The sequence below is a fragment of the Sphingobium sp. TB-6 genome (assembly GCF_012927365.1).
Lineage (GTDB): Bacteria > Pseudomonadota > Alphaproteobacteria > Sphingomonadales > Sphingomonadaceae > Sphingobium.
This window is the reverse complement of record NZ_JABBGL010000022.1, coordinates 1-56,409: the sequence shown is the minus strand read 5'-3', so window position 1 is coordinate 56,409 and position 56,409 is coordinate 1. Positions and strand designations below refer to the sequence as shown.

Annotated in this window: 53 protein-coding genes, 1 rRNA gene and 1 pseudogene (1 of these 55 only partly in view); 22 read left to right on the top strand and 33 right to left on the bottom strand. The window is 62.2% G+C overall.

The window, feature by feature from the left end:
- Positions 1-527 carry the final stretch of a pyrroloquinoline quinone-dependent dehydrogenase gene (locus HHL26_RS20835; protein WP_237230168.1) on the top strand. Its footprint begins 1,807 nt before the window's first position, so 527 of the gene's 2,334 nt are visible here — the last part of the coding sequence; its start codon lies off the left edge, out of view; it ends in the stop codon at positions 525-527.
- A gap of 45 nt (positions 528-572) precedes the next feature.
- On the opposite strand, the gene bktB is transcribed toward HHL26_RS20835, so the two are convergent.
- From bktB to HHL26_RS20820, 3 genes are read right to left on the bottom strand one after another with little or no spacing between them, the layout of a single operon-like run.
- Complete coding sequence (gene bktB / locus HHL26_RS20830) at positions 573-1,757, bottom strand: beta-ketothiolase BktB (protein WP_066562700.1); 1,185 nt, start codon at positions 1,755-1,757, stop codon at positions 573-575.
- Between the two features lie 11 nt (positions 1,758-1,768).
- Positions 1,769-2,548 carry an SDR family NAD(P)-dependent oxidoreductase gene (locus tag HHL26_RS20825; RefSeq protein WP_066562702.1) on the bottom strand — a complete coding sequence of 260 codons (780 nt, stop codon included), beginning with the start codon at positions 2,546-2,548 and terminating at the stop codon, positions 1,769-1,771.
- 24 nt (positions 2,549-2,572) lie between these two features.
- Positions 2,573-3,235, bottom strand: coding sequence for a TetR/AcrR family transcriptional regulator (locus HHL26_RS20820; protein WP_066563854.1), 663 nt, complete (start codon positions 3,233-3,235; stop codon positions 2,573-2,575).
- Positions 3,236-3,579: 344 nt separating this feature from the next.
- On the opposite strand from HHL26_RS20820, the gene HHL26_RS20815 reads away from it, so the two are divergent.
- Positions 3,580-4,719, top strand: a complete 1,140-nt coding sequence (locus HHL26_RS20815; RefSeq protein WP_066562704.1) for an LLM class flavin-dependent oxidoreductase — start codon at positions 3,580-3,582, stop codon at positions 4,717-4,719.
- Positions 4,720-4,818: 99 nt separating this feature from the next.
- Here HHL26_RS20815 and HHL26_RS20810 read toward each other — a convergent pair whose 3' ends face one another.
- From HHL26_RS20810 to HHL26_RS20795, 4 genes are read right to left on the bottom strand one after another with little or no spacing between them, the layout of a single operon-like run.
- Entirely contained in the window at positions 4,819-5,412 is a 594-nt protein-coding gene (locus tag HHL26_RS20810; protein WP_169576693.1) for a TetR/AcrR family transcriptional regulator, read from the bottom strand.
- Between the two features lie 54 nt (positions 5,413-5,466).
- Positions 5,467-6,402, bottom strand: a complete 936-nt coding sequence (locus HHL26_RS20805; RefSeq protein WP_169576692.1) for an SMP-30/gluconolactonase/LRE family protein — start codon at positions 6,400-6,402, stop codon at positions 5,467-5,469.
- 20 nt (positions 6,403-6,422) lie between these two features.
- Complete coding sequence (locus tag HHL26_RS20800) at positions 6,423-7,268, bottom strand: crotonase/enoyl-CoA hydratase family protein (RefSeq protein ID WP_066562713.1); 846 nt, start codon at positions 7,266-7,268, stop codon at positions 6,423-6,425.
- Positions 7,269-7,315: 47 nt separating this feature from the next.
- Complete coding sequence (locus HHL26_RS20795; RefSeq protein WP_066562715.1) at positions 7,316-8,422, bottom strand: LLM class flavin-dependent oxidoreductase; 1,107 nt, start codon at positions 8,420-8,422, stop codon at positions 7,316-7,318.
- Between the two features lie 292 nt (positions 8,423-8,714).
- On the opposite strand from HHL26_RS20795, the gene HHL26_RS20790 reads away from it, so the two are divergent.
- On the top strand, positions 8,715-10,400 hold the full coding sequence (locus HHL26_RS20790) for a class I adenylate-forming enzyme family protein (protein ID WP_346765609.1): 1,686 nt from the start codon (positions 8,715-8,717) through the stop codon (positions 10,398-10,400).
- A 27-nt stretch (positions 10,401-10,427) separates the two neighbouring features.
- A complete protein-coding gene (gene ribB, locus HHL26_RS20785) occupies positions 10,428-11,543 on the top strand; it encodes a 3,4-dihydroxy-2-butanone-4-phosphate synthase (RefSeq protein WP_066562720.1) in 1,116 nt (371 codons plus the stop codon).
- A gap of 48 nt (positions 11,544-11,591) precedes the next feature.
- On the opposite strand, the gene HHL26_RS20780 is transcribed toward ribB, so the two are convergent.
- From HHL26_RS20780 to HHL26_RS20770, 3 genes are read right to left on the bottom strand one after another with little or no spacing between them, the layout of a single operon-like run.
- The gene (locus HHL26_RS20780) at positions 11,592-12,080 is read right to left on the bottom strand and encodes a flavin reductase family protein (RefSeq protein WP_066562721.1); all 489 of its coding nucleotides are present in this window, start codon (positions 12,078-12,080) and stop codon (positions 11,592-11,594) included.
- Positions 12,081-12,087: 7 nt separating this feature from the next.
- Positions 12,088-13,344, bottom strand: coding sequence for a cytochrome P450 (locus HHL26_RS20775; RefSeq protein ID WP_066562724.1), 1,257 nt, complete (start codon positions 13,342-13,344; stop codon positions 12,088-12,090).
- Positions 13,345-13,358: 14 nt separating this feature from the next.
- The gene (locus HHL26_RS20770; protein WP_066562727.1) at positions 13,359-14,441 is read right to left on the bottom strand and encodes a zinc-binding dehydrogenase; all 1,083 of its coding nucleotides are present in this window, start codon (positions 14,439-14,441) and stop codon (positions 13,359-13,361) included.
- 333 nt (positions 14,442-14,774) lie between these two features.
- On the opposite strand from HHL26_RS20770, the gene HHL26_RS20765 reads away from it, so the two are divergent.
- The 3 genes from HHL26_RS20765 (at position 14,775) to HHL26_RS20755 (ending at position 19,186) form a co-directional block, all read left to right on the top strand.
- Positions 14,775-15,521 carry a glucose 1-dehydrogenase gene (locus HHL26_RS20765; RefSeq protein ID WP_066562729.1) on the top strand — a complete coding sequence of 249 codons (747 nt, stop codon included), beginning with the start codon at positions 14,775-14,777 and terminating at the stop codon, positions 15,519-15,521.
- A gap of 16 nt (positions 15,522-15,537) precedes the next feature.
- Positions 15,538-16,308 (top strand): enoyl-CoA hydratase-related protein, encoded by a 771-nt coding sequence (locus HHL26_RS20760; protein WP_066562731.1) that lies wholly within the window; start codon positions 15,538-15,540, stop codon positions 16,306-16,308.
- Between the two features lie 430 nt (positions 16,309-16,738).
- Positions 16,739-19,186, top strand: a complete 2,448-nt coding sequence (locus HHL26_RS20755) for a TonB-dependent receptor plug domain-containing protein (protein ID WP_240962541.1) — start codon at positions 16,739-16,741, stop codon at positions 19,184-19,186.
- 319 nt (positions 19,187-19,505) lie between these two features.
- Here the strand turns inward: HHL26_RS20755 and HHL26_RS20750 are convergent, their stop codons facing one another.
- A complete protein-coding gene (locus HHL26_RS20750) occupies positions 19,506-20,705 on the bottom strand; it encodes an IS256 family transposase (RefSeq protein WP_169576691.1) in 1,200 nt (399 codons plus the stop codon).
- A 238-nt stretch (positions 20,706-20,943) separates the two neighbouring features.
- Here HHL26_RS20750 and HHL26_RS20745 point away from each other — a divergent pair, with 238 nt between their 5' ends.
- Together HHL26_RS20745 and HHL26_RS24345 are read left to right on the top strand one after the other, a co-directional pair.
- Positions 20,944-21,975 (top strand): IS110 family transposase, encoded by a 1,032-nt coding sequence (locus HHL26_RS20745; protein WP_066563859.1) that lies wholly within the window; start codon positions 20,944-20,946, stop codon positions 21,973-21,975.
- Between the two features lie 715 nt (positions 21,976-22,690).
- A pseudogene (locus HHL26_RS24345) lies at positions 22,691-23,071 on the top strand (IS630 family transposase); the annotation flags it as partial.
- Between the two features lie 366 nt (positions 23,072-23,437).
- On the opposite strand, the gene HHL26_RS20730 reads toward HHL26_RS24345, so the two are convergent.
- From HHL26_RS20730 to HHL26_RS20705, 6 genes are all read right to left on the bottom strand, one after another.
- Positions 23,438-24,616 (bottom strand): acetyl-CoA C-acyltransferase family protein, encoded by a 1,179-nt coding sequence (locus tag HHL26_RS20730; protein ID WP_066563862.1) that lies wholly within the window; start codon positions 24,614-24,616, stop codon positions 23,438-23,440.
- 14 nt (positions 24,617-24,630) lie between these two features.
- The gene (locus tag HHL26_RS20725) at positions 24,631-26,706 is read right to left on the bottom strand and encodes a 3-hydroxyacyl-CoA dehydrogenase NAD-binding domain-containing protein (RefSeq protein ID WP_169576690.1); all 2,076 of its coding nucleotides are present in this window, start codon (positions 26,704-26,706) and stop codon (positions 24,631-24,633) included.
- A gap of 14 nt (positions 26,707-26,720) precedes the next feature.
- Positions 26,721-28,454: an acyl-CoA dehydrogenase C-terminal domain-containing protein gene (locus HHL26_RS20720; RefSeq protein ID WP_066562743.1), complete on the bottom strand. Its 1,734-nt coding sequence runs from the start codon at positions 28,452-28,454 to the stop codon at positions 26,721-26,723.
- Positions 28,455-28,560: 106 nt separating this feature from the next.
- Positions 28,561-29,631, bottom strand: coding sequence for a phosphotransferase (locus HHL26_RS20715; RefSeq protein WP_066562745.1), 1,071 nt, complete (start codon positions 29,629-29,631; stop codon positions 28,561-28,563).
- Complete coding sequence (locus HHL26_RS20710; protein ID WP_066562748.1) at positions 29,628-30,797, bottom strand: acyl-CoA dehydrogenase family protein; 1,170 nt, start codon at positions 30,795-30,797, stop codon at positions 29,628-29,630. The genes HHL26_RS20715 and HHL26_RS20710 overlap by 4 nt, the downstream gene beginning before the upstream one ends.
- Before the next feature lie 24 nt (positions 30,798-30,821).
- Entirely contained in the window at positions 30,822-31,574 is a 753-nt protein-coding gene (locus tag HHL26_RS20705; protein ID WP_066562749.1) for an SDR family NAD(P)-dependent oxidoreductase, read from the bottom strand.
- 90 nt (positions 31,575-31,664) lie between these two features.
- On the opposite strand from HHL26_RS20705, the gene HHL26_RS20700 reads away from it, so the two are divergent.
- Both HHL26_RS20700 and HHL26_RS20695 read left to right on the top strand, forming a co-directional pair.
- Positions 31,665-32,330 carry a GntR family transcriptional regulator gene (locus HHL26_RS20700; protein ID WP_066562751.1) on the top strand — a complete coding sequence of 222 codons (666 nt, stop codon included), beginning with the start codon at positions 31,665-31,667 and terminating at the stop codon, positions 32,328-32,330.
- A 113-nt stretch (positions 32,331-32,443) separates the two neighbouring features.
- Positions 32,444-33,154 (top strand): helix-turn-helix domain-containing protein, encoded by a 711-nt coding sequence (locus HHL26_RS20695; RefSeq protein ID WP_066562752.1) that lies wholly within the window; start codon positions 32,444-32,446, stop codon positions 33,152-33,154.
- 50 nt (positions 33,155-33,204) lie between these two features.
- On the opposite strand, the gene HHL26_RS20690 is transcribed toward HHL26_RS20695, so the two are convergent.
- Positions 33,205-33,786 (bottom strand): TetR/AcrR family transcriptional regulator, encoded by a 582-nt coding sequence (locus tag HHL26_RS20690; protein WP_066563871.1) that lies wholly within the window; start codon positions 33,784-33,786, stop codon positions 33,205-33,207.
- 166 nt (positions 33,787-33,952) lie between these two features.
- Between HHL26_RS20690 and HHL26_RS20685 the strand changes: the two genes are divergently transcribed.
- The 3 genes from HHL26_RS20685 (at position 33,953) to HHL26_RS20675 (ending at position 37,494) form a co-directional block, all read left to right on the top strand.
- A complete protein-coding gene (locus HHL26_RS20685) occupies positions 33,953-34,498 on the top strand; it encodes an RNA polymerase sigma factor (RefSeq protein WP_082749029.1) in 546 nt (181 codons plus the stop codon).
- Between the two features lie 189 nt (positions 34,499-34,687).
- A complete protein-coding gene (locus HHL26_RS20680; RefSeq protein WP_237230170.1) occupies positions 34,688-36,310 on the top strand; it encodes a VWA domain-containing protein in 1,623 nt (540 codons plus the stop codon).
- A gap of 137 nt (positions 36,311-36,447) precedes the next feature.
- Positions 36,448-37,494 carry a tetratricopeptide repeat protein gene (locus HHL26_RS20675; RefSeq protein ID WP_066562754.1) on the top strand — a complete coding sequence of 349 codons (1,047 nt, stop codon included), beginning with the start codon at positions 36,448-36,450 and terminating at the stop codon, positions 37,492-37,494.
- Here HHL26_RS20675 and fdhD read toward each other — a convergent pair.
- From fdhD to HHL26_RS20645, 6 genes are read right to left on the bottom strand one after another with little or no spacing between them, the layout of a single operon-like run.
- On the bottom strand, positions 37,491-38,279 hold the full coding sequence (fdhD, locus tag HHL26_RS20670) for a formate dehydrogenase accessory sulfurtransferase FdhD (RefSeq protein ID WP_066562756.1): 789 nt from the start codon (positions 38,277-38,279) through the stop codon (positions 37,491-37,493). The two genes, HHL26_RS20675 and fdhD, sit on opposite strands and share 4 nt — an antisense overlap.
- Positions 38,276-38,512 carry a formate dehydrogenase subunit delta gene (locus HHL26_RS20665; protein ID WP_066562758.1) on the bottom strand — a complete coding sequence of 79 codons (237 nt, stop codon included), beginning with the start codon at positions 38,510-38,512 and terminating at the stop codon, positions 38,276-38,278. Before HHL26_RS20665 ends, fdhD begins: the two co-directional genes overlap by 4 nt.
- Before the next feature lie 10 nt (positions 38,513-38,522).
- The gene (fdhF, locus tag HHL26_RS20660) at positions 38,523-41,369 is read right to left on the bottom strand and encodes a formate dehydrogenase subunit alpha (protein ID WP_066562760.1); all 2,847 of its coding nucleotides are present in this window, start codon (positions 41,367-41,369) and stop codon (positions 38,523-38,525) included.
- Positions 41,366-42,955: an NADH-ubiquinone oxidoreductase-F iron-sulfur binding region domain-containing protein gene (locus tag HHL26_RS20655; RefSeq protein WP_066562761.1), complete on the bottom strand. Its 1,590-nt coding sequence runs from the start codon at positions 42,953-42,955 to the stop codon at positions 41,366-41,368. The genes fdhF and HHL26_RS20655 overlap by 4 nt, the downstream gene beginning before the upstream one ends.
- Positions 42,952-43,431 (bottom strand): formate dehydrogenase subunit gamma, encoded by a 480-nt coding sequence (locus HHL26_RS20650; RefSeq protein ID WP_066562763.1) that lies wholly within the window; start codon positions 43,429-43,431, stop codon positions 42,952-42,954. Before HHL26_RS20650 ends, HHL26_RS20655 begins: the two co-directional genes overlap by 4 nt.
- Positions 43,418-43,663, bottom strand: coding sequence for a hypothetical protein (locus HHL26_RS20645; protein ID WP_066562765.1), 246 nt, complete (start codon positions 43,661-43,663; stop codon positions 43,418-43,420). The genes HHL26_RS20650 and HHL26_RS20645 overlap by 14 nt, the downstream gene beginning before the upstream one ends.
- A 301-nt stretch (positions 43,664-43,964) precedes the next feature.
- On the opposite strand from HHL26_RS20645, the gene HHL26_RS20640 reads away from it, so the two are divergent.
- Positions 43,965-44,624, top strand: coding sequence for a sigma-70 family RNA polymerase sigma factor (locus tag HHL26_RS20640; protein ID WP_066562769.1), 660 nt, complete (start codon positions 43,965-43,967; stop codon positions 44,622-44,624).
- 184 nt (positions 44,625-44,808) lie between these two features.
- Here HHL26_RS20640 and HHL26_RS20635 read toward each other — a convergent pair whose 3' ends face one another.
- Positions 44,809-45,153 (bottom strand): hypothetical protein, encoded by a 345-nt coding sequence (locus HHL26_RS20635; RefSeq protein WP_066562770.1) that lies wholly within the window; start codon positions 45,151-45,153, stop codon positions 44,809-44,811.
- Between the two features lie 30 nt (positions 45,154-45,183).
- Complete coding sequence (locus HHL26_RS20630) at positions 45,184-45,363, bottom strand: hypothetical protein (protein WP_169576683.1); 180 nt, start codon at positions 45,361-45,363, stop codon at positions 45,184-45,186.
- Positions 45,364-45,538: 175 nt separating this feature from the next.
- On the opposite strand from HHL26_RS20630, the gene HHL26_RS20625 reads away from it, so the two are divergent.
- From HHL26_RS20625 to HHL26_RS20615, 3 genes are all read left to right on the top strand, one after another.
- Complete coding sequence (locus HHL26_RS20625) at positions 45,539-45,886, top strand: glycine zipper domain-containing protein (RefSeq protein WP_066562773.1); 348 nt, start codon at positions 45,539-45,541, stop codon at positions 45,884-45,886.
- Between the two features lie 148 nt (positions 45,887-46,034).
- On the top strand, positions 46,035-46,250 hold the full coding sequence (locus HHL26_RS20620) for a hypothetical protein (RefSeq protein WP_066562775.1): 216 nt from the start codon (positions 46,035-46,037) through the stop codon (positions 46,248-46,250).
- A gap of 298 nt (positions 46,251-46,548) precedes the next feature.
- On the top strand, positions 46,549-47,448 hold the full coding sequence (locus HHL26_RS20615; protein ID WP_169576689.1) for a MucR family transcriptional regulator: 900 nt from the start codon (positions 46,549-46,551) through the stop codon (positions 47,446-47,448).
- A gap of 180 nt (positions 47,449-47,628) precedes the next feature.
- Here HHL26_RS20615 and HHL26_RS20610 read toward each other — a convergent pair whose 3' ends face one another.
- The 3 genes from HHL26_RS20610 to HHL26_RS20600 form a co-directional block, all read right to left on the bottom strand.
- The gene (locus HHL26_RS20610) at positions 47,629-48,438 is read right to left on the bottom strand and encodes an arylamine N-acetyltransferase (RefSeq protein WP_169576688.1); all 810 of its coding nucleotides are present in this window, start codon (positions 48,436-48,438) and stop codon (positions 47,629-47,631) included.
- Between the two features lie 251 nt (positions 48,439-48,689).
- The gene (locus HHL26_RS20605; protein ID WP_169576687.1) at positions 48,690-48,929 is read right to left on the bottom strand and encodes a hypothetical protein; all 240 of its coding nucleotides are present in this window, start codon (positions 48,927-48,929) and stop codon (positions 48,690-48,692) included.
- 108 nt (positions 48,930-49,037) lie between these two features.
- A complete protein-coding gene (locus HHL26_RS20600; RefSeq protein WP_169576686.1) occupies positions 49,038-49,598 on the bottom strand; it encodes a DnaJ domain-containing protein in 561 nt (186 codons plus the stop codon).
- Between the two features lie 593 nt (positions 49,599-50,191).
- On the opposite strand from HHL26_RS20600, the gene HHL26_RS20595 reads away from it, so the two are divergent.
- From HHL26_RS20595 to HHL26_RS20585, 3 genes are all read left to right on the top strand, one after another.
- A complete protein-coding gene (locus tag HHL26_RS20595; RefSeq protein ID WP_335339806.1) occupies positions 50,192-50,599 on the top strand; it encodes a glycine zipper 2TM domain-containing protein in 408 nt (135 codons plus the stop codon).
- Between the two features lie 288 nt (positions 50,600-50,887).
- Positions 50,888-51,247, top strand: a complete 360-nt coding sequence (locus HHL26_RS20590) for a hypothetical protein (protein WP_197672814.1) — start codon at positions 50,888-50,890, stop codon at positions 51,245-51,247.
- Between the two features lie 197 nt (positions 51,248-51,444).
- Positions 51,445-53,133 (top strand): bifunctional protein-serine/threonine kinase/phosphatase, encoded by a 1,689-nt coding sequence (locus HHL26_RS20585; RefSeq protein ID WP_066562792.1) that lies wholly within the window; start codon positions 51,445-51,447, stop codon positions 53,131-53,133.
- A gap of 88 nt (positions 53,134-53,221) precedes the next feature.
- Here the strand turns inward: HHL26_RS20585 and HHL26_RS20580 are convergent, their stop codons facing one another.
- The 3 genes from HHL26_RS20580 to HHL26_RS20570 all read right to left on the bottom strand — a co-directional run bounded on the left by HHL26_RS20580 (position 53,222) and on the right by HHL26_RS20570 (position 55,735).
- On the bottom strand, positions 53,222-53,716 hold the full coding sequence (locus tag HHL26_RS20580; RefSeq protein WP_082749035.1) for a cupin domain-containing protein: 495 nt from the start codon (positions 53,714-53,716) through the stop codon (positions 53,222-53,224).
- A 395-nt stretch (positions 53,717-54,111) separates the two neighbouring features.
- Positions 54,112-55,407, bottom strand: coding sequence for a DUF3422 domain-containing protein (locus tag HHL26_RS20575; protein ID WP_169576685.1), 1,296 nt, complete (start codon positions 55,405-55,407; stop codon positions 54,112-54,114).
- Positions 55,352-55,735 (bottom strand): hypothetical protein, encoded by a 384-nt coding sequence (locus tag HHL26_RS20570; RefSeq protein WP_145907651.1) that lies wholly within the window; start codon positions 55,733-55,735, stop codon positions 55,352-55,354. Before HHL26_RS20570 ends, HHL26_RS20575 begins: the two co-directional genes overlap by 56 nt.
- Before the next feature lie 120 nt (positions 55,736-55,855).
- On the opposite strand from HHL26_RS20570, the gene HHL26_RS20565 reads away from it, so the two are divergent.
- Positions 55,856-56,134 (top strand): hypothetical protein, encoded by a 279-nt coding sequence (locus HHL26_RS20565; RefSeq protein ID WP_169576684.1) that lies wholly within the window; start codon positions 55,856-55,858, stop codon positions 56,132-56,134.
- Between the two features lie 152 nt (positions 56,135-56,286).
- Here HHL26_RS20565 and rrf read toward each other — a convergent pair.
- A 5S ribosomal RNA gene (rrf, locus tag HHL26_RS20560) occupies positions 56,287-56,401 on the bottom strand.
- Positions 56,402-56,409: the final 8 nt, after the last annotated feature.

Genomic DNA, 56,409 nt, shown 5'->3' with positions numbered 1-56,409 from the left:
AGGCTGACGCGATGGGCGTGGAACCGGTCCACCCCGGCGGCAAGGGGAATTTCGCCGTCATGGCGCAGATGGGCACCCCCTATGCGGCCGCCAGCAAGCCTTTCCTTTCGCCCTTGGGCGTGCCGTGCAACCAGCCGCCCTTCGGCCGGATCGCTTCCATCGACATCCGCACGGGCAAGATGCTGTGGGCCGAGACGCTGGGCACGACGCGCGACGCGGGGCCGTTTGGCGTCGCCTCCCACCTGCCGCTGCGGACGGGCATGCCCAATACGGGCGGACCGATCTCGACCGCCGGAGGGCTGACCTTCATCGGCGCGACGCAGGACCGAGCGATCCGCGCCTTCCAGAGCCGGACAGGGCGCCTGCTGTGGACCGCGCGCCTGCCCGCTGGCGGACAGGCGACGCCGATGACCTACCTATCCGCGCGCAGCGGGCGGCAGTTCGTCGTCATCTCGGCCGGAGGAAACAAGCTGCTGGGCAGCAAATTGGGCGATCAGATCGTCGCCTTTGCCCTCCCCAGCAAATAGGATGGCAGCCTGCCCGCCGCCGGCGAGGCGGCGGGCAGAAGGCTTTCAATCGATCACCCGCTCGATGACCATGGCGATCCCCTGCCCGCCGCCGATGCACATGGTGACAAGGCCATAGCGCCCCGCAATCCGCTCCAGCTCATAGAGAGCCTTGACCGTCAAAATCGCGCCCGTCGCACCGACCGGATGGCCGAGCGAAATGCCGGACCCGTTGGGATTGACCTTCTCGGGATCGAAGCCGAGCAGATGGGCGACGGCACAGGCCTGCGCCGCAAAGGCTTCGTTCGATTCGATGACATCGACCTGATCGAGCGTCACGCCAGCCCGCTCCAGCGCGATCGGCACGGCCTTGACCGGCCCGATGCCCATGCGATCGGGCTGGACCCCGGCATGGCCCCATCCCAATATTCTGGCTCTGGGCTTCAACCCCTTTTCCCTGACCGCCGCCTGCGAGGCGAGGACCAGCGCCGCCGCGCCGTCATTGATGCCGGACGCATTGCCCGCCGTGACCGTGCCACCCTTCTGGAACACGGCCTTGAGCTTGCCCATATCCTCCACATTCGCGCCACCGCGGACATGCTCGTCCGTGTCGAACAGCTGCACGCCCTTGCGGTTCCTGATCTCGACGGGCAGTATCTGCTCCCTGAAGCGTCCTTCCGCCTGCGCAGTCGCCGCGCGCTGGTGGCTGAGCACCGCCAGTTCGTCCTGCATGTCCCGTGTGATATGATGGTCGGCGGCCACATTCTCCGCCGTCACGCCCATATGCATGCCTTCGAACGGGTCGGACAGCACAGCCGTCAACGCGTCAACCATAGCGACATCGCCCATTTTCTGTCCGAAGCGCGCCGCAGCCATATGATAGGGCGAGCGCGTCATCGATTCGGCGCCCCCGGCCACGGCAATGCCGCATTCCCCCAGCGCGATCATCTGCGCGGCGGAAATAATGGCCTGGACACCCGATCCGCACAGCCGGTTGAGCGTCAGCGCGGGCGCTTCGACAGGCACGCCTGCCCCAACCGCTGCGACGCGGGCGAGATAGGCATCCTTGGGTTCGCTGGGAATGACATTGCCCATGACGACATGCTGCACGGCATCCGGCACCAGCCCCGCGCGCCGGACGGCCTCCGCGATGACCAGCGTGCCAAGACGAGCGGGCGGAATATCCTTCAGGCTGCCGCCGAAATCGCCGATGGCGGTGCGAACGCCCGACAATATGTAGATCGGTTCCATAATCTCTCCTCTCACCGCGGCGCCATGCGCAGCGCGCCGTCAAGACGCACCGAAGCCGCGTTCATGTAACCATTGCCGATCAGGAACAGCACGGTCTCGGCATATTCCTCCGGCTTTCCCAGACGCTTGGGAAAGGGCACCGTCGCGGCCAGCGAATCCTGAACATTCTGCGGCAACCCGGCGAGCATCGGGGTACCCAATATCCCCGGCAGGATGACGTTGCAGCGAATACCGTCGCCCATGAGATCGCGGGCGATCGGCAGCGTCATGCCCTTCACCCCGGCCTTAGAGGCGGCATAGGCCGCCTGTCCGATCTGCCCATCCTCGGCAGCGACGGAAGCGGTGTTGATGATGACGCCCCGCTCACCATCCTCCAGCGGATCGAGCGTCAGCATGCCCGCCGCCGATTTGGCGATGCAGGCGAAGGTTCCCACCAGATTGATGCTCACGGTGCGCATGAAGGCCGCGATGCGATGGGCAACAGGCGCGCCGCTTTCCCTGTCGCGGCTGGCCGTCTTTTCGCCCGACGCGATGCCCGCGCAGTTGACGAGAATGCGCTCCTGCCCCTGCGCATCGCGCGCCTTGGCAAAGGCAGCGTCGACCGATGCCTCATCGGTCACATCGACGGCGCAAAACAGGGCGCCAATCTCAGCCGCCAGCGCTTCGCCGCGCTCGGCATTCACGTCGAAGATCGCGACTCTGGCCCCGGCGCCCCGCAGCGCCCGCGCCGTCGCCTCACCCAATCCCGATGCGCCGCCGGTCACGACGGCGGGCATGTCCTTGATCCGCATTTTCTCTCTCCTGTGGATATGGCTTCAGGCCTGTGTCGGGCCAAGCCTTAGCGGCATGCACATGACGGCCACGATCTGCTCCATCGTGTCCTCCAGCGCTTCCTCGAACGTCTCCCCGAACATCTCCCCGTCCGTGCCATGATGGCGGACCAGGATGTTGAGGAACATGAGACTGATGCTGATGAGCCGCCGCTGCGCGACATGCGGCGGCAGATAATCAACCCGATCGCGCAGCAGATGGAGCGCGCGGGTCAGATGGGGCGGCTCCGATCCGCTGAAATCGCCAAATTCCGGAGAACGGCTTTGCAGCAGATACTGGCTGAGGAAGCTGGCATAGCTATGGTTGCCATCGGCGTCCTGAAGGTCGAGCTGCGGCAGCAGGATGATCTCCAATATGGTGCGCGCATCCTTCAGCCGCCCGCCTGCTTCCGCCCGGCGCAACAGGGCGCCGCGCGCGTCCTCCATCTGATCCATGCGAAAGTCGAAGATGGCGCGCACCAGACCCTCACGCGATCCGAAATGATATTGCACCGCCGCGTGATTGCCCTGCCCGGCCTGTGCGGCAATCTCGCGCATCGAGGCACCATGGATGCCGCCCTTCGCAAACAGCCGCTCACCGGCGAGGATGAGGCGGGTCTTGCCGTCGAGACTTTCGGTCGCCGCCCCATCCTCCAGCTGGTTATCCATGCCCGCCACCCACATTCCTTATTACATCTGTTTTAGAAATACCCGGCATTGAAGGCGGGCCGAAAAATATATTTCCAGAAACCACCCCTTCCCAACCGCCAAACCGATCGCAGAAAAATGGGCATATTGCAAGAATTTTAGCGGTATTTCGGCATAATATGTCGACGCACCGCGCTCACAACCTCTGCGCGCTGGGCCAAAGCCCTAGCCCAGACGCGAAATTACACTTGACTTAAATTCCCGCGCTGGATTATCCCTAATCACTGTTAGACAGCCCTGGCCCATATGCCGCCCAAAGACGGCAGCCATCGGCTCGTTGCGATTACGCTCAAGGAGAGACTTTCATGGCGATGGAAACCGGCCTCATCTTCCACCCCTATATGCGCCCGGGCCGAACGGCGCGGCAGACCTTCGAATGGGGCGTTCAGAACAGCGTGGCCTGCGACAAGGCAGGCTTCACCTCGATGATGATCTCCGAGCATGCCTCGCAGATCTGGGAGAATATCCCCAACCCCGAACTCATCATGGCCGCTGCCGCATTGCAAACGAGCCAGATCAAGTTCGCTCCGATGGCGCACATCCTGCCCCACCAGCATCCCGCTAAGCTCGCCATTATGGTCGGCTGGCTGTCGCAGATTCTGGAAGGCCGCTATTTCATGGGCATCGGCGCCGGCGCCTATCCGCAGGCCTCCTACATGCACGGCATCAGGGAAGCGGAGCCGCAGATGCTGAACGACATGGTGCGTGAATCCCTCACCATCATGGAGAAGATCTGGAAGCGCGAGCCCTTTTTCTACGAGGGCAAATATTGGGACGCCGGCTTTCCCGAGGAAACCCCGGCGGAAACCGAGGAAGACGAACAGCATATGCTGGCCGATTTCTCGCCCTGGAACGGCGCCTTTCCCGAGTTTGCCGTCACCGGGTTCAGCCAGAATTCGCCGTCGATGAAACTCGCGGGCGAGCGCAACTTCAAGCCGGTATCGATCTTCTCCGGCCTCGACGCGCTCAAGCGTCACTGGGAAATCTATTCGGAGGCCAATATCAAGGCAGGCTTCACGCCGAACCGCCAGCGCCATGCCGTCTCGCAGACCGTCTTCTGCGCGGACACCGACGCAGAGGCCAAGCGGCTCGTGATGGAGGGGCCGATCGGTTATTGCTTCAACAAATATCTGATTCCGATCTGGCACCGCTTCGGCATGATGGACGGCTTCGCCAAGGACGCCGGCATCGATCCCAAGGATGCCGACCTCGAATTCCTGGTCGACAATGTCTTCGTCGTCGGCTCGCCCGACACCGTCGTCGACAAGCTCAACACCCTGTTCGAACAATGCGGCGGTTGGGGCACGCTCCAGGTCGAAGCCCATGACTATTATGACGATCCGTCGCCCTGGTTCTATTCGCTCGAACTGCTCGCCAAGGAAGTCGCGCCCCGCGTGAAGCTGCCGGGCACGCGCGAAGCGGTGAGTGAGGCGGCGGTCGCCTGATCTTCGGATCGCAACGCAAAAAGGGGTGGGAGATCATCGATCTCTCACCCCTTTTTTTTGTGCCTGAAAAGCGATGCGCGCAGTACGCGCCATAAAAGGTCAGGGACGTTCGACCGCGAACCCGTGGAGAAGCAGATCGGCCGCCTGTTCGGCAATCTGCGCAGGCCCCAGCTTTCCCGGACGATACCAGGACGAACAGGAATCGAGCATCGCAATCAGGAACTTGCGAACGACAGTGGCGTCCAGAGCCCTGGCACCGCTGCCGTCGGCCTGGGCCGCGACGATCAAATCGCGCCAATAGTTATCAAAGCTGGAATAGGCCGCCAGCACACGCTGACGCATCTCATCGGGCAAGTCATCGAACACGCGCGACACAGCCGAGGAATAGTCATCACCCGTCAACAGGAAGTCGACATGCGCGACAATCGCCGCGCGCAGCCGCACCATGGGCGACGCCCCCGACCCCAGCCCTTCCACGCGCGCCATGATGTGACGGTTGTTATGATAGATGCCCTCCATCATCACCTCCTCGACCAGATGGTCCTTGGACGGAAAATGATGATAGATACTGGGCGCCAGCATGCCGGCCCCCTTTGCAATGTCGCTCAGTTTGGCGCCGGCCAGCCCCTTTTGCCGCAGGATCGCGGCGGCGGAATCCAGAATGCGCGTTCGGCCATTATCTGCTTGTGCCATGCGCCCTCTTAACCGCTATTTCAGCGAAATACAGCCCTTTCGCCTATGGCGAGCCTATCCGGCGAAAGGCGTGTTTGGGACGCCTGCGGCGGGTGGATCGAGAATCTCGAACAGACCACCAGCCAGCGGCTGCTGCGCGAAGATTTCGGGCGTGAAGCCCTGCGAGCCGGTGATCAGGAACAGCCGGGAGTAATCCGTGCCCCCAAAGGCAGGGCGCAGGCCGCGCCGGACCGGCAGGCGCCGCTCCTCCAGCAAGGTGGCATCCGGCGCAAAGCGACGCAACATCCAGCTTTCGTAAAAGGCCATCCAGATACAGCCTTCGACATCGACGGCCATGCCGTCGGGATAGCCATCCTCGGGCTTGAACGTCAGGAAATCGCGGCGGTTGGACAGGGTGCCGTCCTCCGCCACGTCATAGACCCAACTCACCAGCGGCATGGAATCGTTCACATAAGCGATCCTGCCATCGGGGCTGAACGCCGGGCCATTGGCGGTGACGATATTGCGTTCCTGCGTGCTGACCGTTCCATCGGCATCGAGCCGGTAGAGTTCACCGGTGCTGCGGACCTCGAAATTGCCGAGCGTGCTTTCCTTATCCTCAGCCGTGGTGCTTTCGTCCCACTGGCTGGAATCGCAGGACCCCGACCAGTAGCGCCCCTTGCGGTCGGTGACGCCGTCATTCAGGCGCGCGACTTTCGGGTTAGGAATGGGATGGATGAAGGGCTGGTAAATCCCCCGCCGGGGATCGACATGGGCGAAACCGTCGGCACAGGAGGCGACGAAGCCGCCGCTGGCCCGCGGCGCGATGGCGCTGATCCAGGCTGGCGCGTCCCACCGGCCCTTCTCGCCGCTCTCCAGATGATACCAGTTGACGCTCGGCGCTTCGATGTCGACCCAATAGATGCAGCCATCCCGATCGTCCCAGATGGTGCTTTCGCCCAGGATCGCCTTCGCGTCCCACAGGCAGCGCCAGCCTTCGCCTTCCATCATAGCCTCATCCCGTCCTTCTATCAGAGCTTTACGATCGGATCGCCAAAGGGTTCGTCGCGTTGCCGGACGGCTTCCTTCAACCCTTCCGTCCGCACGGTTTCGTTGAAGCGCGTCCGGCTCGCCGCCAGATGCCCGCGCGCGTCCATTTCCGCCGCCATGCGCTGCAAGGTCCGCGCGCCCATCAGTTCGAGGCCGATATTGACGATCCGCTTGTTAGCGCTCAGCAGATCGGGGTCGATCAGCGCCAGCCGCGCCGCGAGCGCTTTGACCTCCGCCTCCAGCTGGTCGGCGGGAACGGCCTTGAGCGCCAGGCCGATCCGGGCCGCATCCTCGCCGCGAATAGAATCCCCGGTCAGCAGCAGCCGCTTCGCCCATTGCGGCCCGGCCAGATAGAGCCACATATGACTCGGCAGCGACCCCTGCGACCGCGCGGGCGGAAAGCCGAAGATCGCATCGTCCGCGCAGATCACCATGTCGCAGAGCAGGGCCAGATCGGTCCCTCCCGCCAGACAACGGCCATGGACCTGCGCGATCACCGGCTTGTGCATGTCGAACAGCGCCATGCGCAGCCGCTGGGCGCGTTCCTGATGCCAACTGTCATCGTCGAACTTCGCCCGGCCGCGCCGGTGATCGACTTGGCCGGGGATCGGCTGATCGTAGCGCTGGAGGTCATAACCCGAACAGAAATCCGGCCCCGCCGCCTTCAGGACCACCGCGTGCACGCGAACATCCTCATCGGCTTCCCACAGCAGCGCATTGAGTTGCTCCTGGAGAGGCTCGCTCAGCGCGTTGCGCTTTTCTGGCCGGTTCAGCGTGATCCACGCGGTGCCGTCACGCACATCGTACAGGAGCAATGGCTCGCTCATCCTGTCCTCATCCTCTCAAAAGGCGCCGATCCTGATCGGCCGCCGCATCACGCCAAAGTCTGCATGCTGACCGGAGCGACCGGCGCGGACACATCGATGTCCTTGAGATGGGGCAGAACCTTGCGCGCGAAAAGCTCGTAATTTTCCCGACCCACCTCGAAGGGCATGTCGCCGAACTGGGTATAGATGATGAAGCTGCCCACGTCGAAGCGATCGACCATCGCCTTCAGCTTCTCCAGCACTTCTTCCGGGCGGCCCCATATCTGGAGATCGGCGAGGAAGTTGTTGAATTTCTCGATGCCATTCTTCTCCACGCTGGCCGCCAGCGCGCCATAATATTCATAGCCTTCGATCGAGGCGAATTCCTTGTTGCCGAACTGATAGAAGGAGGAAGTCGAGCGGGCATATTCAAGCAGATATTTGTCGCGCATTTCCTGCGCCTTCGCCGCATCCTCATTGACGGCGACGAAAGCGACGACCACCGGCTTGGGCGCGGGACGGCCCTGCATCGCGAAGAAACGCTCGCGATAGCTGGTGATATCCTCCTGGACCCGGTCCCAGGGCTTCTGCGCGATGATCATCAACCCGACGTCCAGATTGGCCATCAGCTTGACCGATTCCGGCGACACGGCGGAGGCGAACACACGACCCCGATAGCTGGCATAGGGGCGCGGGCGCAGCTCGACGCGCGGCTGCTTCAGATAGTCGCCGTCATATTCCATGACGCCGGTTTCCAGCGCTTCCAGCAACGCCTCGGCATATTCGCGGAAACGCTTGCGCGCCTCGCCCATGGGCACGCCGAAGCCGTCAAACTCCTCCTTGCCCAGACCCCGGCCGATACCCAGGATCGCGCGCCCTTCAGAGAACTGGTCGAGCAGGAGGAAGCTTTCCGCGATGCGAACCGGGTTCTGCCACGGCAACACGGTGACGGTCGTGCCGAGCTTGATCCGCTTGGTCTGGCCCGCCACCCAGGACAGGAACTGGGGCACGTTGGGCGTCATCATATAGCCGGTGAAATGATGCTCCGGCGTCCAGACGGAATCGAAGCCCTGATCTTCGGCGCGCGCCGCCAGCGAGAGCTCGTGACGGAACACGTCGATATCGCTGACCTTGTCGTTCAGATTCTGGAACGTCAGCCCCAATCCCACTTCCATATTCGCCTCCAAATCGCATCTCTTGGAATTAAACTAATTACAATTAGGTTGATTTGGCAAGCCCCTTCGCACGGCAAAGCTGCCCACGCGGCCATTTTCGGCCACCGAGAAAGCCGGAAATTCGATCTAATATCATTATTTTATATAAATATATCTGTTACTTAAATGATATTTCGCTTTCCCTTGAAAAACGAAGTCAGAGACAGGAAACAACTGCGAAAAACCGTCGCCCTTGACGAACATGGCGTAAATTTGCATCATAACAGAAATTAGGCAGAGGAGATTTCGACCGGTGAGTGAGTCCATCGCAGCGCGGCGCCAGGCCATGGCAGACCGGCATCCTGTCTGGCAGGAGATGACGCTGGACGCTTATCTCAGACGCGCCGCCGAAGATTATGGCACGCGCCCGCTCGTCATCACCGATGCCGAAACGCTCGATTATGCCACGGTGGAGGCGCAATCCCGGCAGATCGCGGCGGGCCTCGTGGCCCTCGGCATCCAGCGCGGCGAACGGGTGGGCCTGATGATGGCCAATTATCCCGTCACTGTGTCCCTGCTCTTCGCGATCTGGCGTAGCGGGGCCGTCGCCGTGGCGATCAACACGCTCTACGGCCCCAAGGAGCTGGAATATGTCATCCGCGAAGCCGGATGCGCGCTGCTCGTCAGCATGGCTAGCTTCGGTTCCCGCCGCTTCGACCGGGAACTGGACGAGCGCATGCCGGGATGGCGGACCGGCGACTATGCCCCCCTGCCGGAATTGCGCCGGGGCTTGGTGTACGACATCAACGCGCCGCAGCATTTTTTCGATGCGCTACCGGCCGGGGAACTGCCCGAACAGGGCGCCGAACCCCATGATCCGGCCGTCATCATGTTCACCTCCGGCACGACCGGATCGCCCAAGGGGGTGATGCAGACCCATGACAATCTGCTGCGGGCCGCTTATGCTGGGGCCTATCATCAGGCGTTCGAGGACGGCCGGCGCGCGGTCTTCTCGCTGCCGCTTTATCATTCCTTCGGCCTTGTCGTGGGGCTGCTGTCCGGGATGATCGTCGGCGGCGCCATCATTCCCCTGCTCCGCTTCGATCCGCACGCCCTGCTGACGGCGACCGAGCGCCACCGCGCGACTTACCTCATGGGCGTTCCGACCATGACGATCGCCATGATGGAGCAGGCGAAGACGCAAAGTTACGATCTGTCTTCCCTGACCGCCGTGCACAGCGCCGCCGCCCCGACGCCAAGCTGGGTCTGGCGCGAGATACAGCGCGTCTTCGGCTGCGAGGAGATTTTCACCAGCTACGGCCAGACCGAAGTGACCGCGACCATCGTGTGCACAAAGCCCGGCGATCCCATCGAGATCGTCGCGGAGACGCAGGGCTGCATTGTCGAGGCCGGTGTCGCCGGAATCCCCGCGCTGAGCGGCAGGATTTGCGAATTCAAGACGATCGACCCGGAAACCGGGGAAGACCTGCCCCACGGCACCGCGGGCGAATTGTGCACCCGCGGGCCGATGAACAGCCTCGGCTATTTCCGCCGCCCGGAGGAAACCGCCAAGCTCTTCCTTCCGGGCAGCTGGATTCGCACGGGCGACCTTGGACAGTTCAGGCCCGACGGCAATTTGTTCCTCACCGGGCGGTCGAAGGAACTCTATAAGAGCAAGGGCGAACTGGTTTCCCCCAAGGAGCTGGAGCAACTCGTCACTGCCCATCCAGCCATTGCACAGGCCTTTTTCATCGGCATGCCCGATGACCGATGGGGCGAATGCGGTTGCGCCTGGATCGTGCTGGCCGACGGCCAGTCCTTCACCGCCGAAGAACTGCTCGCCTGGCTCGCTCCGCAAGTGGCGGGCTACAAGCTGCCGCGCGACATCTGGTTCATTGCCGACAATGAACTGCCCAAGACCGGCACCGGCAAGGTGCAGAAGGACATCCTCAAGGACATGGCATTGGCACAGCTCGCTGCGGCGAAGGGCGCAGCCTGAACCAACAGGCAAATGGAAAGAAAAGCAATGAGCACCGAAGGCATCTCATCGATCGAAGACATCATCCAGGATGCCATCGACGGACTCCCCTATATCTTGGTCGACGCCGACGACCGCGAAAATGAAGGCGATGTCATCATCCCCGCCCAGTTCGCGACGCCGCGACAGATCAACTTCATGGCGAAGCATGCACGCGGCCTCATCTGCCTCGCCATGACGCAGGCGCGGGCGGAGCATCTGAAACTGCCGCCGATGACGGTCAACAACCAGTCAGGCCATGGCACGGCCTTCACCGTATCGATCGAAGCCCGCGAAGGCGTGACCACCGGCATTTCGGCGCAGGATCGCGCCCACACCGTCGCCGTCGCCGTCAATCCCACCAAGACCGCTGCCGACATCGTCTCGCCCGGCCATATCTTCCCGCTGACGGCGCGCGACGGCGGCGTGCTGGTCCGGGCCGGGCATACGGAGGCGGCGGTCGACATCTCGCGCCTCGCGGGCCTCACGCCAGCAGGCGTCATCTGCGAGGTGATGAACGACGATGGAACCATGGCGCGTCTGCCGGAGCTATTGGTTTTTGCGAAAGAGCATGGCCTCAAGGTCGGCACCATCGCCGACCTCATCGCCTATCGCCGCCGGTCGGAAAAGCTGGTGCAATGCGTCGCCAGCGCGCCGTTCCACAGTTTCTACGGCGGCGACCTCACCATCCATGTCTATCGCAACCAGATTGACGGTGGAGAACATGTCGCGCTGGTGAAGGGCGAAGTCCGTCCCGACCGCGAAACGCTGGTCCGCGTGCATCAGGTGGACCTGACGGCCGACCTGCTCGGCTGGTCGCAGGCGCACCCCGAATATGTGCCGCAGGCGCTTCAGGCCATGGCCGCGCATGAGGGGCAGGCCGTCGCCGTTTTCGTCCGCGATCCCAGCCCGGATTCCATTTCGCAACGCATCAAGGGCGGGCGAAAGACCTATCACGACACCAATGCGACCCGCGATTACGGCATCGGCGCCCAGATCCTGCTGGATCTGGGCGTGCGCCAGATGACCTTGCTGACCTCCAGCAAAGCCAAGCTCGCGGCACTGGAGGGCTTCGGCCTGACGGTGGTCGGACGGGTTCCGCTGCGCAGTCCCGTCGAGGGATGATATCACTCACCAGCCTGGGATCGATAGCGCCGACCCCAGGCGATAGGCTCAGATCGGCATGACCCGGCCATAGGCGCCCTTATGAAACAACAGGGGCGCGCCGGGATGGTGGGCGTCGAGTGCATGCACTGCGCCCAGCACGATATGATGGTCGCCCGCTTCGTGCACGGCGTGGATGGTACAATCGATCCAGGCGAGCGCACCATCCAGCACCGGCGACCCCAGCGCAGAAAGATGATGCGGTACGCCCTCGAACTTGTTCGGGTCCTTGGACGCAAGGATGCGGCAAAGCCCCTCCTGCCCGTCGCCCAGCACATTGACGCAAAAGCGTCCCGCCGCTTCGATCTTGGGCCAGCTCGATGATCCCCTGTCAGGGAAGAAGGCGACCAGCGGCGGATCGAGCGATACCGAGGTGAAGGAGCCGACGATCATGGCGGCGGGAACGCCGTCCGGCTGGACCGCAGTGATGGCGCAGACGCCGGTCGGATAGTGACCCAATATGCGGCGGAAATCGTGCGGGTCGATCGTGACGGTCATGGGAGAATCAGACTTTCCAGACGAGAGGGACATTTTCAACGGCTGCGACGATGCCTGCATGATAGGTCGGCGTCGCGCCCTCCTCCATAGCGAAGCCCGGAATCCGAGCCAACCATTCCTGCAAGGTGACGATCACCTCCATCCGGGCCAGATGCATGCCGGCGCAGCGATGCGGCCCCTGGGCGAAGGTGGAATGGGCGGCGACGTTGCGACGCGACAGGTCGACCTTCATCGGATCGGCATGCTCACTGTCGTCCAGCCCGTGCAGGGCCGTGGGCAGCAGGATCAGGTCGCCGGCCTTCAGCTGCGTGCCATGAAACTCCATGTCGGCCACGACATAGCGCGCGTCGGACACCACGGCGAAACGGCGGAACATCTCCTCGACACCGCGTTGCAGCTTCATCGGGTCGGACCGCAATTCCTCCACCGTATCGGGGTGGCGGGCCAGATAGATCATCATGAAGCTGAGGAGATTGACCACCGTATCGAGACCGCCCAGCAGCAGCAGCGAGACAAGACCCAGCATCTTGTCCTCCGGCATCGGCTGCCCGTTGATCTCGCTGTTCACCATCATGGTGATGAGGTCGGTTCCGGTGCCGCCGCGCCGCTCCTCGATGATCGGCGCGACATAGGCGAAAAAGCCCTTGTTCGCAGCCTCGAGCGACCGGCCCTGCTCCTCGGGCGTGTTGCCCGAAGGACGCGTCATCTCCTTGGCCAGAGCGTTCAGCATCGGCGCATCGTCCATCGGCAGGCCGGCGAGCGCCAGGAACACCTTGACCGGAAAGACCCCGGCATAATCGCGCGCGAAATCGCACCCGCCCTTGTCCGCAAACCCCTCGATCAGCTCGACCGCGACGGCCCGCACATCCGCCTCCAGCTTGCGAATCTGGGCCAGGTTCAGCCCCTTGTCGATCGCCTTGCGGTAGGGCGTATGCTCGGGCGGGTCCATCTTGGTCGGGACCATTTCATAGGCCTCGCCCGCCTCGCGCGGCACCCAGATGACACGGCTGGAGAAGCGGTCGGGACTGCGATAGACCTCGTCGATCACCGCGCCGCGGGTCGCGACCCAGTGGCCACCGGTCAGCGGCGTCCAGACCAGCGGCGGCGTGCCGGGCTGCTGCACGCGCTTCCATGCCTCGTGAAAGCCTTCTTCTATGCCGTCCAGTCCGTAAATATCGATGTCCCGGACCAGTGCCGACGGCACATGGTCGGGCATGGGAACGCGTGGTTTCGCGGGGGCCGGGGTCAGCAGATCGGTGTTCATGGCCGCATTCCTTTTCAACGGATGGTCGGGTCGATCACCGCTTTGGTGGCGACGCCGGTTTTCGTGACATGGAGGGCCTCGGCTGCCTGATGGATACCGAAGCGATGGCTGACGAGTTGGCCCAGCGGCACCGCATCCTGAACGCGTGCCGCAAATTGCATCGCCTGATAATAATTTTTGGGCGCCGGGAAGGACGCACCCCCGACCGTCAGATTCTTCAGCGTCAGATCACGCGGGGAAATCGGCTGCGTGCCGATCGCACCCCACAGGCCCAATATGATGTAGCGGCTGTGAATGCCGCTCAGATCGACGCCTTCGGGAAAGGCCGGCAGCGCGCCAGCCGCTTCGATGACGATGTCCGGACCCTGACGGCCGACACGGTCGTAAATCATCCGCTTGCGCTCCTCGGCGGGCAGGTCGAGCGACACCGTTGCCGTCGCGCCGAGCGACTTCGCAGCCTCCAGCCGTGCAGGGGCGCCGTCGATCACGATCACTTCGCGCGCGCCCGCCTGCGCCGCCACCAGCGCGGCGGACAGGCCCACCGGCCCTGCCCCCTGAACGACGACAGAGTCGCCGAACCGCACCGGACCGCAGCGGTCGAAGCCGCGCAATACCGTCGGCAAGGCGCATCCCAGCGCCGCGACCGCCTCCGGCCGGGCATGGTCCGGCAGGCGATAGAAGGGCATGTTATTGGGCAACCAGGCATAATCGGCATAGCTGCCCCAGTTGGGCTTGGCCGCATCCTCGAAATATTGGCTGTTCTCGCACGGCGTCTGTTCGAGGACGGTGCAGGAATAGCAGCGATGGCAGAGCGCAATGGGCGACCAGATGACAAGGTCGCCGGGCTTGACCGGCACGCCCGCATAGTCGGTCGACACACCGGCGCCGAGCTGCTCGATCTGCCCGACGCCCTCATGGCCCAGGATGATCGGAAAGGGCATCTCGCCCGCCTCTCCGCTCAATATGTGGACGTCGCTGCCGCACACGCCGCCCAATATCGTGCGGACCAACGCGCCACCCGCCTCGGGCGCATGGATATCCACGTCCCAAGTTTCGAGGCGGTTCTTCTCCACCATCACCGCAGCTCTGCCCTGCATCCCTCATCCTCTCAGCTTTGTCGTCGTACCCGTCGCTACGGCGTTCGAACGACTTTTAACTCACTTGCAGGGTCGACGTCCCCGCCATTGAAACGAAACTAATCAAAATTAGCCTATCGATGCAAGAGCCGATTGCGGACGGCATCAAGTGACAACCCGCAAAGACAGCATGTATTTCTTATCAAATATCTGTTTTTACATGATATTTTCTGGATATTTGAATTGAGTCGCGGGCGCTCAGGCAGCCGTCTTAAGCCCACCCTATTGACATTTACGCGCCATGAATATTCAATAACCAATATTAGGCAAATGCAGAATCGTGGAGGAGAGCATATGGGTCGTCTCGCAGGCAAAATAGCCATCATCACAGGGGCTGCTCGCGGCATGGGGGAATCCCACGCCCGCATGTTCGCGCGTGAAGGCGCCAAACTCGTCCTCACCGACCTCAACGTCGAAAAGGGCACGGCCTTGGCCAAGGAAATCGGCGAAGCGGCGATATTCCTGGCGCATGACGTGACCAAGGCCGACGACTGGGCGCGCATCGTCGCCAAGGCGGTCGAAACCTTCGGAACGATCGACATCCTCGTCAACAATGCCGGTATCCTCGGCCCGATGGCCAATACGGTCGACCTGACGGAAGAGGGTTATCAGCTCGTCTGCGCGGTCAACCAGCATTCGGTCTTTTACGGCATGCGGGCCGTGCTGCCGACGATGGTGAAGGCCAATAAGGGCTCGATCGTGAACATCTCCTCCATCGCCGGCATGGCGGCGAACTATGGCTTCCCCAGCCTGGCCTATGTCGCGAGCAAGTTCGCCGTGCGCGGCATGACCAAGGCCACGGCCATGGAATATGGGAAGAATAATATCCGTGTGAACTCCGTGCATCCCGGCTTCATCCAGACGCCGATGATGGTCGAGGCGACCGACGAGGTCGGCGGCGAGGCGCTGGCCCAAATCCCGTTGGGCCGCATCGCCGATCCATCCGAAGTGTCGAACCTCGTGCTGTTCCTGGCTTCGGATGAATCATCCTACATCACCGCATCGGAACATCTGGTCGACGCGGGCATGCTGGCGCACTGACCGGGAGGGAGGCGCCGTGCCAACGGTCGAGTTTCACCGCAGCGGCCATGTTGCCGAGATACGGCTTAACCGGCCCGCCTCGCTCAACGCCATTGACGATGAGATGGACCGGGCGCTTGCCGATGCCTGGGAACGGGTGGACGGCGATCCGGATATCCGGGTCGCTGTTCTCTCCGGCACCGGCGACAGGGCCTTTTGCGCCGGGGCGGACATGGCGAACCCACCGCTGGGCCATGACGGCCTTTCCTTCGGCGGCGGCCTGTCGGGCATAGGGGGGCGGCTGAATCCCTTGCGCAAACCCCTAATCTGCGCGGTGCAGGGGTATGTTCTCGGCCTCGGTTTCGAGCTGGCGATGTGCGCGGACATCATCATCGCCGCCGAGGACGCTGTGTTCCGCCTGCCAGAGGCGCGGGCCGGCATCATCGACCATTGCGGCGTCGTCCATCGCGCCATCCGGCAGCTTCCGCATCATGTCGCCATGGCCATGATCATCGCCAGCGAACCGCTGACCGCGCAGGACGCGTTACGATTTGGCCTGATCAACGCCTGCGTCGACCGCAGCGCATTGCCCGCGGAGACGAGCCGCTGGATCGCAAGGCTGCTGGAATGCTCGCCACTGGTGTCACAAGCGGGCAAAGAGGCAGCGCTGGACGGGCTGAGGCATTCACTGCCTGACGCTTTATCCGCTTCCTACCCTCAGATCAAAAGCTATCAGGCGACACAGGATCGTGCGGAAGCGGCGGTCGCATGGAAGGAACGGCGGGCACCCCAATGGCTCGGGCGATAGAATCGCAATCCTAATTGAAATTCGAAATTTTTTATCAAAAGCAGAAAAGCCTTTCCTGAAAAAGTGCGGTCGCCAATTTTCCTATCGCGGTCAGCATTATGTGCGCCGGGCGGATAATTCCCTAATAATGCCATATTTCTAATGATTATTTCGCATGGATCAGCGCATTCTGCCCAGATGGCGACGAAAAGAAACAGCGGAACGAACGCAACATGTGCCGCATAATCCCTCTTGCACTTTACCCTAATTTTAATTAGGCAAAGCCTGTAGGTGCCGCAGAGCGCCGGTCGATGAACCTGTCGAGACAATCGCGACCATGGAGATGAGGATGAGTGAAAATCACGACATCTTTGCACCATGCCCATCCTGTCCACGGCAATCATGGCGTCCAGCGGTGATCAACGAACAATAATCAGGTGAGGAGTAGAATATGAGGCAAGACGAACTTCGGGCCTATGATACCGGCCAGGCCGTTTCCCCTCTCTATCGTCGGATATTGATGGCATCGGCGGGATCGGCCGCCATCGCCCTGTTCGGACTGGCCGGCAATGTCGCCATCGCCCAGTCCGCATCCAGCGCCCCGCAGGCGGCCGAAAGCGCGCCCCAGCCCGCCGACACGTCCGACATCGTCGTGACCGCGCAACGGCGCGAGGAATCGCTGTCGAAGGTCCCGCTCTCCGTCGCGGCGCTCAGCTCCGAAACCTTGCAGAACCGGGTGGTCACGAAGGAGCAGGATCTCGCGGCGCTCGTCCCCGGCCTGATCGTCAAGAACGGCCAGAACCAGAACCAGTTGAGCTTCACCATGCGGGGCCAGACGCTGGACCCCTTCTCCGGCGCCAGTCCGGCCGTGCTCACCTATCTGAACGAAGTTCCCTTCACCGGCGGCAATTCGGCTACGGCCTTTTACGACTTCTCGTCGGTGCAGGTGCTCAAGGGGCCGCAAGGCACGCTGTTCGGACGTAACGCAACCGGCGGCGCGGTGCTGTATGCATCGGCCAAGCCGGGCGAGGATTTCGGCGGTTTCGGCACCATTCGCGCGGGTGAACGCGATCTTATCCAGCTACAGGGCGCGGTCGACATTCCCGTCATACCGGGCAAGATCCTGCTCCGTGTCGCTGGCGACTATCAGAAGCAGGACGGCTATGTCCACAACCTGCTGACCGGCAATACGCTGGGCGATGTCGACAACCGCTCCGGCCGCATCACGGCAGTCCTGCGCCCGACCGACACGATCGAGAACACCACCGTCTTCCAATATAGCCGGTTCCGGGGCACGGAATCCAACGGCCAGCTCTATTCCTATTATCCGCTCGGCTCGACCAACACTTCCAGCCAGACCGGCATCACCTATAATCTGACGGCGACGCTGGACGCACTCTACGGCAATGGCTTCTTCCCCGGCGTAGGCGACGGCCCGCCCGGACCCGGCACATTCCCCGGCGCGGTTGCCGGCTACCTCGCCTGGCAGAAGGCCCATCCCTACGAAACCTATCTGTCCTACGACCTGCCCCACAAGGCGAGCAGCTATTTCCTGTCGAACACCACGACTTTCGAGTTGAACGACAATCTCACGGTCAAGAATATCTTCGGCTTCCAGAAGACCTTCGCCCGGACCGCTGGCATATTGAGCGGATCGCCCTTCGCCTCGCTCGACCTCTATAACAGCTCTGGCAACTATACCGGCCCTCCGGGCGGACAGGTTTTCCGCAACAAGAGCATTTCCGAAGAACTCCAGCTTCAGGGAAAATCCGCCGACGGCAAGCTCGAATATATCATCGGCGGCTTCTACAACTATGCCACGAAGGAAGAAGCCATCCCCGTCATCGTCGGAGCCGAACTCCCGACCCCGGCAGGCGAGGTTCTGTACCACACCCACGGCACCACGCGTTCGCGCGCGGTTTACGGACAGGCTACCTACGACCTGTCGGACGCCGTGCTGGAAGGGCTGAAGTTCACGGCTGGCGCCCGCTACACCTGGGAAACGGTCGGCATGACATCCTACGACGATCATGCTTTCTTCGTCGGCTTCCCCCGTGAAAAGGCGACGCTTAAAGCGCCAAGCTGGGTCGGCACCCTGCAATGGCAGGCCAGTCCGGCGAGCCAGTTCTACTTCACGCAACGCGGCAGCTTCCGGGCCGGCAACTTCAACGGCGCCGTGGTGCCCTACGGTCTCGCGAATTTCTTCAAGAATGAATATACCCATGATTTCGAACTGGGCTACAAGTTCAGCGGGATGCTGCTCGGTCAGCGTGCCCATTTCAACGTGGCCGCCTATAAGCAGATCGTGAAGAACGCGCAGCATTCGCTCTACGCCGTGGTGGCCGGCGCGCCGTCCGCCTTCACCGTCAACGTGCCCGAAGCGCAGGTGAAGGGTGTCGAGATGGACGGCGACATCATGTCGGCCGATTGGTTGAAACTGGGCTTTTCCGGCGCCTATACGGACGCGAAATACACCAAGAACATCGTCGACCTGTCAGTGCAGACCGGCACGCCCGGCTTCGTCGTTCCGTTCGATTCCTATCCCGACGCGCCCAAATGGTCGGGATCCCTATATGCCGATCTGACCCTGCCGACACCGGCGCAGTGGGGCGAGATGCATTTCCGGGTCGACAGCTTCTCGCAAACCTCATCCTATTTCTCGAACAATAATTATTCGATCACGCCGGGCACCAAGATCAAAGGATACACGACCATTGCGGCGCGCTTAAGCTGGAATGAAATCATGGGAAGCCCGCTTTCGCTCGGTATCTACGCCAAGAACCTATTCGATCGCCAATATTATCAGTCGGGTTACGTCCTTGGCGCATCGGGCGGCATGAATACGGTGATCCCTGGCGAACCCCAGACCTTCGGTGCCGAAGTCACCATGAAGTTCTGACCTTTCTTCCGGCGGCAATCCATAAAGTTGCCGTCTAATTTAAGAAGATGCCCCGGCGCCTCGGCCGACGATCAAAGGATCGCAATATGGCTGAGGCAGCGGAAATCGGATAGCAGGAACCCGGCTTGCCCCGCAGGGCAAACCGAGTTCCCATCGCTGGGGCAACCTGAAATGACTGTTTTCGGGTGAGGCAAATCCCCACTGGAACGACCGGCTATCACGCTGAGAAATTCAACACCACGCAGGGAGCGATCGTGTCCCACCTGATGGTGTAGGTTCGCCGGCGTAGCCTTGGCGATCTCCGGCCAAGCCGGGTTGATCATGCTGCCATGGCAGGCAACGTGATGATGGCATTATCGCTTAATCCCGAGACGCTCTCAAGTGTCATGTAGCGGGAGCGCTGGACCGCCCATTCATCATTTTGTTCGAGCAGGATAGCGCCGACGAGGCGGGTGATGGCCTCTTCATTGGGGAAGATGCCGACGACGTCGGTACGCCGCTTGATTTCGCCATTGAGCCGCTCGATCGGATTATTGGAGTGTAATTTGGTGCGGTGTTGTGCGGGGAACGTCATGTAGGCCAGCACATCTTCCTCCGCGCTGTCCATCAGAGCAGCGAGTTTTGGCACGGTGGGGCGTAGCTGATCGGCAACGCTGCGCCACTGGGCTTTGGCGGTTTCCGGGGTGTCCTGAGCGAAGGCGGTGGCAATGAACGCCGACACGACCCGGCGACCGCTCTTGCCTGCATGGGCCAGGGCGTTGCGCATAAAATGGACGCGGCAGCGTTGCCAGGTTGCGCTGAACACTTTGGCGACGGATGCTTTGATGCCCTCGTGAGCATCGGAGATGACCAGCTTCACGCCGCGCAAACCGCGGCGGGCAAGGCTGCGCAGGAAGTCGGTCCAGAAGACCTCGGCTTCGGAATGGCCGATCGCCATACCGAGGACTTCGCGCCGGCCGTCACTGTTGACGCCGACGGCGATGATGACGGCGACCGAGACGATTCGGCCGGCCCGCCGGACCTTTATGTAGGTGGCGTCCATCCAGAGATAGGGCCAGTCGCCTTCGATCGGGCGATCGAGGAAGGCCTTCACACGTACATCGATCTCCTCGCACAGCCGGCTGACCTGACTCTTCGAAATGCCGCTCATGCCCATGGCTTTGACCAGATCGTCCACCGACCGGGTCGATATGCCCTGAATATAGGCTTCCTGAATGACGGCGGTCAGGGCCTTCTCCGCTAGGCGGCGCGGTTCGAGAAAGCCGGGGAAATAGCTGCCGGTGCGCAGCTTGGGGATCCGCAGCTCGACGGTGCCGGCGCGTGTCTCCCAATCCCGGTCGCGATAGCCGTTACGCTGTGCGAGACGCTCGGCATCCTTCTCGCCATAGGCAGCGCCTGTCAGGCCGCCCACTTCCAGTTCCATCAGCCGCTGCGCGGCAAAGCCGATCATGTCGCGCAGAAAATCGCCGTCCGCACTCTTCCCAACCAGGGTGTGCAGGTCCATCTTGTCAGCGGTCATCGGTGGTCTCCGTGAGTTGAGTGTTGCAACCCAAACTTACCGAAGTTCGCCGATGACCACCCGCGAAACTGACCGGCCGCTACAGCGCTTTATCGGTGAGCGCGCGTCCGGTCAGCTTCGCTACCGGCGGAAGCTACACCACTTAGCGTAATCGCCACGCCCCATATCTCAACAACTGATGCAGAATGGGACTTCCGCTTCGACACTTTATGCCGAAGCTTTGAACAAGGAGGATGCAATGGCGGTGTTTGCAGCTCTGGATGTGTCGCAGGATCAGACGGCGATTTGCTTGGTGGACCAGGACGGCGCGATGCTGGCGGAGGCCAAGGTGCCGACCTGCCCGGAGGCGATTGCCAATTGGCTCGCGGAGCGATCAGATGGCCTTGAGCGGGTCGGCATGGAAACTGGCCCTCTGGCTGTCTGGCTTTGGAACGAATTGGTGGCGCGAGAGGTGCCGATCATCTGTCTGGACGCGCGCCATGCCAACGGTGTGTTGAAAATGATGCCCAACAAGACCGATCGTCATGATGCCCGTGGTCTGGCCCAGATCGTACGGACCGGCTGGTTCAAGGCTGTGCAGATCAAGAGCCACGACGCCTACGTCAATCGGGCGATGCTGACAGCCCGGGAAGCGTTCGTCGGAATGCGGGTTCGGCTGGAGAACGAGGTCCGGGGGCTTTTGAAGACCTTTGGTGTTATGTTTGGCAAGCGTGTCGGTGGATTCAAGCGTCGGGCCGACGAAATCATCGCCAAGGAACTGCTGGTTGCCCCAGAACTCATCCCGATTTTTAAAACGCTGATACAGGCTCGCCGCGACATTCTGTCTCACATAGCAACACTCGACAAGCGGATCAGGGCGATCGCCAAGCGGCATGCGACGGTCAGATTGTTAATGACCGCCCCCGGTGTAGGACCGATCACAGCGATGTCCGTAGTAGCAGCCTTCGATGATGCCGCCCGGTTCCGACGGTCGTCCGGCGCCGGTGCCTACCTCGGGCTGACGCCAAGGCGCTACGAGTCTGGCGAGATTAGCCGGAACGGTCGCATCTCGAAACGCGGGGATGGGTTCACGCGGAAATGCCTGTTCGAGGCGGCGAATGCGATCGTCTGTCGGGACCTTGGTGGCCCACGCCTACGCAGCTGGGCCAAAGCTATCGCCGAAAGAACAGGACCCCGGAAAGCCAAGGTGGCTCTGGCGCGGAAACTTGCTGTAACATTGCATGCGATGTGGCGCACTAACACGCCCTTCCGGGAGCCGGCGATGGCATAGATCTCGCAACTGAAACGACACTGATCATCAGCACAACGGAATGCGTCCAGCCGGGACGCGCGGCGAGGGTGAGATCGCTCCCAGGTTAGCGGCAATGACCGCGCACACCACTTCGATCCACCCGACCTGGAACGCAAACGTGCGGCACCCGACGCGGTGACCGCGGAGAGAACCCAAGAGCCCGGCACGCAGGATGGATCGCTGAGAGATCAGCACTTGACCAAGGCGATTAGAGAACCTCCCGGGACACAACCCAGGGAGCGGCAGTTAGCTGGCTGCCTTCTCCAAAGCCGACAGTCGCGAATGTTCTAATTGATATTCGCATCGCGATTCCTGTTTATCCGTGCCCGATTTCCAAATGTTGTCTTCGAGGTCGTCGGACGGCTGGGAGAGCCTTTCGTCCGGGCATGGCTGATCGGGATCGGGAGCGACGGGTCAGACCCAGCGGCACTCGGTCTCGTTCAACCAAACGGAATACAGTAATGCAGCCAGCTTACGAGCAACCGCGACCTTGGCCCGCCGTGGACCTTTGGCTTCGGCTATTTTCCTGCCCCAACTCTGAATCGCACAGGGTCTTTTGACCCGGGTTAAGATGATGTTGGCTGCCCCGTACAGCGATCGCCGGCCCTGGAGATATGCCCCTGCGTATCGGGTTCACCTGACTGACTTCGGCGTGGAACGAGGCCAGCATAGGCGCCAGCATCTTCGCTCTGGCCGGGAGTTTATCTGTTTCCTCAACCATAGCGAGCGCGCAGTGCTAGCGGACAAGAGGATCTACGTGATCCTCGACAACTATGCGGCCCACAAGAAGGACAAGGTCCAGCAATGGCTCGCCCGCCATCCGCATTGGACCTTCCATTGCACGCGGACCTCCTGCTCCTGACTCACTGCCGTATAGGGCTGCTTCGCCAAGCTGACCCGGCGCCGGCTCAAGAATGGCGTCTTCCATTCCCTCGGCGATCTCCAGGCCGCCCTCAACCGCTTCATCCGCGAATACAACACCGCCGACCTCAAGCCTTTCATCTGGAAAGACGAGCCCGATGATATCATTGCAGCACGAAACGGTGGGTTCCAAACGTCGGAATCAATCCATTAGGGCTAATCAACATTCAGATCATGACGTGCCAAAAATGGTGGTTTTTCGTGACCCTTGAAGCGAGTCACGGGCCTCGCTTCAACGCAGCGTACTAAAAGTACGTGAGCACCGGAGCACGGAAAAGCGCCATTTGCAGGCCGTCAGGGCTGAATGTCGATTGGCCCTAGGATCGGATATTTGCTAGTGACCTTGATGAATCTGAAGTTCGTTCAACCCCTACCCAACAGTGTATGATCGTCGACGTCCGGCTCGATCTCAGCGGAAAATGATGGAGGGGCGGCCGCCAGGTTTCCCCTGTGCAGCCGCCCATTTGCGAGGGTGGAGGGCGCGGCGGCGGAACCGTCGCGCCCGCCGGTCAGCCGTGGTTCACACCCGTTCCCAGATGGCGGCGATGCCCTGGCCGCCGCCGATGCACATCGTCGTCAGGCCAAGACGCCCCCCGGTGCGCTGCAATTCATAGATCAGCTTGGTCGTGATGATCGCGCCCGTCGCGCCGACCGGATGGCCGAGGGAAATGCCGCTGCCATTGGGATTGACCTTCGCCGGATCGAAACCCAGTTCCCGCGCGACGGCGCAGGCCTGCGCCGCGAAGGCTTCGTTGGATTCGATCACGTCGAGATCAGCGACGCTCAGCCCCGCCCGCTCCAGCGCCTTGCGCGTCGCAGGCACCGGCCCGATGCCCATATAGGCGGGGTCGACGCCTGCATGGCCATAGGCGACCAGCCGCGCCAGGGGCTTCAACCCCTGCGCCTTCACCGCTTCCCCGCTCGCCAGCACGACCGCCGCCGCCCCGTCGTTGATGCCCGAGGCATTGCCCGCCGTCACCGTGCCGTCCTTCTGGAAGACGGGCTTGAGCTTGCCGAAATCCTCCGCCGCCGCATCGGTCCGGACGAATTCGTCGGTGTCGAACGGCACCGGCTTGCGCCGCACCAACACCTCGACCGGCACGATCTGATCCTTGAAATAGCCCTGAGCGATGGCGTTGGCCGCCCGCTTCTGGCTTTCAAAGGCGAGCGCGTCCTGATCTTCCCGCGAAATGCCGTAGCGCGCCGCGACATTTTCCGCCGTCACGCCCATATGAATGCCCTGGAACGGATCGCTCAGCGCTCCGATCAGGCCATCCTGCACGACCGCATCGCCCATCTTCTGGCCCCAGCGGGCGGCAGGCAGGAAATAAGGCGCGCGGCTCATGATCTCCGCGCCCGCGCCCAGCGCGATCTCGCAATCGCCCAGCAGGATCGACTGCGCGGCAGCGATGATCGCTTGCAGGCCCGATCCGCAAAGCCGGTTCACGCTATGCGCCGGGCTTTCCTGCGGCACGCCCGCGCCGATGGCGGCGATGCGCGCGGCATAGGCGTCCCTGGGCTCGCAAGGGATCACATTGCCCAGCACGACATTGCCGATTTGGCTCCCGTCGATGCCCGCCCGCCCGATCGCGGCTTTCGCCACATGGGCGGCCAGTTCGCCCGGCTTCTGATCCTTGAGCGAGCCGCCGAAGCTGCCGATGGCGGTCCGTGCCGCCGACACCAGAAATACGTCCGTCATCTTCCTCTTCTCCATTAACCTTGAATATTGAGATCTTCGAACCGCCCGCCTTTTGCGGCGAGTTGTTCGATCAGCGGCGCGGGCGTCCAGGCCCAGCCGTTACGACCGGCGGCCAGAGTGCGAAGCCGGTCAAGCATAGCGGGCAAGCCCATCAGATCGGCCTGGAACATCGGCCCGCCCCGCTCACGGCCAAAGCCGTAGCCATGGAGGTAGATCATATCGACATCGACCGGACGATAGGCGATCCCATCGCCCACGATCCGCGCCCCTTCATTGATCAGCGCCAGCAGACAGCGGCTGACGATTTCCTCATCGCTGATGGCGCGCCGGGTCAGGCCGATCTCCGCCGAATAATCCTCGATCAGCTTGGTGATCTCCGGGTCGGGCTCCGCCGTCCGGCCATCGGGATAGACATAGATGCCCTTGCCCGTCTTTTGCCCGAAACGGCTGAGCTCGCAGATACGGTCGATCACGCCCGAATAGGGACGGTCGGGCTGTTCCACGGCGCGGCGCTTGCGGATCGCCCAGCCGATATCCTGTCCGGCCAGATCCATCGTCCGGCACGGTCCCATCGCCATGCCCCAGCGCTCCATCGCGGCATCGATCTGCTGTGGCAGCGCGCCTTCCTCCAGCATGAACCAGACCTGGCGCAGATATTCCTCGAACATGCGATTGCCGATGAAGCCGTCGCACACGCCCGATACGACGCTGACCTTGCCGACGCGCTTGCCGAACGCCATCGCCGTCGCCAGCACGTCCGGCGCGGTTTCCCGACCCCGCACCACTTCCAGCAGCCGCATGATATTGGCGGGCGAGAAGAAATGCAGGCCCACCACCCGCGAGGGATCGGCTACCAGCGCCGCGATCGCATCCAGGTCGAGCGTCGACGTATTGCTCGCCAATATCGCATCCGGCCGGGTGATTGCATCGAGCGCAGAAAAGACCTGCTTCTTGACGCCCATATCCTCGAACACCGCCTCGATCACCAGATCGGCGTCGCTGAGCGCATCCAGTTCCGTCGCGGGGGTGAAGGCGGCGATGCGCGCATCGGCCACGGCCTGATCGATCCGGCCCTTTTCCACGTCGCGTTGGATCGTCTTGCGGATGCTGGCTTCCGCCTTGGCCAGCGCGTCGGCGCGCAGTTCGACCATCGTCACAGGTACGCCGGCATTCAGCAAAGCAAGGGTGATGCCGGTGCCCATCAGCCCGCCGCCGATCACCCCGACATGCCGCACCTCACGTGGCCGGACATCGCCCGACAACCCCGGAATGCGCGCCACCGTCCGCTCCCCGAAAAAGGCATGGCGCAAACCACGCGACGCCTCGGAGCGCATCAGTTCCCCGAACAGCTCCGCTTCCAAGGCAAGGCCAGCGGCCAGATCATCCGACAGCGCAGCCACGCAATCGATGATCCGGGTCGGCGCCTGGCTCAAGCCGCCGCGCAGCTTCGCGCGCCGCCCCTCGATCGCCTCCCCAAGATCGGCAGGAACCGGCAAAGCACCCGTCCGGCGCAGCGGCGGGGCATTGCGCGCCACCTCCAGCGCCGCTTCCACCACATCGCCGTCCACCAGTTGATCGACCAAGCCGAGCGACAACGCCCGCTCCGCCGTCACGGGCTTGCCCGACAGCATCATGTCGAGCGCCGCTCCAGCGCCGATCAGCCGCGCCAGCCTCTGCGTGCCGCCCGCGCCCGGCAACAGGCCCAGCGTCACTTCAGGCAAGCCCAGACGGCTTCCCGCCTGCGCGATGCGGACATGGCCCGCCATCGCCAGTTCCAGACCACCACCCAGCGCCATGCCGTGGATCGCCATGATCACCGGCTTGCCGGAATCCTCGACCGCGGCGATCAGGTCGCGCAAGAGGCCGATCTGCGCCGGGTCGCCATCGAAATCGCTGATGTCCGCGCCGCCGCAGAACATCCGGCCAGCGCCGGTGACAACGATCGTCCGGCAGGCGGGATCGCTGACCGCCAGCCTGACCTTCGCCATAATGTCTCCGACAAAGCCATTGCCGACGGACAGGGCGTTTACCGGCCCGTTGGACAGGCGCAGCAATATAGTCGCGCCCTCATGAATAACCTCGACAGCCATGCTATCCCTTTCGCTCAGAAGGCGTCGGCGCCAAGCGCCATGATCGTGGCTTCACCTGCCGCGATGCTGCCCGCCAGACCCTGTGCCTGCGGCAACATCCGTTGAGCGAAAAAGTCGGCAACAGCGCGCTTGGCCTCATGCAGCGGCGTATCCGCATTGGCGGCGACAGCCATGCGCGTCCACATCCAGCCCATGGAAACCAGCGCGAAGAGGCGCAGATAATCGACCGCCGCCGCGCCCGCCGCTTCCACGCCCGCGCCCCGCAGCGAAGCTGTCACGCCGCGCAGCAAGGTGAGGGCTTCGCCCGTCCTTTCCGCGATGGACAAGCCTTCCGCCGCCTTCAATTCTTCCGCGACAAGCGCGAAAAAGCCGTCGACCACCGCGCCGCCCGCCATGGAGAGCTTGCGCCCGACCAGGTCCATGGCCTGCACGCCATTGGTGCCCTCATAGATCTGGGCGATGCGCGCATCGCGGACATATTGCTCCATGCCCCATTCGCGGATGTAGCCGTGGCCGCCGAACACTTGCTGCGCCTGCACCGCGCTTTCGAAGCCATAATCCGTGAAGGCCGCCTTCACCACCGGGGTCAGCAGGGCGACCAGCGCATCGGCCTTGGCCCGCTCGGCCGCGTCGGCATGGTGATGCGCCCGGTCGAGCTGCAACGCCGTCCAACCTGCGAGAGCGCGCCCGGCCTCCACGAAAGCGCGGATATGGAGCAGCATCCGCCGCACATCGGCATGCTCGATGATCGCCACCGGACCCCGCGCGCCATCGGCGCTGCGCCCCTGGAGCCGCTCCTTCGCATAGCCGGCTGCCTGCTGGTAGGAGGCGCCGGCAATGCCCAGACCCTGAATGCCGACCATCAGCCGCTCGGCGTTCATCATGGTGAACATGGCGGCCAGACCCTTGTTCGGTTCCCCCACCAGCCAGCCGGTCGCGCCGTCATAGTTCATCACGCAGGTCGGCTGGGCATGAATGCCCATCTTCTTTTCCAGCGCCCCGACCGACATGGCATTGCGGATCGTGAAGCCGCCGTCCGCATCGGGCAGATATTTGGGCACCAGGAACAGGCTGATCCCCTTCACGCCCGCTGGGGCATCGGGCAGGCGCGCCAGCACCAGATGAACGATATTGCCGCCGAAATCATGGTCGCCCGAGGAAATGAAGATCTTTTGCCCGGTGACGGCATAGCCGCCGTCGGCATCCGGAACCGCCTTGGTCTTGAGCAGGGCAAGGTCCGTGCCCGCGCCGCTTTCGGTCAGCGCCATGGCGCCGGTCCATTCGCCGCTCACCATGCGCGGGAGGTAGGTGGCCTTCAACCGATCGCTGGCATGGGCCATGATCGCCTCGCACGCGCCACGTGTCAGGCCGGGGAACAAGCCAAAGGACAGATTCGCCGCCGACAGCATCTCGTCAAGCCAGAGCTGGAGGATGAAGGGCAAGCCCTGCCCGCCATATTCCGGGTCCGCCGAGAGCGAAGCCCAGCCTGCGGCCACAAAATCGCGCCAGGCTTCGGCAAAGCCCTCCGGTGTCCGCACCTCGCCGTCGACGAGGCGACTCCCTTCTTCATCGCCATGACGGTTGATCGGGTGCAGCCGCTCCGCGCACATGCGCCCCGCTTCTTCCAGCACCGCCGCCGCCAGGTCCGCATCGACCTCCTTGCCCGTCTCCGCCATCGCCCGGTCGAAGCCGAGCACCTCGGTCAACAGGAAGCGGTAATCATCGATCGGCGGAACATAGCTGAACATCGGGACTCCTCCTCAAAGCGCGGCGCCCTGCTATACCAAACATCTGTTACAGTCAATTGCGCAGGGATGCGCGCGGCATCCGTCTGCCGCCACCGCAATCCGTCAGCTATGCACCGGCTCGGACCGCCTGCCTCCATGCCAGGTCCATCAATTCGGGCAGAACCCGGACCCGCTCCCGCGCCTGGGACGAAGACGCCGTTCCCCGGATGACGCGGCCCTTGATGCCGTGAAAAATCGCCGCCAGCCGGAAAAAGTTGAAGGCGAGGTAGAATTCATAGCCGGGCAGCGACGCCTGTGCCGTACGCGCGCAATAAAGCGCGACATAATCCTCCTCGGACGGGATGCCGAGCGCCTGGATATCCGCTCCGCCCAGACCGGCGACGATATGCGGCGGCATGCGGTACATCATCGCATTATAGGCGAAGTCGGCGCCGGGATGGCCCAAAGTCGAAAGCTCCCAGTCGAGAACCGCCAGCACCCGCGGTTCCGTTGGATGGAAGATCATGTTGTCGATGCGGAAATCGCCATGAATGATGGCGCTGCGATCGTCATCGGCCGGAATATGCGCGGGCAGCCATTCGATCAGCCGATCCATGTTCGGATCGCGCCCGGCGTCGCCGTCCTCCAGATATTGCTTCGACCAGCGCGCAATCTGCCGCTCGAAATAATTGCCGGGGCGGCCATAGTCGCCAAGGCCCACGCCCTCATAATCGACCATGTGAAGCTGGGCCATGGTCGCGTTCATCGCGTCGAAAATGGCGGCGCGCTCGCCATTGCTCACGCCCGGCACGGTCGCGTCCCAGAAGATGCGGCCCTCGACCATATCCATGACGTAGAACCATGTGCCGATCACGCTGTCGTCCGTGCACAGGCCATGGACATGCGCCACGGGAAATCCCGCCTTTTCCAGGCCGGCGAGAACCTTCGCCTCGCGTTCGACCGCATGGGCGCCCTTCAAAAGCTGGCCGGGCGGCTTGCGGCGCAGCACATAGCCATGCCCCGGCGTGACGAGCTTATAGGTCGGATTGGACTGGCCGCCCTTGAATTGTTCGACCGACATCGGACCGGCAAAGCCAGGCACATTGTCCGCCATCCAGCGCGAAAGCGATGCTTCATCGAAGGCAAAGCCTTCGCGGACCGGCGTCGTGCCGACATTATCTTGCGCCTGCGCGCTCATGCCGCCGCCCCTTTGAGGAAATCGCGCTTGATGCCCTTGGCCAGGCTCCATTTATGCACTTCGGTCGGGCCGTCATAAATGCGGAAGGCGCGGATTTCGCGAAAGATCTGCTCGACCACCGTATCCCCCGACACGCCCGTTCCGCCCATGACCTGCACGCAATTGTCAGCGATCTTCATCAGATGTTCCGACACCGCGACCTTGGTCATCGAGCTTTCTTTCGTGCCGAGCGATCCGGTGTCGAGCACGCCCGCGCACCAGTCGATCATCAACTCGCATTGCTGGAGCGCGATGCGGTTTTCCGCCAGCATAAACCCAACCCCTTCATGGTCTATCAGCAGCTTGCCGAAGGCTTGCCGCGTGCATGCATAAGCGGTGGCGATTTCCTGCGCGCGGATGCAGGCTCCCAGCCAGCGCATGCAATGGGAAAGCCGCGCCGGGCTGAGCCGCACCTGCGCATATTTGAAACCTTCGCCGGACGCGCCCAGCATCTGGTCGGTGGGCACCCGCAAATCGGTGATTTCGATAATGGCATGACCGCCGGGCATCGAGCTGTCCATGGTGTCCAGCACGCGCTCGATACGGATCGCCGGATCGGGCAGATCGACCAGGAACATGCACGCGCCATCGTCGGACTTCGCCATGACGATGCCGACCTTCGCCCCCTGCGCGCCGGTGATGAACGCCTTTCGCCCGTTGATGACCCAATGATTGCCGTCGAGCCGGCAGGTGGTCGTCATCATCGAAGGATCGGAACCCGCGCCGCCCTCCCCGGCCGGTTCGGTCATGAAGAAGGCGGACCGCGCCTCGCCCGCCACCAGCGGCTTGAGGAAACGGCGCTTCTGTTCGGCGCTGGCGACATGGCCGATCAGATACATGTTGCCTTCATCGGGCGCCATGGTGTTGCAGGCGATCGGGCCGAATGGAGACAGGCCGGACCGGATCAGCACCATGGCCGTTTCGCGCTGCGTCAAATGCGACCCGTCGGGCAATATGTGCGGGGTGAGCACGCCGGCCTGACGCGCCTTTTCCCGCATCTCCCACACCATATCCTCCGGCGGACCATGGCCGTGGACCTCGAAACGGGGGTCTTTCTCATAGGGAATGATCGTTTCGCGGACGAAGTTTTCGACCTTCGCCGCGATCTCTTGCGCGCGTTGCGTCATGCGTCTCTCTTTCTGCCGGAGGGGTTACAGGGTGCTGACCAGATGGCCGCCGTCGACTTCGATGACGGACCCGGTCATGTAGGAGGACAGGTCGGACGCCAGCAGCAGCAGCGGCCCGTCCAGTTCCTGCAAATTGCCCAGGCGCCGCTGCGGGATGCGCCTGATCATCGCCTTGCCCGCCTCGCTTGCCCAGAAGTCGGCGTTGAGTTCAGTCTCAAGATAGCCCGGCGCCAGCGCGTTCACCCGGATGCCAAGGCGCGCCCATTCGAGCGCGAGGGTTTTCGTCATCTGGATCGCCCCGGATTTGGACACCGCATAGGAAACGACGCCGCCCGCTTGCCTGATGCCCAGAATGGACGCGATATTGATGATGGAACCGCCCTTTTGCCGCGCCTCCATAGCCCTGGCGGCCGCCTGCGACATCAGGAACATGCCCTTGAGGTTGGTGTCGATCACCGCGTCCCAATCCGCTTCGCCATGGCTGAGCGCGGGGCCATCGCGCACGATGCCGGCATTGTTGACGAGGATGTCCATCCGCTCCAATGCGGGCGTCGCTGCCGAAATGCTCGCCATATCGGACACGTCGAGCGCGATGGCGGAGCATTTGCCGCCGGCCGCGACAATGGACCCGGCGACATCGGCCAGCGCCTCCTGACGGCGGGCGCCGACGATGACCTCCGCGCCCGCTTCCGCCAGCACCTTGGCGAAATGGGCGCCAAGACCTCCCGAAGCGCCCGTGACCAGAGCAACCTTCCCTTCAAGATTCCATCGACTCATTCGGCACCTCTCGGTTGTTCAAATGGAACATTATTGTGGAACAATCAATTGGAACTTGAGCATCCCCCCGATTGTGCCCATAGAAGCGGAATGCTGACCAACGACGCGAACACCGGAGAAACGAAGGCCGGTTCTTCCCAACGGGTCTATCGCGGCATCCTGCGCGATCTGGAGGAGGGAAGGATGGTTCCGGGCCAGCGTTTGGCCGAAACGGAACTGGCGGCTCTTTATGGCGTGGGACGAAACGCCGTGCGGGAGGCCATTCAGCGCCTGAGTGGACGAGGCGTGATCGACCTGAATCCGCACCGCTCGCCCGCCATACGCTTGCTGAGCATGGACGAAACGCTCGAAGTGCTGGAGGTGGCCGAAGCGATGACCGCATTGGCGACCCGTTCGGCGGCAATGCATTATCACGAAGACCAGCACGGCGAATTGCTGCGCTCGACGCTAGCGATGGTGATCGAAGCAGACGTCCATGACGAACCCGGCATGTTCAGCCGGGCACGCCGCCATTTCTACCGCGCGCTGCTCACGATCGGTGGCAATCGCGAGCTGCAGCGCCTGTTCCCGGCCATCAGCATGCACATCATCCACGCCCAATATCAGGGCCGGCAGCTCCGCAGCATCCGGCTCGCGGACTATCGCTCGATCGTCGACGCCATCGTAAGGCGAGATTCCGTCACGGCCGAAAAAGCCGGGCACGATCATGTGCGGCATGTTCGGCAGATCATCATGGCGACACCCCGCCGCCCGTAAGACGCGGAAACTTCAGCTAGGCATCGCCAATCGAAGGCCAGCCGCCGGATGCGCTCGCGTCAGTTGCCGTCGCATTAACGTTCCTGAAACCCGCCCGCGCGCATAAACGAAAAATGCCTATTCACGCGATAGTAGATCAGCCCCCGAAGTCCGACAACAGGCGCGGAGCCGCTCGCTGGCGCATTCGCCTCGAACTGCCCAACACGCTGGACGAAACAAGCGCGAATGTCGTAATCCACGACATCTCCACGGCCGGCATGCTCATCGACACCAAGTCTCAGCTCAAGATCGGGCAAAGCGTCATGGTGTCCTTGCCCGATGCCGACAAAGTCGCCGCGCATGTCGTCTGGCAAAATGAGTCGCTGTTCGGTTGCCGTTTCGATCAACCGCTGCCGCAAGGGGTGGTGAGTGCGGTGCGGCTGCGCAGCCCGAGCCGCGATGAGGCAAAACCCATTGCAGATCGACCCGAGGCGACCGTTGCGGAGGGGCTGCCCGAACGCCTGCGTCGATTGCGGCAGGAACGGGGTCTGAGCCGCGCCGCCCTGTCCGAGCAGACGGGGTTCAGCAAACCCACCATCTGGGGATGGGAAACGGGCAGGACCATGCCGCGAAAGGACAATTTGCACATTTTGTCGGGTATTTTCGGCCTGACCGAACAGCAATTGCTTTTCGGCAAGGACAATTCTCCGCTTCCTGAAGGGAAGAAAGCATCCCCCGAACCTTACGCCAAGTCGCTCAAAGATATTATCGATCTGTCGAAAACGAAAATTGCCGAAGCGGCGGGCGTGAATAAGTTCAAGGTTCACATCTATATCGAATATTAGCATTGGTCGATACGGTGGCGGCACTGTCGCCAACGTCCCTCCACCAAGGATTATTCGTGCCGAAAGACGGCAACGATCTGCGCGGCCATCTCGCCCGGCGTGAGCCGGCCAGGCCGATACCAGTCCGCCATGCCGTTCAGTTGAACCAGAAGCAGATTGCGATAGACTGGCCGATCGATATGCGGCGGCAGCGGAAGCTCCTCCACCAGCGACCGGAACAGCCCCTCGAACCGGTCGCGCCGCGCGATCAGTTGTTTGCGGACATCATCGGGCACCTCCCGAAAATCGTTCATCATCGGCGTCGTCAGCGAATCGGGGGCGAGTTGAATGTCCAGCAACGTCGCGCAGGCCGCCGTCAGCTTCGCCCATGGATCGGATTGCGCCCCGACGGCTTCGGCTATCTGTTCCTCCGCCCCGTCGAGCGCGGCATTGTGCAGCTCGACGAACAGCGCATCCTTCGACTTGATATGATGGTAGAGCGAACCGCCCAGCACGCCCGCCTGCTCGCCAATGTCCCGCATGGACGTTCCGCGATAGCCCTTTTTGGCGAATAGCTGGGCCGCAATCTCCAGAATCTGGCGGCGGCGCGCCGACCCCTCATCGGTCGATCCGGATAGAATAGGCTTTGTCATCACGACCGGCGCTAGCACATCCTTGAAAGCCCGCGAAGCCTCTGTTCCGGATAAGTGGAACAGGCGCTTCATCTTTGCTAGCTCTGTCGGAATGTCGGGGGCTGGCCGGAAAGATGGGAGTGCAGGGCCGCCGGCCGTCATGGGCGGCGGGATGCGGCCCTGACCGATGGATGACCCGTCCTATTTCCCGGACAGCCTCTTGGTCGCCGCGGCGGTCGACGGCGACCGCAAGGCTTTCGAAACCTTGCTACGGAGGCATTATGACCGGATTCACGGGCTCGCCTGGCAGTTGACCGGCTCGCGCAGCGATGCCGACGACATCACGCAGGAAGTGTGCTGCACCCTGGTCGAGAAGATCGGCAGCTTTCGCGGGGAGGCAAAGTTCACCACCTGGCTCTGCGGCATCGTCTATAATGCCTGCCGCGACCTGCGCCGCCGCAAGCGCTCCTTCAGTGGCTTTGCCGAGCGGCTGGCGGTGATCGCCGGACTGACGCCCGCGCCGGACGGCCGCGATCTGCACGACGCCATCTGGCTCAAAAGCGCGATCGCCCGACTGAAGCCCGCCTATCGGGACACGGCGGTGCTGATCGCCGGTCAACAGCTTACCCATGCGGAAGCTGCCCCACTGCTGGGGGTAAGCGAGTCCACCGTCGCGTGGCGGATGCACGAAATCCGACGATTGCTGTCTTTCGACAAAGCGCAGGCGCGTTAGCTCACGCCCCTCCGGAAAAAATTTTCTCAACCTCCCAAGCTTTCCCCCTTGAGCCGCGTCCCAGTGACTGACGGATGATCTGCGCCGTCTCCATCATGGGAGAATTTTATGTCTCGCTTCCTTCCTTCCATCGCCACAGGGTTGATGTGCTTGGCCCTGGCTTCCTGTGCCGGTCAGGGGACGCACGAAATGGCAGCGCCGAACGCCCCCGCACCGGCTGAGGAAATCGTCGTTACCTCCCAGCGGGCCGACAGCGCCGGCGGCGCATACCAGACCCGCAAGGCCAATGGAGCGGTTCGGGCGGAACCGGCATATGCCCCTCCACCCCCTGCGCCGATGCTCGCCATGCCGGAGCGCAGGCCGTGGCCGCCCGCTTATCATGACGTCGGGCGCGACACATTCGTGAACAAGGAGGAGAACCGCTTCCAGATCGTCCGGGAACAGCCGGTTTCGACCTTCTCCATCGATGTCGACACCGCATCCTATTCCTTCGTGCGCGCGTCGCTCAACCAGAATGTCCTGCCGCAACCCGCCGCCGTCCGGCCGGAGGAGATGATCAACTATTTCCCCTATGATTATGCCGCGCCGCGCAGCGTGGCCCAGCCCTTCACGACCAATGTCGCGGTCTTCCCCAGCCCCTGGACGGCAGGACGCAAGCTCGTCCGCATCGGCATTCGCGGCTATGCGGTCCAGCGCGCCGTGCGGCCCCGCGCCAACCTGGTGTTCCTGATCGACACCTCCGGATCGATGAACGAGCCCAACAAGCTGCCGCTGGTGAAGCAATCCCTGTCCATGCTGGTCGGCCAGCTCGACCCCAATGACCATGTCGCCATCGTCACCTATGCGGGCAGCGCCGGGACCGCGCTGGAACCCACGCCGGTCAGCCAGAAGCACAGAATATTGGAGGTCATCAACCGCCTTGGCGCGGGCGGCGGCACGGCGGGGGCGGAGGGCGTTCGCCAGGCCTATGCGCTGGCTGCCGCCAATCTGGACCCGGCGGGCGTCAACCGGGTGATGCTGGCCACGGACGGCGATTTCAACATCGGCATCACCAATGTCGATGAGTTGAAGGGCTTTGTCGAACGCGAGCGGAACAAGGGAATTTTCCTGTCCGTCCTTGGCTTTGGCATGGGCAATTACAATGACGCGCTGATGCAGGCGCTGGCGCAGAACGGCAATGGCGCCGCCGCCTATATCGACACCCTCAGCGAAGCGCGCAAGATGCTGGTGGAGGAGGCCGGCTCCACCCTCTTCCCGATCGCCAAGGATGTGAAGATCCAGGTCGAATTCAACCCCGCGACCGTCGCGGAATATCGGCTGATCGGCTATGAAACGCGGATGCTGAACCGGGAGGATTTCGACAATGACCGGGTCGATGCAGGCGATGTCGGATCGGGCCAGACGGTGACGGCGCTCTATGAAATCGTGCCGGTGGGCGGTCCCCGCGCCGTCCCCGACCTGCGCTACGCCCCGTCAGCCAGAGCGCCAGCCGGGAGCGCAAGCGAATATGGCTTCGTCAAGATCCGCTACAAGGCGCCCAAATCGGATCGGAGCCAATTGATCGCGACCCCGATCAACCGGGCCGTGGAATTCGCCCGCTTCGAAAATGCGCCGCTCGATGCCCGCTTTGCGACCGGCGTGGCGGCCTTTGCCGAATTGCTGCGGGGCGGGCGCTATGGCGGATCGCTGAGCTATGACGATGTGCTGCGCATCGCTACGGCAGCGCGCGGCGCCGATCCATTCGGCTATCGCGGCGAATTCATCCAGTTGGTCCGCACCGCCAGGACGGCTGCCTCCATGCAACCACTTTGATCGGGAAGGGGGCTAGTCAGGGAAAACCGGCCCCTTTCGCACCGCAACGCTTTGCCGCATAAGACCAGCCTATGTACCCGCCCGCCTCTCCTGATCCGACGCAAGGCCCGTCCCGCAAGGATGACAGGAAGCCGTAAATGGCCGGCGAGCGAAACACACCCTTCTCCCTGCCCGATCCGCCGCCGCCTGCCCCAGCGCGGCGCGAGGCAGCGATCGAGGCGGCATTGCGCCGGTTCGATGGAACGGAGCAGGGTGCGCCACCTGTCGGGACCGGCAAAGCTGCGCGCTGGCGGCATCTGCTGGACCGTCCCTATCTGGGGAGCGCGCTTGCCCTATCCCTGCTTGCGCTTGTCGTCCTGCCCGTCGCATGGATGAATATGCCGCGACAGGACGCCCCTTCCCCTCGGATCGCCGCCCGACCGCAGGAAGAACGGGCCGCTGCCGATATGGCCGCCGCGCCCGTTCCGCCGCCCTTGCGCTCCGAACCGCCAGCTATCGTCCCGGAGAAGTCAGCCACAAAACCCCCCGCGCCTGCCCTAGAGCCGGTTCGGGAAAAGACGGTACAGCCGCCAGAGCAAGCGCCCGCCATGCAGGCTTATGGAAGCATGGCGGCGGCTCCCGCTGCCTCTCCTGCCGCTCCCCCTCCCCCCGCAGTCCTTGCCAATGCGGAGGTTTCGGCAAGGCGCGCCAACAAGGCGGCCGATAGCGAAGCCGCCGGGGACATCGTCGTCACCAGCGCCAGGGCCGATCCGGGCCTGCTGCGCGGACGGGGCGACTGGAACGCCTGCACCGTGCTGGACCCACAGCAAGACCTCACCGCCTGCAAGCGGCAGGTCGATCCCGCCGCCAAAGGAGACAGGGGCCGTATCGGCGCGCCTATGGCCGATGGCCTGACGCGGGCTTGGCAGGGCGACTGGCGCGATGCCGTCGCCGCCTTCGACAAGGCGATCGCCGTCGCGCCGAAATCGGCCCAAGCCTATCTCAATCGCGCAATGGCCTATCAGGCGCAGGGCGAGAGCGACCGCGCACTGGAGGATTTCGACAAGGCCGTCCGCTATGCGCCCTATGCGGCGCAGGGCTATTATCATCGCAGCCTGCTGTTGCAGCAGCGCGGAGAAATCCGGAAAGCGGAAGCAGACCGAGCCCGCGCCGCCGAACTCGACAGCCGCTACGATCCCGACTAATCCCCGCTCAGCAGGATCGCGTCGGGGCGGGCCAGCACCACCAGCGGCAGCCCCGCCCCCGCCGCCCGTTCGACCGCAAGCCGCGTCGGCGCGGAAATCGTCACCAGCAAGGGGCAGTCCGCCAGCACCGCCTTTTCCACCAATTCATAGGAACAGCGCGAAGAAAGCAGCGCGAAGCCGCCATCCCATTCCCATCCGCGCCGCCGCATCGCGCCGATCAGCTTGTCGAACGCATTATGCCGCCCGACATCCTCCCGCGCCAGGCGGATCGTGCCGTCCGCCGCCACCAGCGCCGCGACATGCGCCGCGCCGGTTCGCATGTTGAGCGGCTGATGCTGTCCCAAATCGCCCAGTGCCCGAAAGATCGCCCCCTTGTCGGCCAGCGACGGGCCGGTAACGGCCGGCAAAGGCCGGATCGCCTGTTCCAGATTCTCCACGCCGCAAATCCCGCAGGAGGATTCCGAAGCGCGATGCCGCACCCGGCTGAGCAAAGCTTCCGTCCGCCCCTCCGGCAAGGTCGCACGGGCAATGATCCCCTGCTCCGTCGCATGCATGTCGACGTCGAAGGGCGCATCCTCCGGCCCGATCAGCCGCTCCGCCAGCGCGAAGCCCAGCACCAGGTCCGCCACATCCGCAGGCGTCGCCATCAGCACGGCATAGCCGATGCCGTTAAATTCGATCGCGACCGGCACTTCCTCGGCCAGCTCGCGGGTCACCGCCGTCACCCGGCCTTCCGGCGTCACCTGCCTGAATATGACGGATTCATCCTCCAGCACGGCGCTCAAGGGGCCGCGACCCGGCGGACGGCGGCGGCGGCGATGGAGGAAAGCGCCTCGGGACGCTCCGCCGCCAGCACGGCGATGCGCCGCTTCATCGCCGGATCCCAGAAGGCGCGTATATGATCCGCCGTCATCGCCACAGCCTCCGCCTCACCCGATGCCACAAGATTGCGGGCGATCTGGTTTGCCATGTAGATCAGGCGGTCTTCGGTCGACATGACCTCATTTTCATCGCTCATGCGCCCGATCCTATTGCGCCGCTGCCAGCGGCGCAATCCGCCTGCTGTGGCGGGCCTGATCGGCATAGTCGCGCTGCCAGTCGCTTGGCCCGTTGGAGGGCATGACCTGTACCGCCGTCACCTTATATTCCGGGCAGTTGGTGGCCCAGTCCGAATAGTCGGTGGTGATGACATTGGCCTGCGTATCAGGATGGTGGAAGGTGGTGTAGACCACGCCCGGCGCGACCCGCTCGGTGATCAATGCGCGCAGACTGGTTTCCCCGGCCCGGCTCTTGAGCGAGACCCAATCGCCATCCTTGATTCCCCGGTTCTCCGCATCGGCCGGATGGATTTCCAGCCGGTCCTCCGGATGCCAGGCCTCGTTCGCCGTCCGCCGCGTCTGCGCGCCGACATTATATTGGCTGAGGATGCGGCCGGTCGTCAGCAACAGCGGGAAGCGCGGCCCGGTTTTCTCATCGGTCGGCACATAGTCGGTGACGACGAATTTGCCCCTGCCGCGCACGAAGCCGTCGATATGCATGGTCGGCGTCCCGTCCGGCGCCGCGTCATTGGCAGGCCATTGCAGCGATCCTTCCACGTCCAGCCGGTCATAATGCACGCCCGCGAAGGTCGGGGTCAGCGCGGCGATCTCGTCCATGATCTCGGACGGATGCGCATAGGACCAGCCAAGCCCCATGGCCTGCGCAACAAGCTGGACGATCTCCCAATCGCCATAACCATTGAGCGGCGCCATCACCTTGCGCACGCGCTGGATGCGCCGTTCGGCATTGGTGAAGGTTCCATCCTTCTCCAGAAAGGTCGACCCCGGCAGGAAGACATGGGCGTAATTGGCGGTCTCATTGAGGAACAGATCCTGCACCACCACGCATTCCATCGCGGCAAGGCCCGCCGCGACATGATGAGTATTGGGGTCGGACTGAAGAATATCCTCGCCCTGGATGAAGATGCCCTTGAACGTCCCGTCCGTCGCCGCGTCGAGCATATTGGGGATGCGCAGGCCCGGCTCGGCATCCAGCGTCACGCCCCAGGCCCGCTCGAACTGGCCGCGCACAGCATCGTCCGACACATGGCGATAGCCGGAAAATTCGTGCGGGAAGCTGCCCATGTCACAGGCGCCCTGCACATTATTCTGCCCGCGCAAAGGGTTCACGCCGACGCCCTCGCGCCCGACATTGCCGGTCGCCATGGAGAGGTTGGCAATCGCCATGACGGTGGACGACCCTTGACTATGCTCGGTGACGCCAAGACCATAGTAGATCGCGGCGTTACCCCCGGTGGCATAAAGCCGCGCCGCCGCGCGCACCTCTTCCGCCTTCACCCCCGTCAGCGGCTCGATCGCCTCGGGCGAGCGGCTGGGTTCAGCGACGAAGGCCGCCCAGTCCATAAATTCATCCCAGTCGCAACGATCCCGGATGAAGGCTTCGTCGAAGAGATTTTCCGTCACGATCACATGCGCCATCGCCGTCAGCATGGCGACATTGGTGCCGGGCCGCAGCGGCAGATGATGCGCCGCCTCGACATGGGGCGACTTCACCAGATCGATCCGCCGGGGATCGATGACGATCAGCTTCGCGCCCTCGCGCAGCCGCTTCTTCATTCGGCTGGCGAAGACGGGATGGCCGTCGGTCGGATTGGCGCCGATGACCAGAATGACGTCGGCCTCGGCAACGCTGTCGAAATCCTGCGTGCCCGCCGAAGTGCCGAACGTCGTCTTCAATCCATAGCCCGTCGGGGAATGGCAGACCCGCGCGCAGGTATCTACATTATTGTTGCCGAAACCCTGCCGGATCAGCTTCTGGACGAGGAAGGTCTCCTCATTGGTGCAGCGGCTGGAGGTGATGCCGCCGATGCTGCGCGTGCCATATTTTGCCTGGATGCGCTTGAACTCGCTGGCGGTATGGGCGATGGCCTCCTCCCACGACACCTCGCGCCAGGGTTCGTCCACCGAAGCGCGGATCATCGGCTTCAGGATGCGGTCGCGATGCTGGGCATAGCCCCAGGCGAAGCGGCCCTTCACGCAGCTATGCCCGTGATTGGCCTTGCCCTCCTTCCACGGCACCATCCGCACCAGCTCCTCGCCCCGCATCTCGGCGCGGAAGGTGCAGCCGACGCCGCAATAGGCGCAGGTGGTCACGACCGCCCGGTCCGGCGTGCCGATCTCCACCACCTTTTTCTCGGTCAGCGTGGCGGTCGGGCAGGCCTGGACGCAGGCGCCGCAGGACACGCATTCGGACGACAGGAAATCCTGCCCTTGGGATGGGGAAACCTTGGAATCGAAGCCCCTTCCCTCGATGGTCAGCGCAAAAGTCCCCTGCACCTCGTCGCAAGCCCGCACGCAGCGCGAACAGACGATGCATTTGCTGGGGTCGAAGTCGAAATAGGGGTTCGACTGGTCCTTCGCCTGCCCCATATTGGTCGCGCCATCATAGCCATAGCGCACGTCGCGCAGGCCCACCGCGCCCGCCTGTTCCTGCAACTCGCAATCGCCATTAGCCGGGCAGGTCAGGCAGTCGAGCGGATGGTCGGAGATGTAAAGCTCCATCACCCCGCGCCGCAACTGCTTCAACCGCTCGCTCTGCGTCCGCACCACCATGCCCTCGGCAATCGGCGTGGTGCAGGAAGCGGGATAGCCATTGCGCCCTTCGACTTCGACCAGACAGAGGCGGCAGGAGCCGAAGCTCTCGACATTGTCTGTCGCGCACAGTTTCGGGATCGAGCAGCCGGTCAGCGAAGCCGCCCGCATGATCGACGTGCCCTCCGGCATGGTGACCATATCGCCATCGATGGTGAGGGTCACGCTCTTGCTCGTCGCGACAGCAGGCGGCGTTCCATGATCGGCTTCGCGCGTATAGGTCATTCCGCAGCTTCCTTCACCGGAGCAGAAGCCCCAAAATCCTCGGGAAAATGATCGAGCGCGCTCAGCACCGGATAGGGCGTGAAACCGCCCAACGCACAGAGCGAGCCATATTTCATCGTATCGCACAGGTCGCGCAACAGCGCCGTCTGCGTCTCCAGCCCGCTGTCGATCCGCTCAGGCGCTCGCGAATATAGCGCCTTCGCCAATCCGCCGCCGACCTCTTCCACCACCACCGGCTCGGCATCCCGCGCCGCGATGATCCGGTCCATCACTTCAACGCCCCGCGTCGACCCGATCCGGCAGGGCGTGCATTTCCCGCAACTTTCGACCGCGCAGAACTCCATTGCGAAGCGCGCCATATGCGCCATGTCCACTGTGTCGTCGAATACGGTAATCCCGGCATGGCCGATCAGTCCTCCGGCCTGCGCGAAAGCCTCATAGTCGAAGGGCAGATCGAACATGCCCGGCGGGAAATAAGCCCCCAACGGCCCGCCCACCTGCACCACACGCACCGGCCTTCCGCTGGCCGTCCCGCCGCCAATGTCGTTCACCAACTCGCCCAGCGTGATACCGAAGCCGATTTCGTAGAGCCCGCCATGCTTCACATTGCCTGCAAGCTGCACCGGCATGGTGCCCCGCGACCGCCCGAAACCGACCGCCGCATAGGCCTCAGCTCCTTCCGCCAGGATGAAGGGAACCGCCGCCAGACTCAGCACATTGTTGATCACCGTCGGCTGCCCGAACAGCCCCTCCAGCGCCGGAAGAGGCGGTTTCGCCCGCACCTGTCCCCGCTTGCCTTCGATACTGTCGAGCAGCGCCGTTTCCTCGCCGCAGACATAGGCGCCTGCCCCTACCCGCACCTCCAGCGTGAAGGGAGCGATCCGCTGGGCGGAAATCTCGATGGCTTGCCGCATGGCCGCGACCGCAAACGGATATTCGCTGCGAATATAAATATAGCCGTGGCCTGCCCCCACCGCATGCCCGGCGATCGCCATCCCCTCGATCAGGCAGAAAGGATCGCCCTCCATCAGCATCCGGTCGGCAAAGGTTCCGCTGTCGCCTTCATCAGCATTGCAAACGATGAACTTGGGCTCGCCCGGCGCATCCAGCACCGTCTGCCATTTGATCCCGGTCGGAAAGCCAGCCCCGCCGCGCCCCCGCAAGCCGGAAGCCTTTACCGCATCCACCACCGCCTGCGGCGCCATCGCCCGCGCCGCATCCAGCCCGCGCCAACCGCCATGCGCGGCATAATCCTCCAGACTCAGCGGATCGATGATCCCACAGCGGGCAAAGGTAAAACGCTGCTGCCCCGCGAAAAAGGGCAAGGCGGCCACATCCCCCAGCCGCGCCGCATGGCTTCCGTCCAGCACGGCCGCCACATCGTCCGGTCCCACCGGCCCGAACCCAACCCGCGCCCCATCGCGTTCCACCTCAACCAAAGGCTCGATGGAAAATAACCCCCGGCTGCCGGTGCGCACCACCTCACATCCGGCAGTCTCGAAAGCGTGCGCCACATCGTCTGCACCCAAGGCTACCGACGCCATGTCCCGGCTGACATAGACTTTGTTTTTCTGGCCCGGCGTCATGCCGCGATCTCCCGCGCAATCCGTTCCAGAACCGTCGCGTCAACCCGCGCAATCGGCCGCCCGTCGACCAGCGCATTCGGCCCCACGGCGCACAAACCCAGGCAGTAAACCGGCTCCAGCGTCACCTGTCCGTCGCGCCCCGTCTCACCCATGGCGACACCCAGCCGTTCCGCCGCCGCTCGCTCCATCGCCGCGCCGCCGCGTGCCTGGCAGCTTTCCGCCCGACACAGCTTCACCACATGCCGCCCAACCGGCGTGCGCCGGAAATCATGGTAGAATGTCACCACCCCATGCACGTCGGCGCGGCTCAGGTTCAGTGCCTTGGCTATAGCCGGGATCGCCGCATCATCGACAGAACCTATCTCTTCCTGCAACATGTGCAGCAACGGCAACAGCCGGTCCCGCGTCTGGCCATGCACGCTGGTCCAATCCTCGATCAACCGCGCCGTTTCATCGACGGCCTCACCTTGCTGCATCTTCTTCATTCTTCCGACGCCTTTTCCCGCGCGCTATGCTGCGCTCCGGCGGAGCCGGCGTCAAATCGAAGACCATCATGTTTGATAGATAAACCCTATCAAACATGATGGTCAAACCGTCGCAATAACGATCTTCGCGCTCTGCCATCATCAGCCGCCCGATCGTTCGGGCGGAAGGAGCCAGATGCAATTCTCCGCTTTTTCCGCCTGTCGCTTCCAATTCGCTATGCACCGCAGTTGCTTACGCCGCGGCTCGGACATCGGGAATATGGTTGAGCCGAGCGAACCGCAATTTCCATCACTTCTCCAATATTTCCGACCTGTTCCGCGACCAGGTTCGCTGGCACCAATGTTCCATCACGCAATTGACGCGATATGATGCTGATCCTCCTTGGAAAATCAGCCAATCGCATCAATCATGAGTCAGAACCAAATCGACCCGTATATAATGAGGTCCGGCGCACAATTTTAGAAAAGCGGAACCGATACTGATCCGAAATGTTCTTCTCCCGTTGATGAGAGAGGTGAACGACATGGAAGATTGCGGATCGACTGAAACGCGAACCACCCTCTCGGACGGGGATTTCAAGGAAAAGCTGGCTGGCATCATCCCCCAATTGCGTGCCTTCGCCCGTGGCCTATGCGGCGATCGCGATACCGCCGACGACCTCGTCCAGGAAACCATGCTCAAGGCATGGGCCGCACGCAGTCGCTTCTGGGCCGACACCAATTTTCGTGCCTGGACCTTCACAATCCTGCGCAACCATTATTTCAGCCAGATGCGCCGCCGCCGCTTTACCGGCGATTGGGATGAGCTTGTGGCCGACCGCTTGCTGGCGGCGCCAGCGGCCCAGCATATGTGCGTCGAGCTGCGCGATCTGACGCGCGCGCTGGCGCAACTGCCCGAATCCCAACGCGAGGCTCTGATCCTGGTGGGTGCGGGCGGCTTCTCCTATGACGAAGCGGCCGATATTATGGGGACAGCGATCGGCACGATCAAAAGCCGCGTCGCGCGCGGGCGGGATGCGCTCGAAGCGCTGATGAACGGCGGCACGCTCGACACCAAGCGGCAGGACAGCGCAACCGCCACGCCGGCCATCGTCTCCATCTTTGCCTATCTTGACCAGATACAGGGCCGCAGGGCAGGCTTGCTGGAGGCCGACAGGTCGCCGCTGCTTTCGCAAGCAGCTTGAGGCCGGACACAGGGCTGGTCAGGGATAAAAGATGCCCCGCCGGAGCCAGGCTCCACGCGGGGAAGGTTCAGGGAGAGTCACTCGAAAGGGAAGAGTGACGCTTTTGAACTTATGCCTCTCCCAGATGATTTCAAGCCCGAAGCCATTCCATAACGGATTGATCCCGTTGCTCATTGCTCATCCTTCAGGGATGCGGCGAAGCCTCCGTTGCCGCTTCGATGCGACAGTCGCGCCAGCTCGGATCACCCTTGGGAACGAAGGCCACGAAATCGCCGTCGATGATCAAGGTCGCAGCTTCGCTCTCAAATTGCTGCCCCAGCGCGGAAATGCGCCGATCGAGCCGCATCTGCACAGCGCCCGACCGGATGATGGCCTGCTTTTTTTCGATCCGAAGGAAAAAGCTTCGCCCCTGCGCGCATTTTACCTGCATGAAATCCGCCGGATGCGCCGCGGCGGAGTTGGCCGACATGAGCAGCAACGACGCCACGATCGCGATGGAGATTGTCCCGGTGTCCGGCACCGCTCGCATCGTCAAAGTTCCAGAAAAGTCGATGGCGCCTTAATCCTCGGAAGTTTCGGCGGTTCCATTCGCCAGCGCGCTTGAGATCATCGCCGCAAGCGCCTCCTCGGCCTCCTTGCGAACACCGGCATCCTTCGAGGCCAGATTGTTGCGCAGGTACAGCGGAATCCGCTCGACCACGCGAGCGATAATCGCATCTGTTTCGTCGTTCATTTCCAAAGCCTATGACCCGCCTGCGCCGGACAGGCAAGAAAGCAATGCTATGGTGAGGGAGAAAGCAGAGAGACCTCGCAAAGCACGGTCAGCTTAACCTTTGATAACAAAGCGGTTCAGCCTGGGCCCATGCGCGAGGTGGAATAAGGCCAGGCAACACAAAGATTTGAGGAGACCCGTTATGACCATTCGCAAATCCATTCTCGGCATCGCTCTTGCCGCCGCCACCCTCTCGGCTGCCGTGCCGGCGACTTCGTTCGCCCATGACGGCGATCGTGGCTGGAGCCGCTATGATCGCCATGAGCGGGTTCGCTATTCTGATCGCCGCGACTATCGCGGCTATCGCGATGATCGCGGTTATCGCTGCCGCAAGTCGGGCGGGACCACCGGCCTGCTGCTCGGCGGCGTAGCCGGCGCGCTTCTGGGCCGCGCCGTCGATACGCGAGGCGACCGCGCACCGGGCACCATCATCGGCGCTGGCGCCGGAGCGCTGGCCGGCCGCGCCATCGATCGCAATTCGCGCTGCTAAGCGTTGAGGACGAGCGGCGGCGCCCAGACGGACGCCACCGCTTTGCCTTCCACGCGAGCGAAAATATGCGCCGGCCATTATCGCCTTACATCCGCCAGCGATCAAAAGATGCTATGATCATGTCGGCGGAAGTTGATGGAGGCAAGCGATGGACAGCGGAACCGAGCTGGCAATTCGAGCGATAATCCGTGCGCTGTTTCAATCCGGGGCGATCAACCGGCAACAGGTGCAAGGCATCATGGGCGCCCTCAAGGAAGCGGCCGGTGGCGCTCAGGACAATCGCGATTCCGAGACGGCAAAAGAACTGGCCGCCCTATCCAAGCACATTCATCTCGACACGGCCGTACCGCCATCAAGTGATTAGCGCCGGGTTCTATAGACCCGAACCATCGTTGTTATGCTGCGTGTGCCGCAGCTTTAGCTTTTGCATCTGAAGCGCGTGAGGTCAGGTCGATCAAGCCACGGACAGTAGCGGACACGGCGTTAATAGCCCCTTTGGTTCTGCCACGCCTTACCATTCGACGCGGCATAACATCGGGTCCAGTTTATTTGATTGCTTCATCGGGCAATCTGATCTTGGGATGCAGCCAAATCGCAATATTTACATTTGATGTTGAAGCGCGCAAATAGCGCCAACATTCCTCTCTCCACGGGTTCGCAAAATGGCCGAAGCTAATCAATCCGACATCACCGCTCTCACCGTCCAGCTTGTCAGTGCTTTTGTTTCCAACAACTCCGTCGCGAGCGACAGCCTGGCGGACTTGATCAAGACGACGCGCGCTGCGCTGACGGAAAATCCGGCAGCCGCCGCAGAGGAAGCTGCTGCTCCGACTTTCACGCCCGCCGTGTCGGTGCGCAAGAGCCTTTCGTCGCCCGATCACATCATCAGCCTGATCGACGGCAAGCCGTACAAGACCTTGAAGCGCCATCTCGCGGCGAACGACCTCACCCCTGAGCAATATCGCGAACGCTATAAATTGCCGAAGACCTATCCGCTGGTGGCTCAGAGCTATTCGGAATCCCGGCGCGCCGTCGCGGAAAAGATCGGCCTGGGCAAGAAGCCGGTCGCCGCTGCCAAGCCTGCTGAGGCGGCCCCGAAGACACCCAAGAAAGCAGCCTCAGCTCCGGCGAAGAAGCCTGCGAAGGCTGCGGCTGTCCCTGCTGCAAAGGCTGCCCCCGCCGTGGCCGACGCTCCGAAGGGTGCTGCGAACCCTGCACCTGCGCCGGTGAAGAAAGCAGCCAAAGCGAAGGATTCCACCCCCAAGGGCGCCCCGCTTATCTCGAACCGTTTAACCAGTGCCAGCGCCGCACCCGCCACAGCGAAAGGCGAAGCGCGCAAGCGTCTGGGAATAGCGGGTCCAAAAGCGGATAAGGCCAATGCCAAGGTCGAGCCTGCTCCAGCCGCAGAAGCTGCGAAGGCCAAGCCCGCAAAGAAGGTTGGCGCCGCTCCCAAGGCAAAATCGGTATCCAAGCCCAAGACGTTGAAGGCCGCGCTTGAAGCTGCGGGCTCGCACCTTGGCACTGATGCCAAGGCGGCCGAACCCGCACCAGTGAAAGCCTGATGAACCACGGGAGCGGGACCGTCAGTCTCGCTCCCGCTACAGTTTCGAGGCCGACGGTCCTCGACAATGAATGCAAGAGGCGCATGCGATGACTGTTTCGCGCACGCCCCATCCAAATCACCTCGCCTGTCTTTTTCTACGACAACCGAAAGACACTGGCGCCCCGTTCTGCGATAGACGCTATGCGGTGATTTCCCGCACATGTTCCCAGATGGCGTCTGTCCGAGGCTCATCGATCTGGAAAATGCCAGCCAGCAGCGCCGCAAATTCCGGTGCGCTTCCGATCGGCCTTTCGACCACGCCCTGAGGCGTCGTCGTCCGCCACATGCCGTTAAGGATGCTTTCGATGCGGTCGGGAAAATGGCGCTGCAGCAGGAGATTGCCGGCAAACGGGGACTCCTCGCTTTCGAGCAGCCAGCGCTGCGCATTTTCAAGAGCAGCCTCGTCGGCATAGTCCGTCTGGAAATCGAAGGTCGGCGCCCCGCCATGAGGGTGATTATGGAAACGCAGCCAGTTTCCGTCCGCCTGCCCGATCGAAAATTCATAGCCGCGTTGCGTCGACGATCCGATCGCCAGGGGAATGGGATCGACGAGCGCGTCACCCAGTCCTACCTCCGCAAGCCAGGGCTCATCCAGATCTACACGGAGGGTCAGATGATTGCCGATGACGTTATCGCCGAGTTCCGCGCGGCGAACCGCTCCGCAAAGCCGCGTCACGGCAAAGCCACAGGCGGACAAGGCCGCGCCAAGCAGGCCGTTCATCTCATAGCACCAGCCGCCCCGGCGGCGATCGATCATCTTGGCGAAGGCGTCCTGGGGATCGATGCTGGAGGGCCAGCCCATGAAGCAGTCGATCGTTTCCCAGGTGAAGCTATAGGCGTGGGCACGGTGGATCGAGATCAACGCTCCAAGATCGGGCCGTTCCGGCCACCGGATGCCAATCCGCGCCAGATAGGCTTCGAACTCAGTATCCGTCAGTCTCGTCTGCATGACCTCATCCCCTCCGTCGGTAAATGACCATAGATGCTTGCCGATTGCCATAGCCGATCATTGGGAAGAGAAATTTGGGGAAGGGAGCCAACATCGAATGCGCCGTGAAGCCGCCTCTTTGGCCTCAATAGAGTCAGGAAGTGGCGCGATACCGTGCTGCACACCTCCGGGGCTTGCCAGACGGTCCATTTCCATTCCCTGCTATCGAACCGGATGTGTAGATCTCCAACATCCGGCTCTCGGACAAGACGTCATGCCTCCACCCATGGCGGGCGGGCCTGCGTCGTTCGTTTCCCTCGACCCTTGCCGCCAGGTTCCTCGACAGCATATTCCAGCCAGGATTGGATCGGATACAGCCGGCTCGGATCGACGATCCGGCGCAATAAAGGTTTCATCAGCTCAAGTCGAGGAATGGTGCCGAAGTCGTCAGCAAGGTCGGCGTCCATAACATCCGGATGGCCAGGGAACACCTGCTCCTCCACCTCACCCACGCTCTGCCGGCATAGCGCCATGCTCGCCTCGCAAGATGGCCGGGAGTCGTCCGTCAATTTTTGGGTGAGCGCGATGAAAAAACTGCCGTTCGATAGGGTTGCCCAATCCTAGGTATCGATCATTCGTCCAATCAGCAATTTTTCTCGCATGATGGTCTGAGACATGGAGATCACGTGATCTACGCCTTCAATGGTGATTGCCAAAGTTCCTTGTTCGGTGATTTCAATTAAACTTTTCGACTTTAGGTACCATAGATGAAACTCAAAATGCTCATCCGAACATTTCAACATCTTCTGGACGAAATATCGGCCCACCCCGGCATCCTGAGCATTTTCCCTTCTCCTTTTATATAGAAATAACAGGATTTTAGCGTGCGCATCTGCGTCATCATTCGCAGTTTTTTCGTCATCGACTTCAACATTCGCAGAAAATATAAACCCGGTCTTGCCAGTGTAGAGAAGGTCATATTGAGCGCGCTGGTCGGGATTTCTGAGCGCCTTATAAGCCTCGATCACCTCATTGAATTTCGTGACATCAGCCGTTTCCACATGGTCGGGGTGGTATTTCTTCGCAAGAAAGCGATAGGCGGTTTCCAGCGCACGTGCGTCACAGTTCGGACTGACCTGCAAAATCTTGTAGTAATCAATAAATGGTTCGCCATTCGTCATCACAAATCGTCCCCACTCCGTGCGAACCTTCTTTATGCCAGCCTGGATAAAATCCAACAACCATTCTGAAACCCATCGGCATTGTCAGCGGCGGGAGCGACATTCTCAAAGCAGATCACACGCCGCCAGGCGTCCGTCTGCAGCGAAGCGAGACCTACGCCACTCTGTAACGGCATCGCGCTGGTCGCGGATGACGGCCTCAGTCACGACCTCAACAGTTTGCGGGATGTCTTGCAAACGCGCCGACCTGTCTCGACGTATAATCAAGGCGGTCCGCCGCACCGGCGATGGCGGAGCGATTGGCTTCAATCGCATGAGCCTGCATGGACAGGGTCATGACGGCAAGCCCCACGGCGGCACGCAGCCAGCCCGACGAAGCCGCAGATATGCTGGCCTATTCCGAGAATGACGGCCCTTCAATGCAATGTGCGACCATAATGATTGTGAGAGGCGATCGTAGGATTGGGCAATGACGCGCCGTAAACGCGATCTGTTGCTGAACGATTGCTGACTGCCCCGTTCAGAAATACGCCAGAGACGGATGGTAATAACGCTGCTCGTCGAGACGTAACCGTCTGTGGAGGAGGTGAAAAATGATGCGCAAACCCCTAATGGCACTTTCCCTGGCTGCTTCAATACTGGCAGGCCTGCCATCTCTGGCCCATGCCCATGACGGCCGGGGGAGTTGGTATCGGTACGAAGAATATCATGATGACGGCGACGATGACGATGACGATGACCGTCCGCATTACCGCCGCAGTTATTATGAGGAGCGGGACTATCAGCGCCCCCGCTATGCCGAACCACGGCGCTATTATCGTGGTGAGCGCCACTATCGTTGTGGCGGCAGCGGAACGACGGGGCTGCTGCTGGGCGGTGCGGCAGGCGCGTTGCTGGGACGTTCGGTCGATCGCTATGGCGATCGGGCGCCGGGGACCATTATCGGTGCGGGCGCAGGCGCCTTGCTGGGCCGGGAAGTCGACCGCAACTCCGATTGCTGACCAGGATTATCCAGGCACAATGGTCTGAATTCCCTTTGATGGCGGGAGGATGTGGGGGGTGGAACCGTTATGGAACCACGCCCCTCTTTGTTAGAGCGGGTTCAGATCGAGTTCAGCGCACCTATGCTTGAGTGACAGACTAGAGCAGAATCCGACCCGCTTGCATCGGATCGCCTGCTCTAGACCTTTGTTTTACCGCGTTTTCCGAGTCAGCTGATTCTATCCGCTTGGAAAACGCTCTACCCCTTCCGCCGGATGCGGACAGGGCAAAGAATAAGGAGGCAGGAGATGAAAATGCTCCGTAACGCGGCCTTTGGGCTGATGTTGGCAGCGTCCATGCCAATCAGCGTCACGCCTGCGGAGGCACGCGATCATCATCGTTATTATTCGCGTCACTATGACAATGATACGGCGCTCGCCTTGAGCGCAGGAATTGTCGGCTTGGCCATCGGCGCGGCCATCGCATCGGATCGGCCGCGCTATTATTACGATGATGATGATTATTATTATCGCGAACGATATTACCGACCGCATTACCGGTCATATAATTACTATTATTACGACAGCTATCCGCGCTATTATGACAGGCGGTGGTATCGCCATAACGATCGGCATTGGCGTCACCATCATGATGACGATGATGATTGATACGGGCAGCGGATGGCCTATTACGGCGTAACCGACCGCAAATGCGTCAGCGCAATTGAGGCTGTAGCGCACTGGGAGACGGCTGACTTTTCGCTTTGATGACCAGAGAAGTTTGCATACTTTGCGGATGGAGGGCTTGACGAACCCCCATCTTCCCCGCTCCCTTCGTGCGCATGTGCATGAGGGGGGTGGACGGAATGAGGCCTGAAGGACGCTTGCGGGTTGCTGCGGGACATGCCTCCGAGCAGGGCGCGAGACCCGATAATCAGGACTTTGTCGGCATCTATGCCGCGACGGAAACCGAACGCATCCGCCATGGCATGATCGCCGCCCTGGCCGATGGGGTCGGCGGGGCGCGGGGTGGACGGATCGCTGCTGAGTTGGCCATTCGCGCGCTGATCGAAGGACTTTACGACCAGCCCGACACCATCGGCACGCCCGCGGCGGTCCAGCGTGTGATGGCGCCGTTCAACCGCTGGCTGGCCGCCATGGGACGGACGGAGACGATGGCGCATGCCGCGACGACCTTCACCGCGCTCATTCTCAAGGGCCGTCGCGCCCATCTCTGCCATGTAGGTGACAGCCGCGCCTGGCACTATCGCGAGGGACGCCTGACCCTTTTGACCGAGGATCATAGCCGGTCTCATCCCGACCAGAAGCATATCCTCTATCGCGCACTCGGCATCGAGGAGCATCTCCGGCTGGACCATCACCAGATCGTGCTGGCCGAGCATGACCGGCTCCTGCTCACCAGCGACGGGGTCCATGGCAGCCTCTCGCCAAAGCGGCTGGAAAAACTGCTGGGAGCCCGCAATTCCGCCGAGGCCGACGCCATCGCGATCGTCGATGCCGCCCTGTCGGCGGGCAGCGCCGACAATACAAGCGCGGTGGTGCTGGACGTTGTGAGCCTTCCCGCCATCGACCACGACAGCGTCGCCAGCGACATTGCGCGATTGCCCATTCTCGCTCCACCCCGAGAGGGGGATAGCGTGGACGGCTTCCGCCTCGACAGCCTCCTGTCGGATGGCCGTTATGCCCGCCTGTTCCGCGCGACCGACACGCTGTCGGGCGGACAGATGGTCGTCAAATTCCCCAAACCCAACCTTCTTTCCGAAGGCGGCGCCCGTCTGGCTTTCGCGCGCGAAATGCTGGTGGGCAGCCGTGTCTCCAGCCCGTTCGTGGCTGCGGCCGTCCCCGTTCCTCCCGACAGGCAGACCCGACTCTATGGCGTCCAGCCCTTCTATGACGGCGAGACGCTCGAAAAGCGCCTTGCGCGTCCTGTCTCGCTCGAAGATGGGCTGGCCATCGCGATCAAGCTCACCCGCGCCGTGGCCGCCCTGCACCGGCTCGACATCATCCATCGTGATATCAAGCCCGACAATGTCCTGTTGCTGCGCGATGGCGGGCTGAAGCTCATCGATCTTGGCGTCGCGCGCCTGCCCCGGATCGAGGAATTTGCGAGCAAGGAGGTTCCCGGCACCTTCAGCTATCTTGCCCCCGAAATGTTCGCCAAAAATGCGGGCGACGAAGGGACCGACCAATATGCGCTGGGCGTCACGCTCTGGCGCCTGTTCGCCAGGCGCTATCCCTATGGCGAAATCGAGGCGTTCAGCCGACCGCGCTTTCGCAAGGCCGCCCCGCCCAGCACGCACAGACCCGAATTGCCGGCCTGGCTGGACAATATCCTGACGCGCAGCGTGGCCATCGATTCCAGCGACAGGTTCGGTGACGTCATCGAACTTTTGCGCGCCCTTGAGGGCGGCGCAGCGGTCGCCCGCGTCAACCAGCGCGGGCTTCCCTTCATCGAACGCGACCCTGTCCGTTTCTGGCAAGTCGTCTCGCTCGTGCTGGCCATCATGGTGATCGTCGCATTGGTGACGCGCTGAGCTGGTTTGGAAAGCATCGGGGAATCGAAGCCGCCTGACCGGAGGTGATCCTTCCGGTCAGGCAGATCGCCCCGCGGTCGCCTGAACATTATTGGCAGTTAGTCGGCTTATTTTCATCGATCCGGAAGCCTACCCCGGCGGGCGATATGCGGATGCCGATAAACTCTGCGATATTGCCCGTGGCGTTGCGGATCTGATGGATGCGAAATGCCTGCTCGATGAACGACTGGCCCGCATGATAGGTTTGCCAGGTGCACAGGGGATTGCCACCATCATACCACTGAATTTCGCCTTCGGTGACGGTAATGAATACCGGCGCGGGGTGCGAGTGCCATCCGCTATAGCCGCCCGGCTGAACCGTCAGACGATCCGCGCCCACATCAGAGTCGGCCTTGGTCTTCAGGAACAAATCCCATTTCTCGACCTTGTCGGCCTTCACATCGAGTGAACCGTAATGCCCCGTCACTATAGGCGCGGGAGCAAAGCCCGAACCACTTGTCGCCAAGGCGGGCAGAGCGGTCAAAATCGCCGTGGCAGCCGCTGTCATCGGAAGGACGACGCGTGATGGGTTGAGGTGCTTCATCGCCAATCTCCTGTTCACCGGAAGAAGTGTAGCGACCGGATTATCATTATCCCAAGTCAAGGACGTGCATGTGATGGTTGCTCTTTTGCGGAACAGCACAAAGGTCCGCGTCGAGTTTATTGATGCGGAACTGATTCGGAGAGAATTAGCTAATCTGGATTATGCTCGCGTCCGGAAGCGAAGACTATGGCGCAGAGGGATTATGTCGATCGATGAATGAATCAGATTCGTTTGGCCTATTTCACCTGATGAATAGCAAACTCACGCGCATAGGTGCATGGTCAGCGCTCCTCTCCCTTGGAGGAACCCAACGGCCCCGCCTCAACCCCCTTCTGAGGCGGGGCTCATTGCGGTGCGTGAAGTTGCGACTGGACGATGCGGCCTGGAGCTGACTTTCAATGCCCATCTGCGGGTAACCGCTTGACCTTCCGGATTTGGCCGATGCCCAAGAAAACCGTGATGATCGTCACCGGGAACAGCGCGATATCGACCCAACCGGGCAAATGCAGCCCCTGCAGCTCCAACGCCTCCTTCAAATGATGCCAGAGACCGAGCGCGTAATAGCTGATCGCCACGACCGACAGTCCTTCGACCGTATGCTGGAGCCGCAATTGGAGGGCAGTCCGGCGATCCATGGATGCCAGCAGGTCACGGTTGCGGCGGGCGAGAGCGGTGTCAACCCGGGTACGCAGCAAGGCGCTGGTCCAGGCGGTGCGCTGCGCCAGATCTTCCAGGCGGCGGGTGAAGGCGTCGCAGGTGCGCATGGCCGGGAGCAACCGCCGCTCGGTAAAATCATCGAGTGAGCGGTAGCCGCGAACCGGCACGACGGCGAGGCGACGGATACGGTCGCGACAGATTTCCGCATAGGCCTGCGTGGCGCTCATCCTGTAGCGGGTGCGCGCCACGATTTCGGCCAGTTCCGTGCTCAGTGCAGAAAGCTGCTCCAGCACCTGATCAGCGTCCGTATCATTCTGCGCGACGCGGCTGGTGATGGCCGTCAGCCTTTGCTCAAGCTCAGTGAGCAGCGGCGTCGCCTGTTGCGCTTCGGGCAGACCGAGCAGGGCTATCTTGCGGTAATTGCCCAGTTCCTGGAGCCGCTGGACGAGTTGTGAGCTTTCACCGCCTTGCAGACCCTTGTCATGGATAAGCAGCCGGCCAAAGCCGTCCTCATGCAAGCGGAAGTCGCTCCAGATGCGGGCATGGCCATCCGCGACATCGGATATGATGAGGTCATCGGTGGCGAAATGCGCGGCGATGGCGGCGGGTAGCGGTTCGTTCATGACCATCGCGATCTGAGTAGAACGGATCACGCGACCGGGAATCTCCGCCATCCAGTGCGGCACATTGCCAAAAGGAGTAAGGTCGAACAGCGTCGCGCCTTCGACTGGCGCAAGAAAACTGTATGTCATATATTCGGTGTGACGCTCCCAGGAAAAATGGAGATCGTCGATCCGGACGGAAAGAAAGCGGTCGCCGGTCTTGAAGATGGGAAAGCGTTCGTAAAGAAGGGCGATAGTTTCATGGGCCTGCTGTTCATCGACCAGCAACACGAATTGTAGAGCAAGAGCCGGTGCATCGAAGCGGGGCAGGCCGCGAATATGCATTTCCCGCGAGAGCGAAGCGCGTAGCGGGTGGTTACGCTGGCTGAGCGCCGCGAACGGATCGGCCTGGATGCTGGTCATGTCGTCCATGTGCGGTTTTCTGCCTCGGCATGGTTGCATTAAAAAGTCCGGCGATGCCGTGACTATCAACTGTTACTTCGGCGGGATCGCGATTGGCAATTGATCCTGCCCGAAAGGATGATGGCAGGTCTGGAAATGTCCGCAGCACCTTCCATGCTCGGCCCCATTTCGAACCCTCATCAATCACCATTTCGTGATCGTGGGATCGGTCGATGATGTGTTGATGATTGAGGATGCCGCGGGTGGCCGCTTTCATCTCGTGATGGCAGAGGCAATGGGTCGCCCGTCGCGTGATCAGGTGGATGTGGAGCTTTATGCGATCGGCATAGGTTCGCATAGGAATTCCGGAAAGTTCCGCCAAATCCTATGCATTTTCAACGGAAACCAACCTTTCTCGCTCTCGAGAAGCTATGTCCGCATGCGTAAATGAACATCCTCTCCAAGGGAGGATGCCGATATGAGCTGGTATGAACATCTGGCGGCGAAGATCGGGCTGAGGATCGCGGGCCTGATACTTCTCATCTCCGCCTGGCCTGAAGGCGGGCTGCTGCGCAGGTTGGTCATGGAAAACCCGACGGCAGACATGAACGCGACAGAATTGCTGCTCGCCGCGCTGTTGTTTTTAAGTGCCAGCGGCGGGGCGGCACTGACGGCGATGGGATCGCGCCTGTGGGAACCGGTGAAACTCTCGGCCCGCTGGTCTGGGCATGACGGGGATCAACGCGCGCGCTCCTGACGCCCTTGGTAGGCGCTGGCCGTTCCGACGAACCCGGAAAGACGGCTGCTACAGAACGCAAGAAGCCCGCCTGAGAGGCGGGCTTGAAGCATGCGGAGGCCGCATGTTGTATGTGAATGGGTTGTGTATGTTTTCAAAGCGCGAGCTACAATGCCTGGCGACGCCCTACTCTTCCGGGGCTTGAGCCACAGTACCATCGGCGCAGACTGGTTTCACGGCCGAGTTCGGGATGGGATCGGGTGGGTCACAGACGCTATGGTCACCAAGCAATGAAG

Excerpts from the sequence above, each read along its gene's own strand:
- HHL26_RS20825 (WP_066562702.1), bottom strand. The coding sequence starts at position 2,548 with ATGCGGATCAAGGACATGCCCGCCGTCGTGACCGGCGGCGCATCGGGA.
- HHL26_RS20820 (WP_066563854.1), bottom strand. The coding sequence starts at position 3,235 with ATGGATAACCAGCTGGAGGATGGGGCGGCGACCGAAAGTCTCGACGGC.
- HHL26_RS20710 (WP_066562748.1), bottom strand. The coding sequence starts at position 30,797 with ATGACGCAACGCGCGCAAGAGATCGCGGCGAAGGTCGAAAACTTCGTC.
- HHL26_RS20580 (WP_082749035.1), bottom strand. The coding sequence starts at position 53,716 with ATGAAGCACCTCAACCCATCACGCGTCGTCCTTCCGATGACAGCGGCT.
- HHL26_RS20800 (WP_066562713.1), bottom strand. The coding sequence starts at position 7,268 with ATGAGCGAGCCATTGCTCCTGTACGATGTGCGTGACGGCACCGCGTGG.
- HHL26_RS20730 (WP_066563862.1), bottom strand. The coding sequence starts at position 24,616 with ATGACGGACGTATTTCTGGTGTCGGCGGCACGGACCGCCATCGGCAGC.
- HHL26_RS20625 (WP_066562773.1), top strand. The coding sequence starts at position 45,539 with ATGACCATTCGCAAATCCATTCTCGGCATCGCTCTTGCCGCCGCCACC.
- HHL26_RS20595 (WP_335339806.1), top strand. The coding sequence starts at position 50,192 with ATGATGCGCAAACCCCTAATGGCACTTTCCCTGGCTGCTTCAATACTG.
- HHL26_RS20575 (WP_169576685.1), bottom strand. The coding sequence starts at position 55,407 with ATGGACGACATGACCAGCATCCAGGCCGATCCGTTCGCGGCGCTCAGC.
- HHL26_RS20750 (WP_169576691.1), bottom strand. The coding sequence starts at position 20,705 with ATGACCGCTGACAAGATGGACCTGCACACCCTGGTTGGGAAGAGTGCG.
- HHL26_RS20770 (WP_066562727.1), bottom strand. The coding sequence starts at position 14,441 with ATGCAGGGCAGAGCTGCGGTGATGGTGGAGAAGAACCGCCTCGAAACT.
- HHL26_RS20765 (WP_066562729.1), top strand. The coding sequence starts at position 14,775 with ATGGGTCGTCTCGCAGGCAAAATAGCCATCATCACAGGGGCTGCTCGC.
- HHL26_RS20600 (WP_169576686.1), bottom strand. The coding sequence starts at position 49,598 with ATGACGAATGGCGAACCATTTATTGATTACTACAAGATTTTGCAGGTC.
- HHL26_RS20680 (WP_237230170.1), top strand. The coding sequence starts at position 34,688 with ATGGCAGCGCCGAACGCCCCCGCACCGGCTGAGGAAATCGTCGTTACC.
- HHL26_RS20565 (WP_169576684.1), top strand. The coding sequence starts at position 55,856 with ATGAGCTGGTATGAACATCTGGCGGCGAAGATCGGGCTGAGGATCGCG.
- HHL26_RS20755 (WP_240962541.1), top strand. The coding sequence starts at position 16,739 with ATGAGGCAAGACGAACTTCGGGCCTATGATACCGGCCAGGCCGTTTCC.
- HHL26_RS20610 (WP_169576688.1), bottom strand. The coding sequence starts at position 48,438 with ATGCAGACGAGACTGACGGATACTGAGTTCGAAGCCTATCTGGCGCGG.
- HHL26_RS20705 (WP_066562749.1), bottom strand. The coding sequence starts at position 31,574 with ATGAGTCGATGGAATCTTGAAGGGAAGGTTGCTCTGGTCACGGGCGCT.
- HHL26_RS20585 (WP_066562792.1), top strand. The coding sequence starts at position 51,445 with ATGAGGCCTGAAGGACGCTTGCGGGTTGCTGCGGGACATGCCTCCGAG.
- HHL26_RS20815 (WP_066562704.1), top strand. The coding sequence starts at position 3,580 with ATGGCGATGGAAACCGGCCTCATCTTCCACCCCTATATGCGCCCGGGC.
- HHL26_RS20690 (WP_066563871.1), bottom strand. The coding sequence starts at position 33,786 with ATGACAAAGCCTATTCTATCCGGATCGACCGATGAGGGGTCGGCGCGC.
- HHL26_RS20725 (WP_169576690.1), bottom strand. The coding sequence starts at position 26,706 with ATGGCTGTCGAGGTTATTCATGAGGGCGCGACTATATTGCTGCGCCTG.
- HHL26_RS20805 (WP_169576692.1), bottom strand. The coding sequence starts at position 6,402 with ATGATGGAAGGCGAAGGCTGGCGCTGCCTGTGGGACGCGAAGGCGATC.
- HHL26_RS20775 (WP_066562724.1), bottom strand. The coding sequence starts at position 13,344 with ATGAACACCGATCTGCTGACCCCGGCCCCCGCGAAACCACGCGTTCCC.
- HHL26_RS20635 (WP_066562770.1), bottom strand. The coding sequence starts at position 45,153 with ATGCGAGCGGTGCCGGACACCGGGACAATCTCCATCGCGATCGTGGCG.
- HHL26_RS20640 (WP_066562769.1), top strand. The coding sequence starts at position 43,965 with ATGGAAGATTGCGGATCGACTGAAACGCGAACCACCCTCTCGGACGGG.
- HHL26_RS20685 (WP_082749029.1), top strand. The coding sequence starts at position 33,953 with ATGGATGACCCGTCCTATTTCCCGGACAGCCTCTTGGTCGCCGCGGCG.
- HHL26_RS20675 (WP_066562754.1), top strand. The coding sequence starts at position 36,448 with ATGGCCGGCGAGCGAAACACACCCTTCTCCCTGCCCGATCCGCCGCCG.
- ribB (WP_066562720.1), top strand. The coding sequence starts at position 10,428 with ATGAGCACCGAAGGCATCTCATCGATCGAAGACATCATCCAGGATGCC.
- HHL26_RS20795 (WP_066562715.1), bottom strand. The coding sequence starts at position 8,422 with ATGGAAGTGGGATTGGGGCTGACGTTCCAGAATCTGAACGACAAGGTC.
- HHL26_RS20620 (WP_066562775.1), top strand. The coding sequence starts at position 46,035 with ATGGACAGCGGAACCGAGCTGGCAATTCGAGCGATAATCCGTGCGCTG.
- HHL26_RS20570 (WP_145907651.1), bottom strand. The coding sequence starts at position 55,735 with ATGCGAACCTATGCCGATCGCATAAAGCTCCACATCCACCTGATCACG.
- HHL26_RS20665 (WP_066562758.1), bottom strand. The coding sequence starts at position 38,512 with ATGAGCGATGAAAATGAGGTCATGTCGACCGAAGACCGCCTGATCTAC.
- HHL26_RS20720 (WP_066562743.1), bottom strand. The coding sequence starts at position 28,454 with ATGTTCAGCTATGTTCCGCCGATCGATGATTACCGCTTCCTGTTGACC.
- bktB (WP_066562700.1), bottom strand. The coding sequence starts at position 1,757 with ATGGAACCGATCTACATATTGTCGGGCGTTCGCACCGCCATCGGCGAT.
- fdhF (WP_066562760.1), bottom strand. The coding sequence starts at position 41,369 with ATGACCTATACGCGCGAAGCCGATCATGGAACGCCGCCTGCTGTCGCG.
- HHL26_RS20590 (WP_197672814.1), top strand. The coding sequence starts at position 50,888 with ATGAAAATGCTCCGTAACGCGGCCTTTGGGCTGATGTTGGCAGCGTCC.
- HHL26_RS20745 (WP_066563859.1), top strand. The coding sequence starts at position 20,944 with ATGGCGGTGTTTGCAGCTCTGGATGTGTCGCAGGATCAGACGGCGATT.
- HHL26_RS20655 (WP_066562761.1), bottom strand. The coding sequence starts at position 42,955 with ATGACGCCGGGCCAGAAAAACAAAGTCTATGTCAGCCGGGACATGGCG.
- HHL26_RS20715 (WP_066562745.1), bottom strand. The coding sequence starts at position 29,631 with ATGAGCGCGCAGGCGCAAGATAATGTCGGCACGACGCCGGTCCGCGAA.
- HHL26_RS20700 (WP_066562751.1), top strand. The coding sequence starts at position 31,665 with ATGCTGACCAACGACGCGAACACCGGAGAAACGAAGGCCGGTTCTTCC.
- HHL26_RS20695 (WP_066562752.1), top strand. The coding sequence starts at position 32,444 with ATGCCTATTCACGCGATAGTAGATCAGCCCCCGAAGTCCGACAACAGG.
- HHL26_RS20810 (WP_169576693.1), bottom strand. The coding sequence starts at position 5,412 with ATGGCACAAGCAGATAATGGCCGAACGCGCATTCTGGATTCCGCCGCC.
- HHL26_RS20780 (WP_066562721.1), bottom strand. The coding sequence starts at position 12,080 with ATGACCGTCACGATCGACCCGCACGATTTCCGCCGCATATTGGGTCAC.
- HHL26_RS20615 (WP_169576689.1), top strand. The coding sequence starts at position 46,549 with ATGGCCGAAGCTAATCAATCCGACATCACCGCTCTCACCGTCCAGCTT.
- HHL26_RS20650 (WP_066562763.1), bottom strand. The coding sequence starts at position 43,431 with ATGCAGCAAGGTGAGGCCGTCGATGAAACGGCGCGGTTGATCGAGGAT.